At 36.9% G+C, this 55,558-nt stretch carries 28 protein-coding genes and 2 tRNA genes; 9 read left to right on the top strand and 21 right to left on the bottom strand.

Annotated elements, in window-relative coordinates; all coding sequences use genetic code 11:
• Positions 1 to 399: 399 nt before the first annotated feature.
• The 9 genes from LVD51_RS16920 to LVD51_RS16880 all read right to left on the bottom strand — a co-directional run bounded on the left by LVD51_RS16920 (position 400) and on the right by LVD51_RS16880 (position 15,185).
• Positions 400 to 2,436, bottom strand: coding sequence for a putative Ig domain-containing protein (locus LVD51_RS16920; protein WP_236972547.1), 2,037 nt, complete (start codon positions 2,434 to 2,436; stop codon positions 400 to 402).
• Positions 2,437 to 3,444: 1,008 nt separating this feature from the next.
• Positions 3,445 to 5,466, bottom strand: a complete 2,022-nt coding sequence (locus tag LVD51_RS16915) for a putative Ig domain-containing protein (protein WP_236972546.1) — start codon at positions 5,464 to 5,466, stop codon at positions 3,445 to 3,447.
• 2,043 nt (positions 5,467 to 7,509) lie between these two features.
• Positions 7,510 to 8,745, bottom strand: coding sequence for a hypothetical protein (locus LVD51_RS16910; RefSeq protein ID WP_236972545.1), 1,236 nt, complete (start codon positions 8,743 to 8,745; stop codon positions 7,510 to 7,512).
• A complete protein-coding gene (locus LVD51_RS16905; protein WP_236972544.1) occupies positions 8,738 to 9,277 on the bottom strand; it encodes an RNA polymerase sigma factor in 540 nt (179 codons plus the stop codon). The genes LVD51_RS16910 and LVD51_RS16905 overlap by 8 nt, the downstream gene beginning before the upstream one ends.
• 33 nt (positions 9,278 to 9,310) lie before the next feature.
• Complete coding sequence (locus LVD51_RS16900; RefSeq protein WP_236972543.1) at positions 9,311 to 9,736, bottom strand: hypothetical protein; 426 nt, start codon at positions 9,734 to 9,736, stop codon at positions 9,311 to 9,313.
• 337 nt (positions 9,737 to 10,073) lie between these two features.
• Positions 10,074 to 10,613 carry an inorganic diphosphatase gene (locus tag LVD51_RS16895; protein ID WP_236972542.1) on the bottom strand — a complete coding sequence of 180 codons (540 nt, stop codon included), beginning with the start codon at positions 10,611 to 10,613 and terminating at the stop codon, positions 10,074 to 10,076.
• A gap of 84 nt (positions 10,614 to 10,697) precedes the next feature.
• Positions 10,698 to 11,279, bottom strand: coding sequence for a tRNA-(ms[2]io[6]A)-hydroxylase (gene miaE / locus LVD51_RS16890; RefSeq protein ID WP_236972541.1), 582 nt, complete (start codon positions 11,277 to 11,279; stop codon positions 10,698 to 10,700).
• A 104-nt stretch (positions 11,280 to 11,383) separates the two neighbouring features.
• Positions 11,384 to 12,766 carry an exonuclease domain-containing protein gene (locus LVD51_RS16885; protein ID WP_236972540.1) on the bottom strand — a complete coding sequence of 461 codons (1,383 nt, stop codon included), beginning with the start codon at positions 12,764 to 12,766 and terminating at the stop codon, positions 11,384 to 11,386.
• A 385-nt stretch (positions 12,767 to 13,151) separates the two neighbouring features.
• On the bottom strand, positions 13,152 to 15,185 hold the full coding sequence (locus LVD51_RS16880) for a ComEA family DNA-binding protein (RefSeq protein ID WP_236972539.1): 2,034 nt from the start codon (positions 15,183 to 15,185) through the stop codon (positions 13,152 to 13,154).
• Between the two features lie 182 nt (positions 15,186 to 15,367).
• On the opposite strand from LVD51_RS16880, the gene LVD51_RS16875 reads away from it, so the two are divergent.
• From LVD51_RS16875 to LVD51_RS16860, 4 genes are all read left to right on the top strand, one after another.
• Complete coding sequence (locus LVD51_RS16875; protein WP_236972538.1) at positions 15,368 to 17,566, top strand: glutamine synthetase III family protein; 2,199 nt, start codon at positions 15,368 to 15,370, stop codon at positions 17,564 to 17,566.
• A 74-nt stretch (positions 17,567 to 17,640) separates the two neighbouring features.
• Positions 17,641 to 18,390: a triose-phosphate isomerase gene (gene tpiA, locus LVD51_RS16870; RefSeq protein WP_236972537.1), complete on the top strand. Its 750-nt coding sequence runs from the start codon at positions 17,641 to 17,643 to the stop codon at positions 18,388 to 18,390.
• 189 nt (positions 18,391 to 18,579) lie between these two features.
• Complete coding sequence (locus LVD51_RS16865; RefSeq protein WP_236972536.1) at positions 18,580 to 19,416, top strand: S24 family peptidase; 837 nt, start codon at positions 18,580 to 18,582, stop codon at positions 19,414 to 19,416.
• Complete coding sequence (locus tag LVD51_RS16860) at positions 19,406 to 19,621, top strand: hypothetical protein (protein WP_236972535.1); 216 nt, start codon at positions 19,406 to 19,408, stop codon at positions 19,619 to 19,621. The genes LVD51_RS16865 and LVD51_RS16860 overlap by 11 nt, the downstream gene beginning before the upstream one ends.
• Here the strand turns inward: LVD51_RS16860 and LVD51_RS16855 are convergent.
• The gene (locus LVD51_RS16855; protein ID WP_236972534.1) at positions 19,618 to 20,445 is read right to left on the bottom strand and encodes a glycosyltransferase; all 828 of its coding nucleotides are present in this window, start codon (positions 20,443 to 20,445) and stop codon (positions 19,618 to 19,620) included. The two genes, LVD51_RS16860 and LVD51_RS16855, sit on opposite strands and share 4 nt — an antisense overlap.
• 523 nt (positions 20,446 to 20,968) lie before the next feature.
• Between LVD51_RS16855 and LVD51_RS16850 the strand changes: the two genes are divergently transcribed.
• Both LVD51_RS16850 and LVD51_RS16845 read left to right on the top strand, forming a co-directional pair.
• On the top strand, positions 20,969 to 22,417 hold the full coding sequence (locus LVD51_RS16850) for a sigma 54-interacting transcriptional regulator (RefSeq protein WP_236972533.1): 1,449 nt from the start codon (positions 20,969 to 20,971) through the stop codon (positions 22,415 to 22,417).
• Between the two features lie 14 nt (positions 22,418 to 22,431).
• On the top strand, positions 22,432 to 23,034 hold the full coding sequence (locus tag LVD51_RS16845) for an L-threonylcarbamoyladenylate synthase (RefSeq protein ID WP_236972532.1): 603 nt from the start codon (positions 22,432 to 22,434) through the stop codon (positions 23,032 to 23,034).
• A gap of 85 nt (positions 23,035 to 23,119) precedes the next feature.
• On the opposite strand, the gene LVD51_RS16840 is transcribed toward LVD51_RS16845, so the two are convergent.
• Positions 23,120 to 23,305: a hypothetical protein gene (locus LVD51_RS16840; protein ID WP_236972531.1), complete on the bottom strand. Its 186-nt coding sequence runs from the start codon at positions 23,303 to 23,305 to the stop codon at positions 23,120 to 23,122.
• 215 nt (positions 23,306 to 23,520) lie between these two features.
• A complete protein-coding gene (locus tag LVD51_RS16835) occupies positions 23,521 to 25,590 on the bottom strand; it encodes a T9SS type B sorting domain-containing protein (protein WP_236972530.1) in 2,070 nt (689 codons plus the stop codon).
• 231 nt (positions 25,591 to 25,821) lie between these two features.
• Between LVD51_RS16835 and LVD51_RS16830 the strand changes: the two genes are divergently transcribed.
• Entirely contained in the window at positions 25,822 to 26,703 is an 882-nt protein-coding gene (locus LVD51_RS16830) for a bile acid:sodium symporter family protein (RefSeq protein ID WP_236972529.1), read from the top strand.
• Between the two features lie 90 nt (positions 26,704 to 26,793).
• Here LVD51_RS16830 and LVD51_RS16825 read toward each other — a convergent pair.
• A tRNA-Gly gene (locus tag LVD51_RS16825) sits at positions 26,794 to 26,866 on the bottom strand.
• Positions 26,867 to 27,044: 178 nt separating this feature from the next.
• Here LVD51_RS16825 and LVD51_RS16820 point away from each other — a divergent pair.
• Positions 27,045 to 27,128 (top strand) — tRNA-Leu (locus LVD51_RS16820).
• Positions 27,129 to 27,521: 393 nt separating this feature from the next.
• Here LVD51_RS16820 and LVD51_RS16815 read toward each other — a convergent pair.
• Positions 27,522 to 27,917, bottom strand: coding sequence for a nuclear transport factor 2 family protein (locus LVD51_RS16815; RefSeq protein WP_236972528.1), 396 nt, complete (start codon positions 27,915 to 27,917; stop codon positions 27,522 to 27,524).
• A 1,647-nt stretch (positions 27,918 to 29,564) separates the two neighbouring features.
• Positions 29,565 to 31,094, bottom strand: coding sequence for a bifunctional GNAT family N-acetyltransferase/carbon-nitrogen hydrolase family protein (locus LVD51_RS16810; RefSeq protein WP_236972527.1), 1,530 nt, complete (start codon positions 31,092 to 31,094; stop codon positions 29,565 to 29,567).
• 512 nt (positions 31,095 to 31,606) lie between these two features.
• Here LVD51_RS16810 and LVD51_RS16805 point away from each other — a divergent pair.
• Positions 31,607 to 32,125: a transposase gene (locus tag LVD51_RS16805; protein ID WP_236972526.1), complete on the top strand. Its 519-nt coding sequence runs from the start codon at positions 31,607 to 31,609 to the stop codon at positions 32,123 to 32,125.
• A gap of 511 nt (positions 32,126 to 32,636) precedes the next feature.
• Here LVD51_RS16805 and LVD51_RS16800 read toward each other — a convergent pair.
• The 6 genes from LVD51_RS16800 to LVD51_RS16775 form a co-directional block, all read right to left on the bottom strand.
• Complete coding sequence (locus LVD51_RS16800; protein WP_236972525.1) at positions 32,637 to 41,447, bottom strand: Tc toxin subunit A-related protein; 8,811 nt, start codon at positions 41,445 to 41,447, stop codon at positions 32,637 to 32,639.
• Between the two features lie 33 nt (positions 41,448 to 41,480).
• Positions 41,481 to 42,101, bottom strand: a complete 621-nt coding sequence (locus LVD51_RS16795) for a hypothetical protein (protein ID WP_236972524.1) — start codon at positions 42,099 to 42,101, stop codon at positions 41,481 to 41,483.
• A 20-nt stretch (positions 42,102 to 42,121) separates the two neighbouring features.
• Complete coding sequence (locus tag LVD51_RS16790; protein WP_236972523.1) at positions 42,122 to 50,074, bottom strand: SpvB/TcaC N-terminal domain-containing protein; 7,953 nt, start codon at positions 50,072 to 50,074, stop codon at positions 42,122 to 42,124.
• Between the two features lie 315 nt (positions 50,075 to 50,389).
• Complete coding sequence (locus LVD51_RS16785; RefSeq protein WP_236972522.1) at positions 50,390 to 52,891, bottom strand: cation-translocating P-type ATPase; 2,502 nt, start codon at positions 52,889 to 52,891, stop codon at positions 50,390 to 50,392.
• A gap of 397 nt (positions 52,892 to 53,288) precedes the next feature.
• Positions 53,289 to 53,687: a group III truncated hemoglobin gene (locus tag LVD51_RS16780; protein ID WP_236972521.1), complete on the bottom strand. Its 399-nt coding sequence runs from the start codon at positions 53,685 to 53,687 to the stop codon at positions 53,289 to 53,291.
• A gap of 84 nt (positions 53,688 to 53,771) precedes the next feature.
• The gene (locus LVD51_RS16775) at positions 53,772 to 54,113 is read right to left on the bottom strand and encodes a cupin domain-containing protein (protein WP_236972520.1); all 342 of its coding nucleotides are present in this window, start codon (positions 54,111 to 54,113) and stop codon (positions 53,772 to 53,774) included.
• Positions 54,114 to 55,558 lie beyond the last annotated feature (1,445 nt).

Genomic DNA, 55,558 nt, shown 5'->3' with positions numbered 1-55,558 from the left:
TATTCATTTACTTCTTTTGAAGCAAATTTATAGCCTTTTTATACCCTGATCAATACGTAGTTAGTTGATGGCTTACGGTTGTCCAACAGGACAACTTCATTCAGTCAACATCATCAAATGCCTATTTATTTGATTGGGTATTTCGTACTATATTCGGTCGTACTCGCCATAGCATGACGAGATTACATAAGATTCGTTGATTATATTTATAAATGCCAAATCTAGCCCAGTGGATCCGGTACCCTTTACTTCGTCTGGGCGCAGTGCAAGGCTTCGACTGCACTTGTATTAGCAATGGGTATCAAAGGGATTAAAAACAGGAAGCCATAAAATGACTTCCTGTTTTAAGATTGAATTATATCATACTTTCAACACGATTATCAAAGTATTCAAGTGTATTTATTGCTTTAATCTCATTTCACCTGAAATTATTTTGCCATAAATATCTCGGTATTGAATATAAAATAGGCCATTTTCCATATGAGAAATATCCACAGTAATTCGGCTTTTGGGATGGATGGATTCACTGGTTTTCAATTCTTGGCCTAATACATTGTAAATCGCATAGGTTATGGCTTGCGGTTGATCATTTACTATCTGAATTTGATTTCTACTGGGATTGGGATAGGAATTAATCAGTGATTTAATTTGATCTTGATAATTGACATTGACAATTTTACTGTAGACAAAACTTTGATCGGCTTCTATGATTTTCAATCGGTAGTAGATCTTCCCAGTTGTAGAAGTCTGGTCTTGATACTGATATTGATCACGGTATTGGTTAGAAGGTTGAATATGTATCAGGGAAGTCCAATGAATGCCATCAAAACTGCGCTGGACCTGGTAATCTATGATACCGGATTGATTTTCTGCCGTCCATTGGATATTTGATATATGATCCTCTACTTTTACATCAAATTGGGTTAGAACGATGGGGAGGGCTTGAGCAATGACAACGGGGAATACGTGTTGTCCCGTTGGCATTTCTTCTGAATCACTAATATCGGTAATGATGACTTCAATATCATAAGATCCCGCCAGAGTGGGTGTCCCGGTAATTTGACCATCTGATGAAAGACTAAGCCCAGGGGGAAGGCTAGATTCAGCTGCCATTTCATAGCGGTAGGATCTTTCACTGGGCAAACCTATCATTTTATTGGAAAGGTTGTCAGAATAGGGTTGTAAAGCCCTACCTGTTGTCAGTGATTGAGGGGTTAAAGTGATTACATCAACATGGATTATTTCTACGTGGGATAGTTGATTACATTCATTATTATAGCTAGCATAAAAGCTTGTGTCAGAAATTAGATTACTTATTTCTAATTGAAGATCAGAATTAATATATTCATGATTTGAGTTGTACCATTGAGGTGAGGTTTCGTAGTTGTAGTACTGACTACCATCTATAGTGGTCATTTGATTGTAATAGCCCCAGAGGTTGTCGATTTCTTCGGTATATGTAGGCGATCGCTGTATTTCATATATTAAAATATTATCCAGTAAACCTAGGAAATTTCCCACTACTACTTCAATTCTGTCATAGGCTAGATTGGGTTGGAAGGATAACCAAGCTTTGTCTTGACTATCAAATATGGATAGCAATGAAAAGTCACTGGCACTGAAGGATTCAACCAAGTCGTTGGAATTATAGGTGTGAATAATTAATTCCGGAAGCAGATCGATATTTAGTACGATATTGGGACTGCCTAACAATACATGAGCTGCACTTACACTAGGTTGGTAGAATAATGCTGTAATATAGGAAGCGGAATCAAGACTGGCTATAGCGGCTAGACTGGCATAGCTGTCCTCATTTTTATCAATGGCCCTACTGGGATTCAAAACACCAGATAATCCACCTGCCAATGCGCTTTTGGACCCAGATAATACATCATAGGCTTTGTCGCAATCATCAGGTTCTCCTGTAATATAGTAGGCTTCGAAGACTTTTACACTGGCTAAAGCACCGATTAATGAACTTAATTCTATTTTTACTTTGTTGTAGGTTTGCTCTGGAGAAATTTCCAGTGTTTTGGTGCTCGAACCATTGAGTAAAGTTAAAAATTCAATTAAATTTAAACTTGATCCTACTTGATTGTCATCATGATAAACAGTAATTTCAATCTTATTATTTACACCAAGTAGGCCAGATCCAGCTCCTATTTTTAATCTTAGGGTAGTCCCCGCAGGTATATCAGAGACAAAACTTAAGGTTTGTGAAGCACTTCCTCCGACGGATAGCGTTAAATTCAAGGAAGATGCGGTATTGAGATCTCCGTCAATGGCTTTATCTTCATTACTTGTGCTAGCGATTAAAAAAGAACTGGAATGAGATTCAGAATTTGGGTGATGAAATTCTTGACTTATTGCATTCCAAGTGCACAAAAAACTAATTGCATAAACGCACAGCCATTTAAATGTCTTTAATGGTATCATGATTATAAAAAGTTTTGTAATTAGCCGACTGTATCTATTATTTGACCGTATTATTCATTGGTCGATGAAATTTTTATACAGTTAATTGAACAGTCAATATTGCGGTATCAATGGTATTGGTCATTATAACAGCTTCTACAGTCTAATTAATTAAATTAGTTTTATAAAAAATACATTAAGTTTTTGTGGGGCTGGTGGTTACAAAGGCGGTGGATGGAAGGTGGAAATTTTCATTTGTGTTAAGTTTCTATGTTATTAAATTTCAATGATCAAATTTAAACAATCGCGAAATGCAACTTGATTATAATAGACAGTTGTGATTGTTATAAATCTATTTTCGCTAATTCAAAAGTTATGTGTTAATCACTTTGTTTTCGAGATAAATACTAATGATTGTATATTTATATGGTCTTTTGAATTAAATAAAATAGATTTTAAAATAAACTTGATTCATTAATTGAGGTATAAGATAAGAATATATATTTATTTAATATACTACTTTTAAAATTTTAACTCGAAATGTTTATGGTTATATAGATCTGTAATGATATTTTTCAGAAATATGATTATTATATAATCTAATTCTGGCTTTGTGTTTTATTGATCTGTAATAATGATTGTATAAAAATGAAAGGGTTTAATCACAGAAGATCGGTGTCTAAAATTCAATTTTTATAGATTGATTTATTATGTGTTTGGTATTGTGAATTTGCACCAATAAAAGCTAACATAGAACTATCTCTGATAATTTCTGGGGCAATTTCAGGGAAGGGTTAGGGTAATCGATTAGGGTTTTAGCTGGGTGCTCTGGTGGATGATGTATGCTCGTTCATCTCCGTGTTTCAGATAAAGGAATAAAATATCCTGTAACTAATGTCCTATATTGGATTGAGTAAAGAGGATTGATTATCACAGGGATAAAAAAACAGGGAGCCAAAGATTGACTCCCTATTAAGATTATTGAATTAAATCTTATTTACAGCAAGATTTTACACTGATTTTACATTCTTATTGTTTCAATCTCATTTCCCCAGAAATAATGTTTCCAGAAACATCGCGGTATTGGATATAATACATACCATTTTCAATATGAGAAATATCGACGGTTGTACGGCTTCGGGGATTGATGGACATACTGGTTTCTAATTGAACCCCTAATACATTGTATAGGGTATAGGTAATGGCCTGTGGATGATCATTTACAATCTGAATTTTATTTCTACTGGGATTAGGGTATGAGGTAATCAATGTTTTAATTTGATCTTGATAATTTACATTTACTATATTACTATAGACAATACTTTCATCATTTTCCATGATTTTTAATCGGTAATAGATTTTTCCCACAGAAGTGATTTGATCCTGGTAATGATATTCATCACTGTATAAGTTGGATGGTTGTAGATTCATAATGGTTATCCAGTTAATTCCATCAACACTACGCTGAACTTGATATTCCAATATGTCGGATTGATTTTCTGCTGTCCAAGTGATATTTGATATCTCTTCATCAAGCTCTACATCAAAATCTGTAAGAACGATGGGGAGAGTTTGGCTAATGGTCATTGAAAATTCATGAGTACCTGTCGGTATTGGATTCATAGCATCAGTGATGTCGGTCACTACCACATCAAAGCTATAGTTGCCGTCTTGAGTCGGAGTTCCAGTAATGCTGCCATCGCTGTTTAGGGTCAATCCATTGGGAAGACTTTCTCCGTTGGCCAATGCGTAGCTATATGTTCTACCTTCAGGTAAACCATCGAGTTTAATATTCAGATCATCTGAATAAGGAATCGTTGTTTCCCCTGTGGCCAATGCTTGAGGCGATAAAGCGATGACCTCTACGTTAATGGTCTCTACATGAGTCACTTGATCGCAATTGTTATAGAAAAGAGCATAGTAAGTCTTATCTTCAGTTAAATTCCCCGTCTCATATTCGCTATCGGTTTCAATATATTCGTTATCTGAGTTATGCCATGCCGCATCTCCACTGCCATAATCGCTGGCATCAATGGTGATTCCTTGATTAAGGTAGCATATCAAATCATCACTATCATCAGTGGTAATAGGCCCTCGTTGAATTTCATATACTCTTAAAGACGAAAGTGCGCCTACTAATCCACCAGCTTCTACTTCTACTCTGTCAAAGGATCCACTGGGCTGAAAGGTTAACCATCCCTTGTTGCTACCGCTGAGTAGGGAAAGGGAGATTAAGTGACTGGCGTTATAGGTATATTGTAAACTATTGCCGTTATAAGTTCGGATTGCAAAACCATTGAGCACTCCTAATGAGAGTAGTTGGGCAGGATCTCCTAATAATACACTGACACTACCTGTGGTGGAATTAGGAAATAACGCTCTAACATAATTGCCTGAACCCACACTGGCTATCGAGGCAAGACTGGCATAGGTATTATCATTATTATCAATTACATTATTCGGATTTGTAACGCCCGATAAACCACCGAGTAAGGCTCCATTGGTACCTGAAATTACATCATAGGCCAAATTACAACCGCCGGTGCTTCCTGTGATGTAATAAGCTTCGTAAACTTTTATACTTGCTCCTAAACTAAGTGCTACACCTATTTCTATTTCGACTTTATTATAATTGCCATTGGGTGTAATTTCTAGTGTCTCTGTCCCTGACCCATTTAATAAACCTAGCAGACTATTAAGTTCATATGTTGAACCCACTTGAGATAGATTATTATAAACTCTAATATTAACGTATACTCCTACGGATAGAAGACTTGATCCCTCTCCGATTTTCAGTCTTAATGTTGTACCTGCTGGAACCGTTGAAGAAAATGTTAAATCTTGTTTTGCTAAACCAAATATTGCTCCAGGGGTCAAAGTAGACGCAGAAGAGAGGTTTTGATCAATTGCATTATTTGAATTAGACACTCCTGAACTTGCTGTTGTTGAACTCGCATAATTGAAGGTTTGGCCTTGTAGATCTGAGATGTGACAGAGGGAAATTAAGAACATGGCTACGCCAATCCATTTAAAATGTTTTAATGGTTTCATGTTAAATTAAGTTTGTATCATTAACCGACCGAAAAACATATTTAATCAGTTAACCCTTACTGATTTTTGTAGGATATGACTTGAGCTAACTTATTAAAGCTGCTTAAACTATAATTTTGCTCTATATTCATAGATTATAGGCATAGTTATAGGGTCTAATTAATTATGTTAATTAGGTAAATAAGTATATTTTTTAAATATCGTTTCGGTTAGAATAGAGGGCTAAAACCGAAGTGGATAGAATGTTTTTGTTTTCATTTTGTTAAGTTTATATGTTGTTAATAAAAGGGCATTTCCATTGAGCTTGAAAAGAATTTTAACTGCCTTTTGGTGAAGCAATTTCAATTTTCATTCTTAAAAACGAAATTTACCTATTTCAATCCTTTTCTTAATTATTCTGTTATAAATGCTTATAATAATTAGGAAGTATTAAAAAAGATATAGAGTATATAATTTAGTCTTTTATGAATAAATCAAGCCTTTGCAATGCCTTTAATATAGTAATATTAAATTATAATACAAAGTTATTTATATAATTTAACTTTTTTCAAATGTGCATACATTGTTATTTGCATGTATGTAATGTTATAATATCGTTTCATTAACATCAGTTCTTCATTGAACAATTGTTGTTCGATAATAAAGATTGAATTATTTGGGGTGCATTGATTTTTTATCAATTAATTGTGCCCAAAAATAGTACATATTTCCAATAAAAGAAAAAAAATATAGAATAAATATAGATGTGTTAGTTTTATGCTTAATCTATTGGGTGGTCAAGAGAGGTTGTATTGAATATTATAGTATAATTTAAAATTTTATATTTAGATTGTTTGATTTATTATTGTTTTGTGTAAACTGTGATTTGTAATAATGAAATTATGTGTATTTAGACTGTTTGGATATGTATGCAATGTGTTGTAGTCTTTGTGGATAATTGATTTTGCAATATTGATTGAGTTGCTTTATTGAAATGATAAAAATGTACATATTCAACTGATAGAACTTTTTAATTCATATAGATTTACTTCTTCGATATTAGCTATAGGGGGTTTTGGTATTCTTCATTGGGTATGAATGTGGCATTTGATGTGACTGAGAATAGTTGTCCGAAGGATGACTGAACGGAATACGAAGCATCTGAGACCGTAAATCGGTCTCAGGTGAAGGAAGACGACCACCGTGTCGTGGATGGGTTGGCTCGTAAATCGGCATTTGCCTCTTCGAGCTTCATTCGGTCATGTCTCTACGTTAATGTGTGACTGCAACATAAATCGATAGGTTTTTAGCCACTGGCACCGGCGTGATTGCACCGTATATCGACAGCAAACATCATTTTTCTATCAAAATCACAGATTTATGTGAATTGAATAATTACACGAATGTTAATACATATGGATTTGTCACACTTTTTGTCTAGTATTTGATATGTCCCCCGTTGGCGGGGGTTAGGGGGTGGATGTGCTACGAATGGTAATGCCAATAGATTTGTCACACTTTTTGCTCAATTTGTCATAGTATATCATTACAAAAATTGAAAATATATCGTCCACTTCGACTCAGCTCAGTGCGCCGCTTTCAGGACTTCTTAATTGGGTAAACTATCTTTCATAGGACTTCATCCTGCCCTGACATATTTCGCCCACTTCGACCAAGCTCAGTGCGCCGCTTTCAGGGCTTATCTTTTAACATAATCAATTGTCTATACCTAAATTTATCCATTACCATAATCATTGTGATATGATATAGCCATATAGTGGCGACATATTAATAGCAATTAATAACCTAGTAATTAAAGCTCCAGCGGAGTGAAATGTTTCTTTATATTGTTTCGTCCACTGTTTCGTGATTGGGAGAGTTTATCAATTATATACGTATTTCGTATAAGACCAATATCATAAACATTTGATTAGCAGTCTTATTATTCCGTAACTTTTACATTCATTTTTTCAATTAAACTCATTCAATCGACTTATATAATAGCTAGATACATTGTTGAAATCAACCGTGAATTATTGCGGATTATTTTATAAGATAAGCCGATTAAAAAGTGTAAGCCAATGAGCTGGCGAGTTGCCATTCTCCTGATTTTGGTTTAAAGATATTGGCAAATGCCGTACCTAATTGAATCTTAATATGTGAATTCAAATGATAACTCAGTTTTAGAGAAGAGTATGATAGATTGGTTTTAATGTTATTTTGTTCTACCTGAATTCTTTCTGCATTTGTGCCAATATATTTGTATTCGTGGTTATATGTCAACCAATAATGTCCAACAGACCAATCGATATCCCATCTCGGAGTCAAGGCATATGCCAAGCCTATAGCTGTATGAATACCTGGATTAAATCGCAATTTTTGATAATAAGTCGTATTGGATATTGCGGATGAAGGGGTCTGACCACCGCTGTTAGCAAAATCGAGCTGTTTACTATTTTCAATATCTAATTGATCAAACAATGGACTGTTTTCCTTATTAATAGACTTGGTAGAAGGAGCTGTTAATTGTAGGCCAGCGGCTAGGTAGGCTGTCCATTTGGATTTTGTCCAAGAAACACCTGGACTAACTTGTAAATAATGTATATTATTAGATGATGACAATTGGTCTCCAGCAGAGATAAAGTATTTAGTTTTTACTTCACCATGATCCAAAGAATTGATTTGGAGTTGGTGGAGATCGATAAGTTTATTGTAACCAATCTTTAGGTCGCTATCTTGAGTAAGTAAAGCCAAGGCTTTGTTATTTTTGTATAATCCACGATGGTTTGAAGTGTAATCATTGCTATTCTTTACATCAGTATGTATTGACTCTTCTATTTTTGTGATGGTTTCGGTAATGACTGGCAATGCATTGTCTCGATTATGGGATATTGTAGTATTCGTGGAAATAGGGATAATTTGACTTGAGCCTAGCTCTGGACTATTTGTAATGTCATCGTTAATCGAAGGTTGCTTTAATTCGGATTCATTTATCTCACTTCTGTTTTCAGAAAGACTTGCACTTGAATTGTTAATATCTATTATGTCTGTATTTTCTACTGTCGATAATTCTTTACTGTCAGTGGTAGTTGGAGCTATTTCGCTATTGGAAACTGCAATGGTAGGAGAGGACGTTGGTTGCAGAAAATAGTATCCTAGTCCCATCAATAAAATGAGAGAAGCAGCAATATACCAAGGGAATATCTTGCGTTTCTTTGTCGGCATATGTTGGTCGAGTAAGACTTCCATGTCATCCCAGCCCGACTGTTTTAGTTTTTTGATTTCTTCTGGATTAGCCATTTTTCTTTAATTTTTGGCTCATTAATTTTCGAGCTTGATTGAGATACCACCTTGAGGTGCCTTCGCTTATTTCCATTTCTTTTGCGATTTCTTTGTGATTATACCCTTCTATTGCATACAGTTTTAATACAGTCTTAATTTTCGGTGGTAAATATTCTATTGCCGAATAAATATGATCGGTTTCGTCTTTGTGATACTGAATCGTAGGCGAAGCAGCTTCTATGACTTCATTTAATTCAACCGTTGAATGATTCTTTTGTCTAAAATGATCTAAAATATTTCGCTTGTGTATAATATGAACCCAACTGGAAAAGGAACCAGAAGATGCATAGGTGTCAATTTTTTGAAATACTTTTAACATCGTTGTGTTTATTAATCCAACACTTTCTTCTGTGGGTATTTTATAGGATCGACAATGCGTTAGCAGACCCTCAAAATATTGATCGTACAATATTTTTTGGCTCTTTCTGTCATTGTTGATACAGCCTTTTATCAGATCTTCTAAGGCATTGTCTTTCCTTCGTCTTAACATGTAATTTTTTGTCAGTAGGACACGATCAATTTATTATTTTCGAACAAATATAAAAGAATCACAATCTGCACAATCATTTGATAGATGCAATGTGTCTTGATTTACTATATAAAACGATTGATTAGGTAAAGTGTCGTTGGTGAACTGAAAATAATATTCAGCATCGCCTGAGGTGTTCACTGTATCTTGTATCACTTTAAAAGTCAATGATTGTGTAACCGTGTCATTTTTACTCCATGTATACTTATCATCTTTTTCAATGAGGAGAGCTTGGTCATAATCCACTGAATCGGCCAAAATTTCCACTCCAGTTAGACCTTGTGTAGTCTGAATCCATTCCCAACTTCCAAATACACTGTCATAGGGAAGACTAGGATTGTTTTCTTCCTTTTCACATGCGTTTAACATCAATACAGTACATACCGCCATTACTGACATTTTTAAAAAATTCCAATTCATACAATTGTTTTTAAATTAAAAAAAGAGTTAGATAAAATTTAATACGGATTTTCAAGGTCTCGACATCTTCACTATAGAGATTGATTCTCCGTATTTGGCATTAAGACGAAAGTTGTGGGAAGGGCGTTGGATTTTTTTTGATATTTTTTATAAAATAAATTAATTGCCTTTTTTATTTTGTTTCCTGAAATTTTATGAGTCATTGAAAACCAATATGATTTAAACTAAAAAAGCGGATTGTCTCTTCTTGGAAACAATCCGCTTTTTTTATTTATACAAAGATAAAATATTTCAAATCTGTATTCTAAACCATTATCATTAATAGCTTAGTTACGATTTACAACTTGCCACCATAATGTTTTTCATACAATGACATAGCCTCCAAAACCACTTGTAAAGCTTTTTCTCTATTTTGAAATTCTTCAACTATTACTTCTTTGTTTTCCAATTTTTTATAGTCTTCAAAGAAACTCTGTAATTCTATCAAGAAATGGTCAGGCAATTCCGATACATCGTTGTAGTGACTCACACTTTTATCGTTTGCAGCGACGGCGATGATCTTGTCATCTTTTTCATTTCCATCTAACATATGCATGACGCCAATCACTTTGGCTTCAACAATACACATGGGAACTATATCCATTTGACATAATATCAATATATCTAATGGATCTCTATCTTCGCAATACGTCTGTGGAATGAATCCGTAATTTGCTGGATAATTAACGCTAGAAAAAAGTACTCTATCCAATTTTAATAGTCCACTCGCTTTGTCCAGCTCGTATTTCGCTCTACTATTTCTCGGGATCTCAATGATGCCATTTACCGTCTCAGGAACATTATCGCCTATGTGGACTTCGTGCCAAGGATTAAACATATTTGTTGGTTATTTTTTTGATTTATTCGCAAATATCTAATTTGTATGATAATTATGAGAATATTTCAAAATATTATTTTTATTTTAATGAATTCTGTCTCCCCTTACTTCGAGGTCTATCATCACTTTTTTTTCATAATTTAAGAAGTCTTGCCAACGGTTGACTACTTGATCTTCAATGCCATAGTGTTTGGCTAAGTCCAAAAACATTCGATAATGACCAGCTTCTGAGACCATGAATTTATGGTAAAATTCCCTTAAATCTTTGTCCTCTAATTCTACCGAAAGCAATCTAAAACGTTCACAACTTCGAGCTTCAATTAATCCACATAATAAGAGGCGATCGATAAATCTGTTTTCTCGACTTCCCCCTTTAATCACAAATTGACTTATTCGATTGACGTATTCATCTTTTCTTTGATATCCCAGTTGCAATCCTCTGGATTGGAGCTCTTGTATCACCAATCTGAAGTGACCCCATTCCTCTGTTACTACTGGACTAACTTCTTCGACCATCCTCACTTTATCAGGAAATTGTTGGATAAGAGATATACATGTAGTGGCCGCCTTTAATTCACAATAAGCATGATCGGTTAAAATCGCTTCTAAACTCATTTGAGCCAAATCGGCCCATCTGGGATCTGTGGGAAGTTTTAATCCTAACATAGTTTATTAATCGGTTTTATTAAAAAATCCAAAAATAGATTTTTTTTACCGGCCTTTAAACTTTCTATACTACATTTAGTGAGTAGAGAGATGATGAAATTAAATTATTGTATTTGATTGGGTTTTAATGTAAACATCCCATTCTTTTTTTGGATAAAATGAATGAGTTGATCATTGATGGCTAGGGGTATATTCACTTCTTGTACATGATCTAATTGGAGTTGATCTAAACCGTTTTCCTTATCAAATTTGCCAAAACCCTGTAATATGCCTTTGTTGAATATGAAAATGCTGTATTCTTGTTCTGAATAGCGATGATCGATGACGATATGATGAAATTGTTTCCTTCTTTCAAGGTGATTAATTAGTCCATTTATTTTTACTTTGAATTCAACATCGTTGAGTATTCCATTGTGGTTGTTTTCTTTTTTTACAACCTTAATTTCTGGCTTACTATTACTTATTTCATAATAGTCACTGAGTTTAAAGGTTTGTATGAGGTCTTGTAGTTGATGTTTGGCCGTCGATTTGTTTTTAAATATTTTTACAAAATTCTGCTCGACTTCTTCTCTTATTGGTCGGGCCGATATCAATGTTTCTTCCTCAACCGAATGAATGACAATTCCATAGGACGCCATGGACTTGCGCTGAGCTACATTGTATTCCGGCTTGAGTTTCTTAATCATTTCATCTTCCTTTAGCATGGCCAAAAGTTCACTGCCCGTCTCCTCAAAATCGATTCTTTTGGTGCGCTCTAATATGCGATTCGACTTTTGACTATTGCCCTTAAAGTGTTGTAATACCCTTTTTTGTATGTTTTTACTCTTGCCAACATAGAGTAATATATCGTTCTCCCCATAAAAGAAATAGATGCCACATGTTTCAGGGATGCGATGTAGATCGTCCATGGTCATATTGCTGGGAAGTTTACTCAACCGAATGCCATTGTTAATTTGAGAAAGAAATTCTTGTTGATTGATGTCCTTCTGAATTAACTCTTCAAAAACCACAACAGTTGCCTCTACATCAGCCATAGCGCGATGTCTACTACTCACCGAAATATTGAAGTACCGAATAAGATTTTCTAAACTGTATCTGCCTATTTCTGGAAATAATTTTTTGGTTAGCTGCTTAGTACATAATTGTTTTTTGGAAAATGTATAGCCCAGTCGTGAAAACTCCATGCGGATAAAATAATAATCAAACTTTACATTATGAGCTACAAAAATACAATCTTCAGTCAGTTCCACAATTTGTTTGGCCACTTCGTAAAACTCAGGTGCATCCATTACCATTTCATTGGTAATTCCAGTTAATTTTTGGATAAATGGAGGTATCGGACTGCAGGGATTAATTAAACTTTCGAATCGTTGGACAACTTCCTGACCATTGTGTATGGCGATACCAATTTCTGTGATTCTATCTGTTTTATAATTTCCACCGGTAGTTTCGATATCAATTATAGCAAATCGCATGGGCTTGGACATTGGTATGGACTTTAAGTGATGTTCTTTCAAAGAAATAAAATTTATTGCAAAAGTGAGTTGCTTGTCAGTGTTTTTTTTCTCGGTTTACTGATATTTTATACTTCAAATATCATTTTACTGTCTTGTGAGAATGATATAATGTAAAATTGCGCTTGTAAAAAAATGTAAAATTAAAAGGGTTCTTGCAAGTGTGTTGCAGAATTATTGAATTCGTGTAAAATAAGAATCCTGAATTCATGGCAACATCATTCTGTATTACTTAGGTAAAGTATAAGACAGTATTGTGGATTGATTCTATGGATTAGTTTTAAGTAGTCGATCCAATGTGATTATTTGACTTATATCTGCCTTTAAAGTTGCCATATTTATTTTTCTCCCACCTATTTTAGAATGTATATAAAAGCTGGATTTTGACCTCACTGGCGAATGGCCCGTTGATTGCATTGTCTCCGCTTCCAATCGTTTCTGCCCCTATCAAATAATTACTTACTACTCGACCTTCTAACTGCCATCGGCGATTTAACTTAATACTGGTCTTAATTAATGCCGACCAACCCTTACCATAAAAAAATGGAAGAGAATAACTATATCTCACATCAGAGGCATAGCTATAGATCCTAGAAAAAAATGAATCGGTGTGATAATATATCAATTTGGCCACTCCTTTCCATTGACTTTGACTGGGTTGATAGTTTATTTGAGAAGATATTAGCACACCATTTTCATTATTCTTGTTGATATTGTCTATTAATGTATATTCAACTCGATGGCTAGATTGCCAATTTTTGTTTAAATGGTGACTAAATTGAATCCTTACATTGTATTGTGAATAATTGAATACAGAACTATGGTTGTCGGTATTGTCGTATACATTATCTGCACGCCACTTGTATTTGAAATATAAATAGTAATTAAATTTATTTTTCTTTTTGTATTGATACTGTAATAATACATCTCGATTGATACCAGGTCCAGTGGTTTGACTTGTGGGAAATAGGGAATGCCATTGATCTAGGTATAGGGAAATGGTGTGTTGAAGGGTGGGGTAATATTGGAGGCCGAGGTATAATCCTTTTTCGTTGTTCGATGTAGATCGGGCCGAAAAGGCATTGCCGTATAAAGGTCTGTAACCGGGTTCAAATTTGCGCAGAAGGATACTTAAGTCTAATTGGGGATCTAGACTGGTGAGCAAGCCTAGGGAGTAAGCTTTGTGTCTAAATGATGAAATGGCAATTTCTCCAAATATATTCCATGAGGCCCAGAGTGCATTGATGTCCATACTTTGTGACCATTGTGAAGATCCTGATGGTATATGAATGTTGTATATTCTTTCGGCTGGCCTATAGGGTATATTATATTTTGAATACATATTATGCAGCCCAATACGAATGTTTTTTAATTGATAACGACTGCTCAGCCCAATGATGTTTTCCAATATGTTTTTTTGAGCATTAATTTCATTTTTTGTCCTGTGTAGACCAGACTGCGATATATTGGAAAAGCTAGTTCCGAATATACTGTCTTGATGAATAGTGGCATCTCTGTGAATTCGATGGAGCAAGAAGCTGTGTTTCCAGTTTTTGTTTTGTTGAAGTCCTATGGCAAGACCTCTGAAAAAATTGTATTCGTTGAGACCTAGATATGGTTTTATCGATGGCGATGATCGTCTAATCATCATTGTATTGCGTGATTTTGTAATGCCAAATCCTTGATAAAGTAATATTCCCTGTCCCCAATTCGCTGTAAAATCTCCGATGATAATATTTCTTACCAAGCCTTTGTTGAAATTTTTGAAATAGTGAAAATGGTAGTTTTCTATTTGGTTGATGTGGCCGGCTATAAAAGTCTCTCCAGCATCTTTTTCCATGGCCAAACCAAAACCTGATTCTGGACTAATTCTGGTTTTGTATCTTGTGATAATGTGGTAGCGAGATCCATTATAGGCGGGATCTAAATTGTTTTGACTGATAAAACCATTTTTTAGGGGATAGTAGGTAGAAGCTTGAATTTGAAAATACCCTTGTTGTCGATGTGTCGTCGTGTATGGTAAATTTTCTTCTACTGGAGACATATATTTGGATAGCGCTTTAAGTTTGTAAAGTGGGATGCCTGGAAGAACTTGCAATTCACTGATTTCGTAAAAAGGTCCATAATTTCCCCGATAGAATAAAAATTGTTGGATTTCGAATGGAGTTAAAATATTGAGGAAAATCAAGTCTGATTCAGTACAAGTGTTTATATTGAGCTGAATATCTTGATCAAGTGATTCAAACCATTGTTGATTATCTGAAATTTGTTCAATATCACCCTGGTCGAGGGCGTCTAAATAATCCACAGTTGAGTCCCAAATGCTATCCTGGCATCGCAGTCCTATGCAGTGCAGAATCAAGAGGGTTGTCAACATAATACGGCAATACATATTAGACTATTTTATGTTTTTGGAAATAACAAAATAATCGCTATAAAGTATTGATTATAAAAGATAAGTAATTTTGAGGACATTCTGAAATAGACAAATATAAAAAATATGAATGTTGGTTATTATATGAGCATGATTACCTTTGTTATTATAGAAAAATTCTTAATTAAAGACTATAAAAAATGAGTTTACCTAGATTTAGCGCAGTCGACACCATCCTGAACAGAAATAGTTCGGATTATGATTTTATTGATTCTCAATCAGAGAGTATAGCTTCCTATTTTGGTTGCAATGTTTTCAGCAATGAATCCATGCTTAAGTATTTGTCTGAAGAAACATACCAGAAATTAAGAGACGCTATTAAGGCCGGTAAAAACCTGTCTCGAGATCTTTCTGTTGAAGTGGCGAACGGAATGCAAAAATGGGCTACCGACAAAGGTGCAACCCACTATGCACACTGGTTTCAGCCATTAACAGGTAGAACTGCTGAAAAACACGATTCATTTTTTAATATCACTCCTGATGGTAGTGCCATTGAAGAATTTAGTGGCGATGCATTGGCGCAACAAGAGCCCGATGGATCGAGTTTCCCTGGAGGTGGATTGAGATCTACTTTTGAGGCGAGAGGATATACTGCATGGGATCCTTCATCACCTGCCTTTATATTAGAAGTAGGGGAGAGTAGAACCTTGTGTATTCCTACCATCTTTGTAACCTATGGTGGTGAAGCATTGGATTATAAATTGCCGTTGTTGAAATCTGAGGATTACTTGGAGAAAGCAGCATTGAAAGTTATAAAATTGTTTAAATCCAATGAGGATGTATCTAGAGTTTCTGTAACCTTAGGTTGGGAACAAGAGTATTTCCTTGTTGATGAGGCTTTGTTTTATGCCCGTCCTGATTTGATGTTGACCGGAAGAACATTGATCGGTAAGATTGCCCCTAAAGGTCAGCAATTAGATGATCACTATTTCGGATCGATTCCTAAGAGAATCCTTACTTATATGAGGGATTTGGAGAAAGAATGTCATAAATTGGGTATCCCAGTTAGAACCAGACACAATGAAGTAGGACCTGGTCAGTATGAATTGGCTCCAATGTTTGAGGAGGTAAATGTAGCCGTAGATCACAATCAATTGTTGATGGATCTTATGGATAGAGTCGCTATTAAGCATAAATTGAGAGTGTTGTTGCACGAAAAACCTTTTGCTGGTGTAAATGGTTCTGGAAAACACAACAACTGGTCAATGTCTACCAATACAGGTAAAAACTTGTTGAAACCAGGAAAACAGCCAGGTAAAAACTTAGAGTTTTTGACATTCTTTGTGACCACTATTAGAGCGGTACACGAACATGCTGACTTGTTGAGAGCAAGTGTAGCATCTGCTTCTAACGATCACCGTTTAGGTGCCAATGAAGCTCCTCCTGCCATTATCTCTGTATTTATCGGAGAATTCTTATCAAAAGTAATGAAAGATATTGCCAGCGAAAAACTTTCTGATGATGCTGGTGTAAAGGATGTGATGGAGTTGTTGAGCAAAATTCCTGAATTGGAAAAAGACAACACAGATAGAAACAGAACATCGCCATTTGCCTTTACTGGTAATAAGTTTGAAATAAGAATGGTAGGTTCAACCAAGAACTGTGCCTCTCCAATGACAGTGATGAATGCCATCGTTGGTAAGCAATTGGAAGATTTCTACAGCAAAGTAGAATCTTTGATCAGTGACGGAATGAACAAGGAGGCTGCAATTCTAAGTGTTATAAGAACTTATATCATTGAGTCTGAGCCAGTATTGTTTGAAGGTGATGGTTATAGCGATGAGTGGAAAGAAGATGCTGAAAAAAGAGGCCTTCCCAATACACCGAATACCCCTGATGCCATTAAAGCATATGTTACTGAGAAGTCTAGAGCATTATTTAAAGAGACCAATGTTTTATCTGAAAAAGAATTGGAAGCTCATTATGAGGTAATGGTTGAAAACTATATCCTCAATCTTCAGATTGAGTCTAGAACACTTGGAGAAATGGTAATTAACCATGTTTTACCAGCAGCTATTAAATACCAAAATGAGTTGGCTTTAAATGTTAAAAATTTAAAGGAACTCGGTTTGGATAAAGATAAATTTGAAGCACCATTTACTTTACTCAATGATATAGCTGAAAATATCGCCTTAATCAAGAAAAATGTTTTGTTGATGACGGATGAGAGAAGAAAAGGGAACGATTACGAAGAAGCTGATGAAATAGCTCATGCTTACTGTTACAAGGTCAAACCTTTGATGGAAAAAATCAGAGTTTATGTAGATCGTTTAGAATATTTGGTTTCTGACGAGTACTGGCCGATTGTTAAGTACAGAGAATTGATGTTTATCAAATAATTAATCGTAAATTATATATAAAAAAGGCGGGAATTTTTTCCGCCTTTTTTATTTTCACCAAAAATATAACGATAATGAGAAAGAAAATAGTAGCTGGTAATTGGAAAATGAATACTACAGTAGAATCTGCACCAGAATTGGTAGGCGGATTGTTGGATGCTTCTTGGCCTGACGATGTTCAACTCATCATAGCTCCACCTTTTACTCAATTGGGAGTGGTAGCACAACAAATACAATCGTCAAATATTGGCCTCAGTGCACAAAATTGCCATGAAAAAGAATCCGGTGCCTATACTGGAGAGATTTCTGTAGCTATGTTGGAGTCAGCTGGTGTGGAATACGTAATCTTGGGTCACTCAGAAAGAAGAACTTATTTTGGAGAAGATGACAATCTCATTTATTTGAAAACCAAGGTCGCTCTAAAACAAGGATTGAAGGTGATTTTATGTGTTGGGGAGAAATTGTCAGAAAGAGAAATAGATAATCATTTTAAAGTAGTCCAAAAGCAAATAGAAAACACGCTTTGTCTTTTTGGAAAAACAGAGGCGGCCAATATTGTTATTGCCTATGAACCGGTTTGGGCTATCGGTACTGGAAAAACTGCTTCAGCAGAGCAAGCTGAGGAAATGCATGGATTTATCCGTGAAGTAGTTGCCAATCATTTTGATAATGATTTTGCTGAAGGTATTTCTATATTATATGGAGGAAGTTGTAAGCCGAGTAATGCCAAAGAAATCTTTAGTCAACAAAACGTTGATGGTGGATTGATAGGGGGAGCATCATTGTCAGCTGAAGATTTTGTAGCTATTGCCAATTCTTTTTAATATTTTACAGTATAAATGAGATTCCTTTTATTTTCAAAAGGAGGGAGCTAAAATATTTACCTGTCATGTACAGTCCTTTTGAAAGACTAGATAGGTAAGCCTATTTTTTTAGGTTTTAGGAGATATTATTTGGAATACAATATTTTATATATTATAATTGTTGTACATTTAAACCAAATATTTTTAGAGATGGTAAGTGTTGTTACACAAAGATTTATTCAATGTCATCATTATTTAAAAGAAAACGGCCTTATTCGTTCTAGCCGTCAGTTTGCATTGGATATTGATTATTTGCCACAAAATCTCAATAAGGTATTGAAGGCAGAGCGGGAAGTGCCTATGGAGGTTTTGCGAGTAGCGATTGAAGTATTTCGGCTGAATCCTATGTTTTTATATACGGGACAGGGTAAGATGTTCTTAGATGATGAAGATGAACAACAGTTTCGGTTGTTGACCATCGTTACCGATGAAGCCGATAAAGAAAAAATAGTACACGTACCCGTGCCCGCTCAGGCTGGATATGCAGCTGAATCCATCCAGCCTGAATTCGTTACTGAGTTACCTGCATATACATTGCCAGGCTATGAATTTCAATTTGGCTCCTTCCGATCATTCGATGTAAGTGGAGATTCTATGTTGCCCTATCTCAACCCCGGTGACAAGGTGGTTTGTAGTTTTGTAGAACCAAGAGATTGGTTGACAGCCATTAAGGACAATCACGTATATGTGATAGTTTCAAGAGGAGCTGTGGTTATAAAAAGGGTAGTAAATAATATCCATCGTCATCGGCATTTGTTATTGGTATCTGATAATAAAGAATTTCAACCTTACCGATTAAATATTTCAGACTTAAGAGAAGTATGGTATGTGAAAACAAAAATTTCTGTTTTTGATCATTCCCAAATGGAGTCTAACCACGATGTCAATCGTCAACTCTCTTCTTTGCAGGAAGCCGTGGAAGAACAAAAAGATTTGCTATATCAATTGGTTAATAATTCCAAAATAGAACAAGGAGATGAAAATTAAAGGAAAAGTAGTTTATGTTGACTTGGAAGGTGGTTTTTGGGGCATTGAATCATTGGATCAGAAAAAGTATTTACCTATTAATATGCCTGAGCAATTGAAACTAAAGGGGAAAACTATTGAAATAGAGGCCATATTGCGACCCGATATTCAAGGTATGACTATGTGGGGTGAGTATATTGAGATAATTACCTTTACAACGATTTAAATTCTATTCTTTTTATTTTCTATATAATGACTGAGTTTCAATACGTCTAAAGCCCATAGTCTTGGAGTTTTAGAATGAAGTATCCTTAGGGAGATATTTTTTGTGAATGACATGGTCAATAGATTGGTCAATAAACGGCTTTTACTACAAAAATTTCCCCATTTTATTAATGATGTCTGCAAGCTTGGATACTTATCTGTGATGTTTACTAAATTTTCGACTGCCTGTAATTGATGTTGTATAAATACAGTTCGGGAATGCAGTCCTGTATGGGTAGCCAAATGGGGAAGCAACTCTATTTTAATTTCTTGAAGTTTTAGTTGATGTCCCAATACGGTATCTTCGTGTCCATATTGAGTGAATGAAGTATCAAAACTCAGTTTCTTTATTGTGGATTGATGCACAGCGAACAACCCTGTCTTAAATCCATGTTGGCTCTTAGTTTCCCTTTGGGTACCATATATCCAATGAAGAAGTAATTCGGGATGATTGATTTTCTGGGGATATTGAAATCCACCTGAATACACAGCGTTTATATTATTGAGATGGTCATCTAATATTTGAAAAAAACCAGACATTGGCACCATATCACTATCCAAAAAAACTGCCCATTGTTCACTGTGGCTCGACAGTATCTTCTGTCTCATTTTGGCTCGTCCTATGTTTTCATTTTGCCATTTTAATTTGAAGTTAGGGTGGGGTGCAATGTATTTTGTTATGGAATCTCTTATATCCTTTGAAGATCCATCATCCCATATGATGACTTCATAGTTATGAGAAGGATAATTGGCCTTTAGGAAGAAATCTATGGTTTTAAAGGGCAAATATTGATAGTTTAATATATGAATGGTGTATTTAATCTTTTTATTTTTTCAGTGTATCTGGAATGATTTTATAAGCGAATGTTTCTATTCATCATATTATCTTAAATTTAGAGAATATTTTTGAACGATTTTGAACGGAATATAGGATAATTATACATTGATTTTTGACTTGTTTTTGAGTAACTAAAATATTTCCAATGTTTCAAATATCGCTTTTTTTCTAAATTCTAAGGAGACGGTCTAAATTTTCATTTTTTGTGCTGAGAAATATTATAATAATTATTCAACATTGTGGCTGAATTTTTCGTTTCTCTGTTTACGAAGAGCAATACTTTGGTTTATAAAATTTGAAATTTTGATTTTGCTGTAAAATTTTGTTAGATTTATACAGCACGACGGAGAAGTCATGTTCAAGGTTGAGTCGTACTTAGTCTATCCTGTAAAGGGGTGATTGAGATTTTTGATACCATGGAATTTGATTGAATAGGTTGTTAACCATTAAAACAGTAATCACCAAACATATATGAAAGCAGATACCACATTAAAACAACTGTTGGCCGAAGGCTACCAGTCAAAATCTATAAAAGAAGAAATAAGAAGTAATTTAGTAAGTAAAATAAGTAAGAAGGAAGATTTATTTGAAGGAATAGTTGGCTATAAAACAACGGTAATCCCCGATGTAGAGCGGGCGTTGTTGTCACAACACAATATCCTATTATTGGGTTTGCGTGGACAGGCCAAAACGAGAATTGCTCGATCTATGATAGACTTATTGGATGAATATATTCCGATAGTGAAGGGGTCAGAAATAAATGATGATCCACTTAAACCGATTTCTATTTACGCTCGTGAATTAATAAAAAAGCACGGGGATGATACCCCTATTGAATGGGTGCATAGATCTCAGCGTTTTGTGGAGAAATTGGCGACTCCGGACGTTACTGTAGCTGATTTAATCGGTGATATTGATCCGATTAAAGCGGCCACGCTTAAATTGTCCTATTCCGACGAGAGAGTCGTGCACTATGGTTTATTGCCCAGAGCCAATCGGTCGATCTTTGTGATCAATGAATTGCCAGATTTACAAGCTAGAATCCAAGTTGGTTTATTTAATATTCTACAAGAAGGTGATGTTCAGATAAGAGGATTTAAGATGCGCCTACCATTGGATATTCAATTTGTGTTTACGGCCAATCCAGAAGATTATACCAATAGAGGGAGTATAGTTACTCCTTTAAAAGATAGAATTGGAAGCCAAATACTTACTCATTATCCGGTATCCATTGAAGATGCTAAGGCCATTACTTTACAAGAAGCGAGGAAAATTCCGACCAGACCGGAAATTGTGGTGCCCGATACAATATTAAACATTATTGAGAGAGTGGGTTTTATTGCTCGTGACAGTGAGATGGTAGATGAAAAAAGTGGGGTGTCGGCAAGGTTGTCGATAACAGCCTATGAAAATATACTGAGTGCTGTTGAACGAAGGATGTTGATGAATCAAGAGAGTGAAGCTGTAGTGAGAATATCTGATATTTACGCTATGATACCTTCAATTACTGGAAAGGTGGAGTTGGTGTATGAAGGAGAGCAAGAAGGAGCTTACCAAGTAGCTGTAGACTTAATTGGCGATGCTATTAAAGATGAATTTAAAGTGTTATTCCCTCATGCCAATCGGATGTTGGACAAAGATGCTCAATTTCAAGTGTTGAGAAAATGGTTTTCTACCGGAAATATTGTCGAGTTGGTCAATGACGATAGTGAGAAGGATTTTGCAGATAAGTTGAATTTAATTCCCGGTCTAAATGAAATTGTATTTGATTATATCGACAATCCAACCCAGCCTTTGTTTTGGAAAGAGTTTATCTTGCATTCATTGGCCGAGATCAATGTGTTGAACAAAGAGATGTGGGATGGTCATTTGAGTTTTAATGATTTATTGGCCAATATGTTGGATGATTTAGAAGAATAAAAATATATTGAATTATGATCATAAGTGTGCATTCTGAGAATCCCGAAGTTAGGAAGATGAAACAGGTTTTGGATATATTGCAGGGTGGGGGAGTTATTGTATACCCTACCGATACGGTATATGCATTGGGCTGCTTGGCCAATAACAAGGACGGCATTGCAAGGATTCATCGTATCAAAGGCAATGATTCCCATAAACAACTTATGACGATAATGAGTCCCGATATTAGTGTGACTGCTAAATTGACTACTCCTATTCCCAATGAGGTATTTAAATTGATGAAAAGAAATGTCCCCGGACCTTTTACCTTTATCCTCAATGCCAATTCTAAAGTGCCCAAGATCGTACAGAGTCGTCGGAAAACCATTGGTTTTAGAATACCCAGTAATCCTATAGCCATGTATTTATTGAATAATATTGATGATTACCTAGTCAGTACTTCATTTAAGGTGGACAATCAGTTCTTTCCCGATCCTATTGATATCGAGGATAGAGTTGGTAAGTTGGTCGATGTAATCGTCGATGGAGGTGTGTTGGAAACTAAATTGTCCAGTATAGTAGATTGTACGGCTTCTGAGCCAGAATTAATAAGAGCTGGAGATGTTCCTATAGAATAGACTAATAAAGTATAGTTTAATAAAAAAAGGGAAGTTCATTAAAAAATGGGCTTCCCTTTTCGCGTTGCTAAATTAGTTGTTTCTTTTAACCTTCATTTTTAGGGATAAAAAATACCCGCTTAATTTTGGCATTCAGTACATCTGTAGAAGAAAATGGTTCCATTAATAATCCTAACTGATGCTTTATAGTTCTGGATAAATTTTCAGGAAGTTTCAACAATGGTTCATTTTCTTTGTTGGGGAGAACAGTTGGCGGTGGTTGATTTTGCATTGAGATTAATTGAATATGTTTACTGGAATATAATTATACTTTAATAACGACTGGGAAACAAAAACGTTACGGATTTTAGCAAGTTTTTTATTATTATTTAGAATATTTTTTCACAGTATTGCCCACTACTTTCGCATCGGTAGTCCAACTCCGATACAAGGTCAAAATCTTGGGATTTTGAATATAATAATAGTAAATTTTTAGACGGTACTAACTTAGTTTAGAAGTGTTACTTCTCCTTTTAGTTCTTCGACACTGCCATCAGGATATCTCATTTCAATAAGATAAACATAGGTGTCAGAAGGAAGTGATTTGCCGTCCTTTGTTCCATCCCAACCATCGGCAGAAGAATCAGAAAACACTAAACCTCCCCATCTTGCATAGACCTTCATTGACTGAACCATTAAATTGCCAGTAATGATTACTCTAAACAAGTTGTTGGCGGTACCGTTGGGTGTAAATGCATTTGGTATTTTATAAGAGGGGGGAACTGTGGCTACATCTAAGGTTGCCATGACCATACATCCATTATTGGTAAGTGCAGTAACCTTGATGGTGTTATTTTCTTTATCCATAACAACATTATTCATCAGTTCCGAACCGTCTACAATTTCGCCATTTACTTCCCATACGATGTCCATGAAATCATCGGTAGCATTGGTGACCAATGAAGCAAGTACGGTTTCTCCTTGAGCAACTTCATCTTTGTCAATTTGAATGCCAATACTCGGCGTTGGAAAAACTTGGTAGATAAAACTACCGATACCAAAGCATCCTTCACTATTGACGGCAGTTACACCGACGTTGTTGGTCTGACCTGAAGAAACAGTGGGATCAGGACAATCATTACAAGAAAAGTCTACATTTCCTGTCCAGCTAAAAGATTCGTAATCGTCTCTCTCAGCAATGGTCAATACTACATCTTCATCGGGGCAAACTGGTCGCGTACCTGATATTGTCAATGGCATCGGTGGACTGACATTTATGCTAACAGAGGCACTGGTAGGACAGTGTTCTGTTTCCAACATCAATTGTATGGTTGTCGATTCCGCCGTGGTAACCTTGGGATTGGTACATTCTGTACAACTGACTTTGTCCTCTGGTGACCATTCAAATTTTTCGAAAGTCTCAGGATTTTCAAGTATTATTTCCACCGTTTGATTTGGACATATTGTGGTGTCGGTAAAGTTTAACTCAATGGGAGGATTGTCGACATTTAAAGTTACACTATCCATACTTACACAGGCATTATTGGTCGTGGTTCTGACATAGGTAATGGTGTCAGATGTGGATATAGTAAAATTGGCTTTATCTGTATCCGAAATCGCACCAGTATTGGGCGTCCATTCATATACTGCAGCCGGGTAAAGATCTTGTTGTAATTTCATACCATAGATGGATACAATTTCCCCAGGACAGTAAGGGTCTTTACTGGGAATGGTATCGATGACTATTTCTGGAAGGCTGTCTACTTGTATAAATAGGGTGTCGCGATTAGTACAACCGTTTAATGTAGTACTCGCATATAAATAACCCGATGATTCAGGAATAATTTGAATTTCATTGACACTGATAGGGGTAAATTTAAATCCCTCAGAACTCCATTGTATGGCATTGTTATCAAAACTTGTGGCTGTAATGGTCATGGCATCAGGGCTCTTACACCAGTATAGTGTATCACTGTCTTCATCGATATTTACAAAAGTAGTCGGTATCACCTTGATTTCTTTGCTGACCATACAATTCCCTTGGCTAGCATGAACTGTGATATCTGTTTCTTCTTCAAAATAAAACTCAAATGTTTCGTCGGTTACATTTCCTGGCATCCAAGTGATATTGGCATTGGATGAAGCGGTTAAAGATATTTCGTTGTCTGGACATGTGGTCAATTCGTCCTCTACTGAGGTTGACAAAGTAATAGTGTCCTCTATATTCCAAGTGATGACGATATCTGATTCACCTTCAGGGGATATTGTAAATGTGATGTTTTCTCCAGATTCATCTATTCCATCATCGATGGCTGATAGGCTGAGAATTACTGTATTGTTTCCTGCAATCGAAATATTGTTGAGGATGGATGTGGATATATCAGATGGGCTGTAATTACCGCTCAAATTGATGGCTACCATCTTGTCTTGATTACTGCTATTGGTTAGGATAATTTCGCCTGCACCACAACCTTCTATGAGTGTGTTTTGCGGACGATTAGTGGACCAAACGATATCCTGACTGTATAAAGCAGGAATACTGAGGATAGTAAAGAGTGCAATTACAAGATTTTTCATATATAGATTATCAGTAGATAGATTTATAATTAGGCTAATTTAATCAACTTAATATAAATACTTTATATATCGGCTGTATTTTAACCCAAATATATCAATTAGTGAGATTTTTTATTGGACTTCACTTTATCCAAATAATATAATTATTTGATCTTAATGATGAAAATTTAGATAATAATAATAACTTTAGGATGGATCTATGTTTTGATTTAATTATAAAATATAAAATTTATGGATAGTGTTTCTAATCTAATTTTAAGTTTGGCCTTGGTTATTATTATGTGGGGAATGGGGCTGTCCCTTACCATTCAAGATTTTAAGCGAGTGGTTAAATATCCCAAGGCCGTTATTTTAGGTTTGTTTAATCAACTCATTATTTTGCCCATACTGGGTTTAATCTTAATTACTCTATTGTCCATACCAGCAGAAATAGCGGTTGGTTTGATGATTCTAGCGGCTTGTCCAGGTGGACCAACATCCAATCTTATTGTCCATTTAGCGAAAGGGGATACCGCTTTGTCGGTTTCATTAACAGCCATCTCCAGTATAGTGACGGTGTTTACCATTCCACTTATTATCAATTTTTCAATGAACCATCTCTTATCCCAAACTGCTATGGTTCAACTCGATGTAATAGATACGATTAAAAAAATGTGTATTGTTATTATAATACCTGTAGCCTTTGGGATGATGGTCAAGCGATATATGAATCGCTTTGCGGAAAAAATGGCAAAGCCGGTTCGAATAGCATCTGCCGTTTTACTATTTGTCATTATAATTGGTATTATAGTCAAAGAAAAAGATGTGTTGCCCGGATATTTTGCCCAAGTGGGAGTAGCTACTTTTTTGCTCAATGCCTTGTCGATGTTTATAGGATATTTTACGGCCAAATTATTGAAGTTATCTACCTTTCAATCCATCAGTATCTCGGTCGAGTCTGGTATTCAAAATGGAACTTTGGCTTTGGCTATTGCCGTTGGATTGCTTGAAAATCCCGTTTTCGCCATTGCGCCAGCAGTGTATAGTATAATTATGTTTTTAACTGGAGGTTTTATTATTTATTGGGCAACTCAACGGAGTCCTCAAAATACTTCCACATCTACAGCGGAGTAGAGGAGTAGGGGAGTAAAACAAAACTTTAAAGGATATAAATTGCTGAAAATAAAAAAGAGTCTTACTTGTGGTAAGACTCTTTTTTTAGTGAGCGAAAGACGGGATTCGAACCCGCGACCCCGACCTTGGCAAGGTCGTGCTCTACCAGCTGAGCTACTTTCGCATTGTGCTTTTGGAAATCCGTATGACTTCTTTGTAAAAGCGAATGCAAATATAGTAGTTATTCTTAAAACACAAATATTTTTCGAAAAAAAATTTAGAATTTATTTTTCAATAAAAGTTTGAAGATATAAAAATTTGATGTTACATTTGCAATCGCTTGAAGAGAGCGGCACAGTACTGCCCGGGTGGTGGAATTGGTAGACACGCAGGACTTAAAATCCTGTGACCATTAGGTCGTGTGGGTTCAAGTCCCACCTCGGGTACTGAAGGGAAACATTGATATAATGTTTCCCTTTTTTATGTCTTTTAATATCAGAGAGTTAATGTAATATGTTTACAATATCATTCGGTCATGACTCTACCAACCTGCATTTCATTCTTTCACTCTATACTAATACATTGCGTCCACTTCGACTGACAGATATTGACTGCACTCAGTGCAAGGCTGCGATTGCTATCAGTGCAGCGGCTCAGAGCTCCTCTTTCAGGACTATTCTTTGAATATTTCAGGATTTTACTTTTGAATATAAACAAACAGTATATCCTATTTTTATCGAATACAGTAAACATAGTGATACAAATAGCCACAGAGTGGCGACATGTTATACGGAATACATTTATAGAAACTTCCCAAACTGACTTGCTGTATAATCTAACTATTTAAATGGATCAAAACAATCATAGTTTCTTTGTTTTATGATCTTTCCATCTTTAAATTCATAAAATTGTGCAAAATGGGCAGTCATTACATCTCCCGGTTTTAGTTTTCCTATTGGGATGGCCAGTATTCCTGTCCATTGTGCTTCAATGATGACAACGTTGTCGAATGTATATTTTTTTAATATTTTATAGGTCTCTTTTTTTAACACAGCCTTTCCCTTTTCTGCAGCTATAGCCAACTCCTTATAATTGCGTACGGTCTTATTGGTGGTAAGGGTGTTGGGGAATTCAATTTGCTCTATTTCAGGATGATAAAATTCCAGTACTTCATCAAAACTTTCTCTGTTTTCTAGTACCTTAATAAAATCCTCTACAATTTCGTTAATGTCCATTTTCATTTAAAGTTTTAGGTATAGTGTTTAATACTTGCTTTACAGTAAAAAAATATTTAGCGACATTAAATTAAAATTTTGGCTTTTTTTCTCCAAATGGTCGACAAATATATTATTGATTTATGCCTATTTTTATGTGGAAATTTGGGGTTTTATTTCTAAGTCCACACACCTCACTGTAGAGACACGACAGAATGAAGTAGTCTGAAAGGAAACTATATTCAGTCATCCTGTAGGGATGATATGTCATAGCCGTGGGTGACCGAATGCAGCTCACAGAGCCAAATGCCTACTAAAGGCATTTGATGAGGGAACCGAGGGATTATTCCCTCGGGTGGGTGAGGTCTATAAAGCATCAAACAATGTTGCTATGGCGGACTTTTTGCATTGTCAATCTTCCGAATCGAAGAGATAATATATTTTCATTTTTTGTAATGATATAATAGGATAGATTGGGCAAAAAGTGTGACAAATCCATGACCATCACCATTTATGTTATCTTCAATTCACATCAATCATTGAATTTGATAGAAAAATGTTGTTTGGTGACGATATACTCGGTAATCTAATATTAATACAAATTTTATGGCATATCCACCCCCTAACCCCCGCCAGCGGGGGACATAAGAGATACTGGGCAAAAAGTGTGACAAATCCATGCAAAAATATCAGTACTTTAGACCATATAATGACGAATTATAGATCAATCACGCCTCAACGAATAGAAGCTATGCTTTGCATCTCAAATGACAATTTTGGGAGACGCGAGGTCAACCCATCCTCGGCGCAGTGGCTAAATTCCTGAAGATTTACGGGGCAACCACGCTGGACCACAATGGCTAAAAACCTATCGATTTATGTTGTAGTCACGCCGGAGCCAGTGGCTTCCTTCCCACCCGAGCCCAGTGGTCTCGGTTCCCTCGCCAAATGTCCATTAAGGACATTTGGTTGCTCTAAGGAGCAACTTTGCTCGGTCATCTTCACCAAAGGTCGATTTACGAGCCAACCCATCCACGACGCTGTGGTCGTGGCTCCTTCATCAGATGAACATTTAGTTCATCTGGTTGCTCTTTGAGCAACTTTATTCAGTCGTGCATTTCGTTCAGTCATCCACCCGAAACACGGTGGTTTCGGTTCCTTCAATGCTATTATATTATATTGTAAAATGAAATTTAATACTTATCAATATAAATGAATTCTCGTCGCAGCACAGTGGCTGCGACTTCTCTCGCCCAATGTCCATTTAGGACATTGGATACTTCGTATTTTGCTCGTTCACACCCACGACACTGTGGTCTGGCTCCCTCATCCTAGACCTATTTAAGGTCTACGGTTCTTCGAACTACATTCGGTCGTGAGCTTCATTCAGTCATGTTCAGTCATCCGTCATGATAAAATGTATTTCTTATAACCTATTCCCCAGAGGATTTTTGAGATCATTTAGATTCGAAGCTGCATCTTTTTGATGAGTCTTTCACAAAGCTCATTCTTGAATTTCCTTAGGAATTTGCTGAAATATCTCCCATCTTATGAGTGTTCAATATTATTTATTCATAAAGAAACTTATATGACTTGTGGTTAAGGGGTGAAACTATTAGTATACGATCAAAGAAATTTTCAATCTTAGGAATTTTATTCAAATTAAGATTATTTCTTCTTTTTCTTTAATTCAAAGAGGTCGGTTCGTCGATCCCTCAGGTTTCGCACACTACCAAATTCATTTAATTCCCGCAATAAATCAATATCTACGTCGGCGATTAATATCATCTCCGTATTGGTGGTGGCCTCCGCCTTGATGCCGTTGGCTGGAAATGAAAAATCACAAGGTGTAAACACCATGGATTGAGCAAATTGAATATCCATGTTATTGACTTTGGGAAGGTTGCCCACACTTCCCGCAATAGCGACGTAACATTCATTCTCAATGGCTCGAGCTTGAGCACAATGACGCACTCGAGAATACCCATTTTGTGTATCTGTCAAAAAGGGGATAAAGAGTATGTCCATGCCTTCGTCGGCCAATAGCCTGCTCAATTCTGGGAATTCTGAATCGTAACAAATTAATACTCCCACCTTTCCACAATCCGTATCATAGGTTCTCAATTCATGGCCACCTTGCATTCCCCATATCTTGGCTTCGTCTGGAGTAACGTGAAGCTTTTCATATCTTTCCGTACTACCATCTCGTTTGCATAGGTAGCCAGCATTGTACAATAAGTCATCTTTGACCTCCGGCATGCTTCCCGTCAAGATATTTATATTGTAAGAGATTGCTAGCTCCGAAAACCGTTGTACTATTTCTGGGGTGTGTTGGGCCAGTCTTCGAATGGCTTCCGATTCGGGCAAATGATTGTTATCCGCCATTAACGGCGCATTAAAGAATTCGGGAAATAAAGCAAAATCCGAACGATATGCAGAAACGGCATCCACAAAATATTCGACTTGCTGCATTAATTCTTCCAAATTTTTGTACAACCTCATCTGCCATTGGATTAAGCCGAGTCTGACTACTTTTTTCTTAGTCGTTGCTTTGGTTGTCTTTTTGGTATAGTATACATTATTCCATTGGAGAAGCACAGCGTATTCATTGGACGCTTCATCGCCCTCCAAGTATCCTTTTAATACCTTAGAAGGATGAAAGTCATTGGAAATTTGAAAATTCAAGACAGGATCGTGAATCTCTTTTCTTTTGACCTTGGCTATATATTCCAAGGGACTTATGGTGTCGGCATATTTGTGATAATTTGGAATTCTTCCACCGAAGGCTATGCCGCGTAGATTGAGTTTTTCACAAAGTTCTTTTCTATAATCATATAATCTGCGACCGAGACGAAGCCCCCTGTATTCTGGCTTTATAAATACATCGATTCCATAAAGTACATCTCCATCTTGATGGTGGGTATCAAAGGTATAATTGCCCGTAATTTCGTTGTAAGTATGATGGTCATCGAATTTGTCGTAGTCCACGATAATGGATAATGCGCATCCCGCTAATTGATCATTAATTTTAATGACAACTTGACCTTCTGGAAATTTAGCTATAAGTGACTCAATATGAGATTCTTTCCAATAGGCATTTGGCATACTAGAATAGGCCTCTATCATGGCTTCTTTCAATTCTTGATAGTCATTGATGGTCAAAAATTGCAATTCAATATTTTCTATACTTTCTATCATTTTATCTGTTTGTACCGACGATTTTGTATAACGCAAGTTGCGTTTAGTAAAGTACAAATTTTTCAATATAGCATGACTTAATTTTTTAGATTTTGTATCTATCGATGCATTTTTCGCTTGGGTAATATTATTTTGTCGATAGAGCTTCAATTTAGACGATACAAACAAATCGAATTATGGTTTTTTGGTATTTCGTGTGGATTCTCATTAATAAATATACGACGATAGTCTATAATGTTTTGTCTCGGTGGAAGTTGATTACAAGCATTATACCTCATAAATTGTACTTGCGTAATGGTTATAACGCTGAAGGATTCACTATCTTTACGAATAATAAATAAGATTGAATATTTTGAAATGTCGAATTATTTGCCTGTTCTTCTTATGATCTTATTAAGATAGATATGAAAGGATTAACGTTGAAATATCCTTTATAGAATCGAAATCATATAGGTGATTTTTAATCTTTTCTATCCATATTATTTTGAGCTGAAGAGTAAATGAATAGAAGTATGAAAAAATACAATCCAAATATCCATCACCGAAGATCTATCCGATTAAAAGGATATGATTATTCTCAACCGGGTTCGTATTTTATAACGATATGCATTAAAAACAGAATATGCCTCTTGGGTGAAATATTATACGGTAAAATGATATTAAATGATGCAGGTAGGATGGTCGAAAAATGGTATTTTGAATTAGAAAATAAATATACCCATGTCAAATGTGGTGAAATGATAATTATGCCTAACCATTTTCATTGCATCGTAGGGGCAAACCTACGTGTTTGCCCAAGCACAGGTACGCCCCTGCCGCAAATCGTACAATGGTTTAAAACCATGACAACGAATGAATATATCCGCGGGGTTAAATCAAAAGGTTGGCAACCATTTGATGGAAAATTATGGCAGCGCAATTATTGGGAACATATAATCCGCAATGAAAGATCGTATAATAACATTGTGAATTACATCAGATCTAATCCAATGAAATGGGATGCAGATAATATAAACCCTATCAACGATTAATAATCTTGCCCATACCATTAAGGCAAACCTAGGTGTTTGCCCAAACACAGGTACGTCCCTGCCGCAAATCGTACAATGGTTTAAAACCATGACAACGAATGAATATATCCGCGGGGTTAATACGAATTACATTTATAATTAACGGTAATCTTTCGATTTATTTGAAGTTTTACTTCGTTTAAAATACTCGCCGTAGCTACGGCTATGCCTGTGTTTTTAGCCTCGTCAAACTTCAAATATTCTCGAAATCTTTTCCGTCATTATAAAATGTAATTCGTATAAATCAAAAGGTTGGCAACCATTTGATGGAAAATTATGGCAGCGCAATTATTGGGAACATATAATCCGCAATGAAAGATCGTATAATAACATTGTGAATTACATCAGATCTAATCCAATGAAATGGGATGCAGATAATATAAACCCTATCAACGATTAATAATCTTGCCCATACCATTAGGACAAACCTAGGTGTTTGCCCTAATTAGGTTTACCCCAACCGCTTTACAACTTAAGCCAATTTATACTCTATATACAATACTACATCCAATAACTTCTCCGTATCCAACGCTGGAATGGGGCCCGGTGGGGGATTATTAACGGCCAAATCCCCTGAGGCAATTACCCTTATCGTATGATCTTTTATAATGCCAGCATTGAATAAATTGCCTAAGTCTTTGGCATAAAGATTGCCAAAGGCCGCATCTTTTATAAAGCCATTTTGCTCAACACCATTGATGCTTATTCTAAATCCATTGACGGTTTGTCCTGTCGGATTAACAAGAATCAAACTAGCTTTGGTAATACTCAAGGGCTTTCCATTAAGAAACAGTGGAAAGTGTTTATTCTGGATTTTTATCAGAATATCAGTATTGATTACTAGTTCAGTCAATCGATGAAAATCAGTTGAAAATTCCTGTCTCAAACTAATACTGCGAGACATTGGATTATTTTTTAGAATATTGACCAAGGTACCTTCAACTGCATCGTTTTGCTCCTCCACCTTGTCTCGGAACAATTCATCATAGTCAGCCGTATAGCTTATATGTATAATGATATCGTTGATGGTTTGATAATCAAATTGTTTAAATGATTTGGGTAGGTCAAGTTTCCAAGAACTAACGGCTCCGCCTCCTTCAAAAGGCATGTATCTATCATCTCTAAAGTTGAGTTGAAAAACACCGGCATCATTTTGCGCTGTACTGGTAGCGATTACCGTAGTTCGAGACTTTGGTACATCTTTTAATTCGGCATTACCCAATTTTGCTTCCATTCTGATTTGGCTAGATGTCATGGACAAGGTTGCGCCTACATTGGTGAATGGTCCGGTAACACAGGGTATGGTCAAGCGTACCGACTGTATTTTACGTCGGTATTGACCGGGATAAAACATATCGAAATATATTTCGGGGATACTGAAATTACAAGTCCCAATTTGTTTAAGGGTTAAAAGTGCCCCAGGATCAATTTGTGTTAATGAAAAGGCTTGGTCAATTTCATTTTTACGATAATTTGTTTCCAAATAACTGCGTTCCATATTTTGTAAAGCCATTAACAATTGCTCACCTGCCAATAAGCCACCTCTAGTCCCATCAAAATAAGAATCAGTAATAAAAAAGGTGTTGGCGTCGCGCTCATATCTAAAGGCTTGTTCCGCTAACCGGGCAATGGCCAATGCATTGTTATAGGATTCCTTGTATAATCTCTGCATGGTGGAAGACAACCAAGTGTATAAGCCCAGGTTGGAGAATTTTGTACCATAATAATCGATTACTTCTTGGTTGTGTTCTACATTTTTTTGATGGCTCATGAGGCCTTCAATCAGTATGTCTCTTCTAATCTCAGCAGCAATTAGGTTTTTCTCAGTCTGTTTCTTTTCGAATTCCAAAGTTTTTTTCTGGTGTGACCAACCGGTAGACCTGCGATCAAATCCTGCTTCCAGACCAGATGATGCTGCCAAAGCTTCACTAACTGCGGCACCAGTATCCACGGCTTTGGCAAATCCCTCAGATCCACCTTTTAACTCTACCCCTCCATATTTCATGGCAAAAGGAGAGCCAACTTGAGGGATTAAACCAAATACACCAGTTAAACTCCAAAGTGGAAGTGCTACGCCAGAGATAATGGATGAAGTATGTCGTCCAACGGATTGTGCAATTTCCCACCCACTTCTATTTTCCGCGATTAAACCTTCGTAGTATCCAATCTGATAATCTAAAGACTCTATTCTGTCATTCAATACTTTTATCCCCTCTTCGGCGCTCTTGATTTCCAATTCTCGGCTTCTCGTAGTCATTTCGAGAAGGTTTTGCTGCTGGGTCATTCGTATTAATGACAATTCATCGCCATCTCTTTTCTCCATAGCATTGAGCAAGGAAGCTCCAAAGCTTTGAACTACAGAAGTAAATGCCTTGGCTCTTTCCAAAATATAAGCAAAGCGATAGGGGGGGAGATTGCCCGACGTGGCATTGAGTACATCATCTAATGAAAGCCCTGCTGCTGCAGCTCGGACCAATAATCTAGGATCAATCACCGGTGCAAATAGAGCCAATTGTCTTCTCTGTCCGAGAATATTCATACAATTGCGAATCTTATACATTCTATCATCTACTCGATTGTAATAATCCAACAAATCGGTATTGCCCGGTACACAAAACACTGGAGATACTTGACGAATAATGCTTATCCCAAAAGATGGAATTTTATACCGGTTTCTCACATAAATTGAATCTTTTTTCCAGCCTACCGTTCTGTTTACTCCTTTTGAGAATGCTCCTGTAAACCTATCATCTATAGCTCTGGCCGTTACTGAAGGTAGTAATTCTTTGCGCAGACCTTTCAATTCTTGGAATTCCTTCATCGTAACATCATAGGTCATTGATTTCATGGCTGTAGACTTGGAAGTAGAATACCTGGATAGCGCCTTGTTGGATGCCGCTATAATTTCTGATTTTGCTTTTAAAATTTTCGATCCTCTAAAGACTGGTTTACTTGGAGTACGCACTATGGTATAGGTTTCCAATTCAGCTAAAAACTCCGAACCTTTATCGAGTAGAGGTTGGATATTGGCATAGTTTTTTGGTGATATTTTTCCCTCTCCACAATCTCCGATTTCGATGGGTCGATCACCGAGGATTTCCTTTGCTATCATATAGAGCAGGGAGGCTTCATTGATTGATTCCATGGTGTCTCGAGTAAATAATTGATCTCCCCAATCGAGTAAATTGTCGATGTATTTCATCACGATACACTTCTGGTAAGCACTCATTCGAAGTCGGGCTATAGCATGGGGGTTAAAGGGATCTTTTTTATATGCCTCAATGGCAGTTTTGTCGTTGAGCTGCTCCCTTAAAGTTTGGGCGTCGATTTCTCGGAATTCTAGGTATTGCCAGTTTCGATCCAATTCCATTTTTTTCTTTTGAGCTGGCGTAGCACCTGCTGGGAAGGTGATGATTTCATTGGCACCAGGGTTGAAAATGTAGTGATACCACTTTTGAGCATCGGCATACTTGCCCTGACTATTGAGATGATTGGCCAACAAAAAGGGGATTTGAAAAAATATTTCTCGATAGTAAATTCCATAACCACCTTTCCAGTCTATTTTCTGGGTAATGACCTTGTTTTCAACTCCAGATCCCGGTGGTAGATTTATGGGGGCATTTAATTCTTTGAGTGCTTTTTGAGTGGCAATATTTAAGGCCGTATCCACTCCGCTGGTAAACAAAGTTCTGGTTAGCGTTTCACTTAGGGTAGTACCTAATCGCTTCAATATAAAGCCATTTCCATCAACTGGACCACCTTGCAAAAGAAGTAGATCACCATTTACATCGATGATGGCATCGCTAAAACCTCCATTTATGGTCTGAATCAAACTTCCACTAGCAACAGTAGCTAATTTATTCTGACTTATATGATCAAAGGAATAGTCTAATGTACTGGTAGACCAAAGTCGTTTAAGTAGGGTATTGGATTTTGACGTATTGGTAATAAGAGCTCCGTAAGCGTAATTGTCAAACAGTTGTATGCTGGGTGCAGATGCTCTGTAAAGAGAATTTCCCGATTTTTCTATACGCTTCGCTACCTTATCTTTAACGAAGTGCCATGTTTCTTGGACAGGGTCGTTTGTAAAACTGCTGATTTGTATTCCATTATTTTGGATATTTAGATTGTAGAAGTCAATAGCGGCTCTCATTTGGTATCCCGCACCGGTAATGATCAACCTACCTGAGGAGTCTACATAAGGGTATACTTGATCCCATAAAAATCCTTGCAAGGTATATTCGTCTACTGGCTCATAATGGGTAGACAGGGCATATCTGGGTTTTTTCATTTCTCGAATTGCATCATTGACACTTGAAAAATCGAAGAATGGAAATGATCTAAGTGCATCGTGTAAGGATCCCGTAAAATCATCTATTTCGTAGCGATCTGCCAATGGATCTTGTATAACGCCGTTGCCTTCATAAGGATAACATTCTTTTAAATTTAATTTTTGTGGCGGAGTCCAAGTCCCATCCAATTTTAGGGTCGTAAATTCTATAGATACCTTATGGCTATAGCCGGTAAAAATTGACCGATTGTTGTCAAATACTGTATTGGCAAGGCTGGTGATTCGAGTCCAAAAAACATGTAGTCGTCCGTTGTAGGTAATGGGGGCTACCTTTCTCACCGGAATTTGAACATTGATTTTCTGCCAGGGCTCCCAAACTAATCCTCTGTCGTCTCTTTTTTCTGAATAATATAAATTTTCTACTGTTCTGTAATAGTACATCGGGGGCTCATCTGCAGTTACACCAAACAAATGAAGGACATCGGTAGCGGATTCTTCATCTTTTTCATGAAAGGAACCTGCAATCTTTAGATGCGCTACTTCGTCAAACCCTCTCATGTACTTGGCATAAGCATCCAATACATTATCAGCATTGATTTCTTTTTGTAACAATTCAGACTCCAATTCTTTGAATAATGGGGTTTTATTATCTCTGAGATCGGGTTCTATATAATTTTCCGGGTAAAGGAAGACTTTTCTATTGGCCTCCCAGACCCTATAATTTTTCCGCCACACCCATTCATCACTTGGAATATCATCGGGTTGAACGTAGATTCTTCCCACAGTACCGGGCTCTTGTCCATCTTGTTCCAAATTCAGTAAAATGCGGTGGATGTACAATTGCAAACTCATGGTGGCTGCTACCAGTCGAGAAGTTCTCGAACAGCCTTCCATTTCCGTATCTATAAGAAAATAGTGATAGAGGTCATTGGTGTTTTCAAATTGTGGGAATCCAGAATGTATGAGATAGTTGGTAAGGGATGCTCTTTTTTTGCCCAATAAACTATCTTGATATTTCTCCAATTTCTCTTTCCTTTCTTCCTCATCTTTATATTTGCTGCGGAAAGCCGCTAAAATTTCCAAATTGGCCTCAGTCAATATGTCGTAATCAGTTGAAATTATTTTAGTTAATGTGCTGCCTCCAATACCTATGTATTGGCATACCGTTGAAATATTTCGATAAAAATTCAATGCTGGGATGGCATGGGTAAAACCGACTGCCAAAGGGTGGATTCCGAGTAAAGTATTTTCTTCGATCTCCAGTTGTTGAGCCAATAATTTTTGATCGACATTTTGATATTGATTGACTGCAGAATATCCGTTGATGACGGTGGATAAGTCTGCTACATTATTACTGCCATCGTCTGTTGTCTTTATAAATGAAGAGTAAGAATGGAGGCTGCGAATATTCTGAAGATTTAATGATTTAATATCGCCTATGCCCAGAGATGGTAGATTATCCGCTATGTATACAATAGCCTCGTCATTGTATTTTTTGTCCTTTAATAAAATACTAATCGGAACTAATTCGTCGATTAAACTCTTCAATGCCACCGATGGATCGGTATTGTTTTGGAGTTCCAGTGTCAATGCATCATTGTTTAAATCGTAACTTATGGCTTCGGCTAGTTTGACAATGGCATTCTCCGTCAAATTTAATTTTCCCGACAAGTGAAAAGGAATTAAATGTTGACTGTGATAAGATATTAATACCTTTCTTAGGTCGATTTCTGCAAGGCTAATTCCCACAGGAAGATTTATCGCGCTATTGGGATTGAATTCCTTTTTCAACCAATAATTTGTCCCGTCTGGGGAGAGTTCTATGACATTAATGTTTTGACTAATTATCTCTTTGGATTGGTCTTCCGTAATATCATCTAAAAATGAAAAAACGGTATCTGCAAACAGCATCTGATTACCCTCAGATATCGTCTGAATTATTTCTTTGGATACCTCATCTGACGATATATATCTGGAGCTGTCTACTACGTTGCCTGTCTTGAGTATTAAGTGTAAATCGTCTAGTGAATAAGTCGAGGTTTTCCACCATGTATGAAGCTCCAAAAATTTAGTTATTTGATTAAAATTTTCTAGGTAACCGTTGGGGAATTCAGGAGAAAGTAAAATAAATCGGAAAAAATCTGTCAATGGTAAATTGACCGACTCGGCAATGGCATGGTGTCGGAATAATAGAGATAGATTTTCTTTAGTAAGTAAAAATCCTCTTTCACTTTCGGTGACTGAATTTAGGGAAACTATGCCCAAAGGCTGTGCCAATTGATTAATCAATGTCAGTATTTCATCGTCAGATCGGTTGAATGCCGAGGATAACCTCGATGCCGAGAATTCTGCATTAACCGTTGATTGATCGATAGCTAGCGCGGGATGAATAAGTCTAACAGCTGCTTTGGGATACAGTCCTTCAGTGACAATAACATCTTCATGGTTAAACAATCGATCCATGAATGGTCTAATATCTTCTTTTATGGATATCTCAGGGAGTAAATGCACAATACTTGCCAGTTCTTCAACACCGATATTTAATTTTTCTTTTAGTCTAATCCACTGGCCTAAGGTCTCTACTGCATCGGGATTGATATCGTTGGCTATTCCTATATTCCTGACCATACCAATAAGCAAGTCCAATTCCCCAATGGTTAGATTCGTTACACTTCTTAATCGAACAAATCGATGCAGTCTATCAAGACTACTATAAGTGAGATTTTTTATTCTCTCTATGTCGTTTTGTATGCTTTCTGGGCTTTTTTTCTCACTTTGAATGACAATGTTGTCGCTGCCATTATTGGTTATAAACAGGGTCTTCAATAAAAGGCCTAATTCCTTCCTATCAGACCCTGTTGACTTCAACAAATTTTGTGCATTAAAGGGTTTAATCTTTCCACCCACTACGGTAAAATTTAAACCATATACCCTCTGTATAAAGGCGGGACTGATATCGGTGGTAGTGATGAGATGAAAATCTTTATCGGAAAGATTAAATTTTGCCCTAGAAATGTTGAGTTGATTTTGTTTTAGAAGATTGGCAATATCTTCTCTTGATTTTTCAAAATGCCCCAAATAAGTTTGTACAGAAACCAATGGTAAATGGAAGGGTTGTTGAAAAGAATGTAGATTGTTCTTCCATGGTCCCGGTTTCTCCAATGCAATTTCTTGTTTGTAGACAAAGTTTTCTACTGAGGCTCTGTCGTTTAAATCCCCTGCATAACCTTTCTTTTGAGCAATGTAGGATTCGAGAATTTCATTGATAACGGTTAAGTAAGGGATTAATGTGGTCGTGTTCTCACAGGTCAATTCCAAAGTCCAAAGGTCAGGTCTTCGAGTTTTGAGATTAAGTACGTGATTGGATTTAACACCGGTAAAATGCTTGTCTATGACATATCGTTCTACGAATTGCATAAGATCAACAAAGTAGGCAGCTGGAGAATAAATGGATTGACAATGCTGGCAATCACAAAAAGCCAATTGCCCAAACAAGTCCTGATAACCAGGAATCTCTCTTAAGTAATCTTCTATTGTGGGACCTGTGTTTCCAACCCTAGTCCAGTCGAAACTGCCAGTGAGAATGTCCAATATTGACCCCATCATGCCAGTTGTACGAATGATGGCCATGTGGGCATTTTCAAAATATAAGGTGGCCTTGGTTTTGTCGAGTTTAGTCGATGTAATAAATTCATTTAAAGTAACCGAAGTGACATGGTAGGAAGAATGATAGCCGGCTTCCATGATTTTCTGGCTGTCTTCCACATCTTGAGTAAAGGAATAGACCCGCTGCTGTGCCTTGATATAGTTGAGGACCATGGTTTTTTCTGTTGCTGTAAATCCATTTAAATTCAGCAGTCTTAAATCATCACTATCGTGCTTGTATTCCAATGAAAGAAAATTAATGTTTTCATTTTGCTTGATAAATTTGTCGATTAGATCGGTTCTATCTTTGATGACCTTGGCTTTGTCATCAATTTTAATGTTTTTATCGTTGAGTATCTCATCGATTTGCAGACCTGGATTGGTTTTTACCATACGATGTAATTTCTCGTATTCTATTTTCACTTTTTTAACCTCTGAAATTGATAATCCAGTAGTGTCCAATTGATCGAAGGAATCTAGTCCAAAGAGATTATTATTCTTGTCGATTAATGGTTTAATAGTTTTGATACTTTCCTGAACTTCAGGAGTTTTTATCAGAGATGAATGGTATGTCAAAGAAATTTCTGGAAAAAGTGTTTCTATCTTTTTATTTAAAAAGTCAGCATAATCATCTGAGCTTATTCCATCGGCCAATACGGTTTTTGAGCTTTCAATCCATTTTTTCCATTCTGCTTTAGTGATCTTTGCCAGATCGGATAAACTGGATAATTTTATATTTTTATGAACTTCTTCTGACAATTCAAAACTGCCATCCAAAATATTGTGGAGGCTGGAAGCCAAAGCCAATTTTTCGGCCTCTTTTTTGGTAATGGTCTTATCTTGAACCAGACTATCTAACTTCTCTTCTTCTAGGTTGTTAAGGTTAATATTTTTACTGTATACCTTATCGAGTTTGGCATCCGAAATGCCGGCAGTTATATTTAATCGATGCAGTTTTGCTTTTTGAATGTCTTTGTGGAATAGTGGGTTGATAAAAACCGGAACATCGGGTAACAATACATTGTCAATGTTGCCCAGGTCGGGAATTTTAGATACCACTGATTCCAATTCTTTCTTTTTTTCAGCGGTTAATCTGCCGCTTAATAGATTTTTTGACAAAACAGATTTTACATCTAGTTTACCTAGGTTTGTGGCTGAAAAATCAACTCTTTTTAATCCGGCTATGATTTCTGGATGGGCATCTTTCAGCTTTTCCTCTATCTTGGTTTTGAGTTTAAGACTGGCAGTGTCATTTAACTTTCTAAACAAAGCAGTATTCTGCTTTTCAATGTCGACAGGTTTAAGGTTGGACAGTTTTTCGAGTTGGAGAAGTTCTTGCTTATTCATGATTTATTCATTTTAAAGTTTTAGTATGGGGCTTTATATGGTTTGCGCCGATACGATGAAACTGGCCTGAAGTAATTTCATTTCTGCCAGTGCTTCTACTATGTTTCTTCGGGTCTGTTGTATGTCCTTTCGAGCTGTTTTTATTTTTTCATTGGCTTCTGTGAGTTTGTGATCATCAACCAAAGTCAGTATGACTTCTGACTCATCTTTAAGCCAGTGGGTGATTTCTTTGATGCCTTCAATCATATCGTCATCTGCAGAATTTATCCTTTCAAATATCCATCTTACTTCTTGTGCTTCGTCGGCATCGAGTACTTTGCTAAACCACCGATCTAAGTATTTGTCATAGATATTGCCGATCTTATGGCAATGCCCCCTCGCTTCATATCCCATTATGGTTACAAAACCACTTTCCAGTGAAAGCAAAGCAGATCTGCATTCGATGAAATTGCTTTTGTCATCCATGAAATAAATGGATAAATATTTCACAGATTCTTTTTCCAAGAACTCTAGAATATGGCCTAATTCTCCCAACACCTCTCCGAGTTTAGCTGATGCTTCCGTTGGATTGTTGAGCAACTTATACCGCACACGATTGAATATAGATTCAAGGTCTTGAACGGTGGATAATATGGTTGAAAATGATGGTGTCATATTTTTTATTCCATTTACTTTTACCAAAGAGCACCTATTAAACCAGCAACTCCACCCACGGCTAAGATTCCCCAGCCCACGGGATTGGATACCAGGCCAAAAGCTACCAATCCACCACCAACTGCCGCTCCGATACCCAATCCAGTAGCAGTTCCCGAGACTACACCAGCTGTCCTTCCGTATTTCGGAGTCACTCTACTTTCTACATAGTCACCAGCATAGTTGGCTACCAATGCTGTTCCAGTAAGGGCGACAGCTGGACCCGTTGCCGTATTGGTCAATATCATCGTGCCGAGGCCAACACCTGCACCATCCCCAACCAAGACCCCGTATTCTCCTTGTTGATAATGTACTACCCCGGAATATCCCGACAACACTATCATTCCTACACCACCGCCCACGCGAACGGCTCCACTACCGAAAGTCATTAAGCGCGATGCCCCATTTACACCGAAATATCCTCCAGCCAAGTCCGCTGCTCCGAGCATATAGGCCGACCCTCCAACAAATTCTGTAGCCCCCGATGCTATTCCAATGGTTCTTACATAGGGATTTTCAATATCGCTAGACACTACAATGGTAAGTATGCCGGAGACTTTAGCAAATTGCCCCATAAGTCCACCGGCTAAGTTGATCCTAGGGATTTCCCTCGATAGTTGAACAGTCCCTTGGGGATTGGTATGTGGTGGATTTCTCCAGGGTTCTAATCCGTTGGAGGTTACTGGTGTCATCGATGTGCCGGCGCGAATGGCCAGTGAATCGGAGGTGGGATGCCATATATCATCGAAGTGGGACTGATTAAAATTAGGACTTCTCCAATTCAAGTTTGGATTGTATCTGGCATCATAGGGGCCGGTAATTGGATCGGTTCCAGGTGTATAACCCAGTCTTCTCGCCGTGGCTTCTGCTATATCTTCCAATACAGTATCTTCCATGATGTATCCCGGCCTTCTCGCTGCATCTGCTAACCCGCCTCCGGGTTCATTGGACCAAAGGTTGTACGGACCTCTTAGAGGTTCGCCTGGAGTAAATTGTCTTGGAATCCCAGCTCTCTGTCTAGCGGTTTGACTGACTGATCCAGCAGTTGGTCTGGCCGTTTCTTGTACCATAGTCCTTGCCGCTCCAATCTCTTTGGTAGGTGCTGTTTCGTTCACACCTTGAACTTCTGGTGTGGGAGGTTCCGGTTCTGGTTCAGGTTCAGGTGCCGCAGGGGGTGGGGTTTCTTCTCTTTCCGCCTCCGGAGCTACTTGGTCTGTACTTGGCTCTACCGTGCTCGGAGTCGGAGGAGTAGGTGTACGTGGAGTAGATCTTCTTCTAGGACTGGGTCTGTTTTCTGGAGGACTTTCTGGAATAACGGTAAAAATTGGGGTCGTTCTTGGACGAATTTCGAAGCTGCCATATTCTCTATTATATACGGTTTCCAAGTCATTGCGTTCAAATTCATTGGTCTGAAAATTAACCGCTGTGATTTCCCCTGTTTCACTTCGTTGAATACTTAAGCTTACATTGGTTTGAACAACGCTTGATAGCCTAGCTTCAAGAACGGTTCCTGCAAATAGTTCTGTCATCCCTCCACCTTCGTGGTGAATTACCCCCACAACAGCTAAATTATATCTAGTGAAGGCTTCGCGAATTAAATCATTGGGATCGTTGCTCTGCAGCCCATTTATATCCACAACATTGATCGGGTTGTTGTGCACGTATAGAAATAAATTTAAAGAGTCTTCTGGACCGAGAGGATCAGGGCTAATCCAACCACCAATCCAATGGGCATAGTATCTATATTGGAAATAATATAGTCCAGTAAAGTCATCTCGTTCTTTGCCGGAGTAGCGATATTCCTTTAAATCAATTTCTCTCTTATTCCTACCTGCAATAAAAGAAGTGCCACCATATGGAAAATATTCCTCATATGTAATCACATTTCCCATATCATCCAATTCCAATGCGGTAGACCCCAGGTGATTGGTTAAAAAGTAATGTATTTTTTTCTTCGATATATCGTCGGTTTCCAGGGCTGTGTTGTCTTTTTCCCAGCTATGGATTAGAGCAATTGTATGGTCGCCATCACCTACTGTAGAAGTATATCGTTTTAGGATTTCAATACCTCCTCGTTTAATGGTTTTTGTTTCACAACCATCGAAATAAACTTTCTCTGTCAATTCAATGGTGTCATTAGCTATATCTACCAATCGCTGGGTGATTTTTCTCAATCGCTTACCATCTCCTCCATATACATAATACTCTTCATCGTTGGGTTTGCCTTGAGCGGAGCGGTCAATGACGACGACTTTTGATATATTGTTGCGGTAATTCCATTCCATTTTGCGCAGATGGGGCATGAAAATACAATTGCCATTGGCGTCAAACCGACTTTCGGGATTGGCTATGACTACGCCATTCATATTCAGTAAAGGCAATGATCGGTTTGACGTAGCCGAAGTCCATAAATGATTTGTCCAATTCTGTGAGGCTCCACTGTGTTTTATGGTTTTTATATTGCCTGATTCATCGTATTCATAAGTTCTGGTGTAGCGCTCTATGGCTCCTCCATTATTTAAGGTGATGTGTCTACTCCCTTTCCCCCAGTTGGCAGGTAGGCCAATTTCTCGACTTCGGTCAGCATAATCGTTCTGCAATAGAGCTTGATGCACTCTTCCCTTTGCGGATTTAATTTGGTACAATGCATCGTACTCAAACTCCGAATGGGCAGAAACATTGAGTCCTTCTATTACATGTGGATTCGCCGCATTGGGCTGCTGGGCTTCGTCCAATAAATGAATTAAATTGCCCATGGGGTCATAGGTGTAATGAATATCTTGATAAGTCCTTACTGTTCCAGTCGTTTTTCTCGATCTCAGTCTCTTCATTCGAAAAGTTTCTGAATCGTAGGTGTAATCAATTTTTACGTCATTACCGAGTAATATCTCTTGTTTCATGCCTTTGGCATCCATGCTGGAATCTTTCAATATTTCTACATTGGTCAAGACGTTGTCGGCAGTGGAAACTAGGATTTTTTGGAGTCCGCCCCCTCGATTAAATACATATTGACAAGTGGTTTGATCTGGCAATCCACGCACTATGGTTCTTCCTAATCCGTCATATTCGTAGAGGGATGAATAGATGTCAGCCGATAAACCTACATTGCCAGGAATGGACCAGTCTGGTTCATTGATATATTGATCTAGGAATTTTCGATGGATGAGTAATGGTGAATTTCCCGGAGCAGCTAATTTTACTTCTTGTATCCCTGTTTGGTCATAATGGATGACTAGGCGGCCCCTTAGGTTTTTCTCTTTAGCTTGAGCGATAACGACATCTTCACCATAGACAAATTTTTCGGTTATTTGATTTAATCCCAAGCCACCCTCTACATGAATATCTGTGACACGGTTGAGGCCATCGTACTGTATTCGCTGATGAATATTGCGGCTGTCCCAGAGATGGATGATTTCACCGTCATGGTTGGGGAAGCTCCATTTTTCACCTGAGTCCATGGAGTCTTCATAAAGCAGTCTCCCCATCATGTCTCTTTTGTATTGAAATGCTATCAGCCCACGAGGGTCGGTGATTTTAACGGGGTTGTTTCTGACATCATATTGAGTTTCTATTTTTCTGATGGTGGCATTGTTGTTGGTTTCTATTTTAGTGATTTCTCTGCCCAATGGATCAAATTCTGTGATGGTAGGCGTTTCCTTATGGGCCAAACTCTTGTCCAATGCCAATTTTTCTGGTGAATCTGCGGGCAGTATTTCCCTGAAAACCTTGTACAGGGATCGGTCTACTGTATCATTTTGGTCGTAATATTTGATTTCCCATGGGGATGAAACTATCTCTAAAAAAGTAGAATCGGGAAAATCGCTTCGGTACATTCTGCCAACTGCATCGTAGTATTGTTGGATGGAGACTCCATAGTTTTCCAATTCGGTATCGTCTTCAAATAAGTGATTCCCCGAAAAGAAGGGTTCAAACTGCCTTACCGGAAGCTCTTTGTTGTTGTACACTACATGACCACTTGCCAACCAGCGAATATTGTGGTGGACTAAAATGATTTCACCTCCAGCATCGGTATTTACGCTTCCATCTTGATTTTTTTGAATGGCAGGTCCTGGTTCTACTTTGCGTTTGTGTTGAATGATTCGGCCCAACCCGTCTTGGTATTCCAAGTCTATTTGTATGACAGCTGTGTTGGCTTGATTGCCTTTTCCGTCGTGTAACAGATTTTCTCTCGTAAGACTGATGCTGCGCAATGGAATGCTATTAAAATCATAAAAATGAAAAGCTGCTGCATTTTGTATATACAATTCGGGGTTGGCAATGATGTTGTCGAAACTTTCGTCATTGCGAATATTGTACATGTCAATGGGGGAGTAGCCGTATGGTTCTATTCCTCCATTATGTAATACGGTACCGTGATGAGTAGTAATTACAGGAATGCCTAAAGCATCGTACATTACCTCGGATACATTGTCGTTGGCATCGACGAGACGATAGGGCTCAACAATATTGTAATCCATCAAACCGCTATTTTTATTGCCTATGGCATCGGTGATTTCAACAACACTGAGGAAATAATCATCATAACTGTAGATGGTAAAAATACCTTGATGTTTTTCTATTTTGTCTAGGGAATAATATTTATCATGTCCATTGAAATGACTTACTTCAGTCCGTTGCCACCAGTATCCGTCTAGTAAGTTGTAATTGCCTTCATTGATTGAGGATAACATGTTGGGGCTAACTCTGTTGTTGTATATCTGATTGATAAAACTGTCGTTGAAACAGGCGTTTTCTTCGTGGTGTATCAATGGGATTGTGGCGAATTGTCCGAGAGGCAATACATCGTTTTGGGTCTTATTCCAGTAATAAGTCCTCTTCCATTCTATAAGTTTGGCCATTGTATTTCCTCCGACGGCTAGGGGTTTGTCAAATGACAAGGCATTGTTTGTCCACGTATCAATATGGGTTTTTACATCTTTCCACTTTAAAATTTCATCTGGATTTCTTGCAATGTGGTTTATTTCAAAACCTTTGGATTGATATAATATGCTGGTTTGATAGTTATCAATAGTGTTGATGGATTGAAAACTATGTAATCCTATTGTGATGTAATCCTTACTTTGTAGTGGATTCAATACAGGCAGATTACTATTTCTGGCATAAGCAATCGTCAATCCTTTAGTTGTATTCCCGTAATCATCGAGGTGGAGGGACAATTGGTGGGTTATTTTCGAATCGTTGGGATTTCCGTCGTAGGCTATTTCTATTTCTTCGGATTGATAGGCATAGAAACTTCCATCATGGATGGTTGAACTAGGTTGATTTTTTCTAATTATATAGGATCTTTGGATTGTCGAAAATGGATTTTCTTCCAATGCCCCATTTTCTTGAACGGCGTAAAGTTCTTGTCTGACCATCTTGCCAGCTAAACACCTAAAGCCCAATTCAAATTCTTCGATAGATTGAGCAATTTCACTTTCAAAAATAGGAGGGGGCAGTAAAGGGGAGTTACTGTCTTTTTTGTAAAACTGCTTTGTCATTCTCGAATCCCATCCAAATATACCAGGATGCAACCATGTTATGGTACAACTGGGTTGAACGTAGTCTTTTTCATGAGTAAGGGCGGCATTGTCAAAGGTTTCTACATCATATTGCTCAATACGACCAAAACACACTAAGCTTTTCTCATTACCGTCATAATGTCCATCGTAGTATTGGTAAGTAGTAGCCATTTTACTATTGGTAATATGGTCTACGAGGATCTTTTGATCGACGACTGGAAAATGAGAGGGGATTTTTGAAATCCAAGGTTTGCCTTTCTGTTGAGATTTATTGTAATGGTTGCCAGAATAACCATACTTTATTTCCATAGTTACGCCCATTCCATTGTCCAAGGTCTTTAATAATCGCGGCTTAACTCCTCCTGTTAATTCAAGATATTGGATGGGTGATTCAACTGCATAAGACAGTGAATTTGACCATACTAAACAAGGACTTCCATTTCCGAGTAGGTCAAGAATCACAGCTGTACACAATAAATCTATGTAGGGTAATCCCTTGATGATTCCACCTTCGACAAAGCCATTGCCGGATGCATTGTACCAGTATTTAATTTCACCTCGACCTAGATAAATAATATCTGTCGTGCCGCTTCCATCTAGGTCAAAGAGTCTTATTCTACTTGCATCAAATGAATGTTTATAGTCAAAAACCGGTGGATTGTCCATTAGAACTCCACTTCCAAATTGACCATTGCCGTGGTTGGGATAAAATTCTACTCTGCCATTTTTGATCCGCACTTGGTCTTGAAGACCGTCTCCAGTCATATCGGCCATAAAATAATCTAACGGCAGATTATCCCCTATTGTGGGAGGGTATTGAATGCCATTGGATTGGGGTTTGGCAAATTCAAATGGTTGACCAAACCCTTCTTTGCCTTTAAATGGATAGCAGGTAAGTTTGTCTGTAGTCTCAACTACGATGTCAGCATATCCATCTGCATTGACATCCATAAATTTTGCATTGCTGACTTGTGGAATAGACTTAAATGCATTGAAGCCAGACCATGTTTGCCTATCCGTATTGTATTCGTAATAACCGGCAGTTCTGCCTTGAAGCGTAAAGAGATTTAGATTGCCGTCTTGATCAAAATCTCCAAGGGAATAAATACCCTTTAATTCGGATGGTTTTGAAATTACCGTTTCTTGTTTTTCAAAAATTCCATTGCCCTTATTGTGTTTGTAGTACCAATTATTGGTCGATTCTGTAAGTATGCCAGGCAATCCCTCTCCAAATAGATCTATAAATCTGGTATTTGGACTATTAAATCCATGGGGTACATTGATGTTGCTTTCTTTTACAATGGGTTTAAATGATGTATCTGGTTTTGATTCTGTGTAGTTAAAAGAAAGGGATGGGAGTGATTTTTCTGAATAGTTTCCACTGTTGAGGTCTCTTCTCACACCGATGTAGTGAAACTTTTGAATGGTTGTACCCAGTGGATTTTCATTGAATTCTATTTCGAAAATTCCAGTGAGCGATGGCTTGATAGATAATTTGGGAATATTGTGATAGGTCAATATTCGTCTGCACAAGCGGTATGTTCTAATTTCAAATCCAGGATTATAGATGGAGAATGGGTCTTGTCTTACGGCCCATTGATTGGCAGGCAATGTAGATTCATAGGGGCGGTTGTCATATTCACCATAATCAAATAAGACTTCAAATAACCATTGGTTGGCTGGTGGAATAGGAATATTCGGATGAAGAGGAAGTGAGTTGCCGTAGCTTATCTTTTCGATGTATTTTTGAGGGAAATCAATTTTATTCCCTGACTTTACTCTTTGGTATTCTGAGGGTTTTTGGCCATCTACATTATCCGTGTTTTCTTTTTTGTATGTATAGTGTATGGCATTGCCCAGATTGTCGTATTGTTCTTCTAGTAGCCAAGTGAAAATATTCTCTTTTTTTGAGGAATTACAAATCTTTCCTTCTTTGATACCGTATATAGATACAATATGATTACCGGTTACCGTTCTCCAATGTACACTGCCATCGTCTTTGCGAACCCATTTTTCGAATCTAATAAAGGAATCTTCTATCTTCGCTCGGTAGTAAAAGATCCAATACATTGGTTTTTCTTCGGTGCGGTGCTTCCATTCATTACCCGATTTGAATAATGAAGGCAGTATTGATTTGACCCCGTTAAATGCATAGTTGTCAGAGCCATCATATCTGGGTAGGCCTTTTTTAGTATCAATGGTAATTGAAGAAATGCCGGTAAGAGACCAACCGAGGCCAAAAGCTGAATTTCGAGAAGAGGAACTGTAGTTTAAACCCAAATTTGGACCAAATCCACTGCGACCTTTGGTTAGGGGAATCTCTACACTTCCCGTGACAGAACCATTGGCCGAATTGACATTTACCTCGTGGTTTAATTGAAGATTTTGGATGTTAATTTTTTCGAAGCCCATAATTTATACTCATTGTCTTTATAGCAATAAGAAAATTGACTTGGGGCTTCTAGCATTTAAGATTTACTAAATATACAAAATTATAGATATAAATTCAATATTTATGGAATTATTTTAAAATAATTTTATAAATATTGATAAAATGCCGTGTAGTTTTTAGTTGTGTCTAATTTGGTGAGATTTCTCTTGGAAATTGTTTGTATTAAAGTATTAACATATTTAAGGGCATTGTATTGATCATGTTTGCTGCGATTAATATATAAACTGGACTTATAAGATAATCAAGTATTACTTGAATAATATTTATTCAGAAGGTTAATGGAAGGTATTCTGTTTTTGTCTAGTATTATATTTTACTCCTTCGTACCAAATGACGGAAACAAAACCTATGCCGGTACATATGGCTAATTGGGATAAATTAAGGGTTTCAAATGTGAAAAATCTGGTAAGAGGAGGAAGGTAAAGCAATAATCCCATAATGATAATTGTGATGGCGATAATGAGTGAAACCAATTTGTTTTTGTACTTCAGTGTGGTCAGTATTGAGTAATAGAATGATCGATTGGTCAAAGTCAGAAAGATATTGGCTGAAATGAGTACGGTAAATACCATGGTTCTAGTCAGGTCTTCGTTGTACATCATGTGAACCGAATATTGATAGGCGGCCAAACTACCTGCTGTAATGGCCAAGCCTTGTATAATACTGGTGGTAAGTTCTTTGCCATTAAAAAAGGTAGTTGAAAATGGTCGTGGTTTTTGAATCATTGTATTTTTTTCCATGGGCTCATTTTCAAATATGATGGAACAGGTAGGGCCCATGATTAATTCCAAAAATATAATGTGAACGGGGGAAAGAATATTGGGATATATCCATCCCAAAGCAAGGGGAAGAAAAACAGTTAGTATTATGGGGATATGTATGGAGATAATATATTGAATTGCCTTTTTTAAGTTGGTATAGATTTTTCTTCCCATGGCAATTGCGTCAACCATTTTTGATAAATCGTCATCTATTAAGACAAGGGATGCTGCTTGTTTGGCTATTTCACTACCTTTTTTACCCATGGCAATACCTATGTGAGCCGCTTTCAGTGCCGGTCCATCATTGACTCCATCACCAGTCATAGCCACTATTTCATTGTTGGCTTTCAAGGCATTGATAATTCTTAATTTTGCTTCGGGAAACATCCTTGTGAAAATACTATTTTTCATAACACTTTTTTCCAATTCACTTTCCGATAACTTCATTAATTCTTCTCCGGTTATGCTATTTTCATAATCTTTAAAACCTACTTGTTCTGCTATGGCTTGGGTCGTAGCTCCATTGTCCCCAGTAATGATTTTGACTCGTATTCCCGCTTTGTAGAAGTTTTCAAATACCTGATTTATATTCTTTTTTGGCGGATCGTATAAGGCTAAAATTCCTTTAAAATGAAACTTAAATTCCTGTTGTGTTTTGGGGAAATTGCTTCCTTTAAATTCTGCTTGTCCAACGGCTAAAACTCTGTAGCCTTGACTTGTCAACTTCTGGATGGCATTATCTATTTCGTGTTTGTCTTCCGAGGTTAAATTGGAGATGGGAATCAATGCTTCTGGTGCTCCTTTGGCCGCAATAATTCGCTGGCCTAAATTGTTTTCAAAAATATGTGTCATCATTGGTGGTTTGCCACCTAAAGGGTATTCGTGTATTAATTTGAAATTACTTCGTAAATCTTCTTCATTTAAATTTTCGTAAGCGCTGTGTAATGATATTTCCATAGTGTCAAAAGGAATTGGTTCGCTGGCCCACATGGCTATTTTGATCAATTCTTTTTCGTCTTCTTTGGCTTCTTCGGGATTGACTGTTCGAAGTGAATTTAAGGTGAACAACTTCGCAAGACTCATTTTATTTTCTGTAATGGTGCCGGTTTTGTCGGTACAGATGATGGTGGCGCTACCCAATGTTTCCACCGTTTTCATTTGTTTTACAACGATGCCCATTTTCATAAGTCGCCATGCGCCGATGGCCATAAATGTGGTGAAAGCCATGGGTATTTCTTCTGGCAATATACTCATGGCTAGGGTTAGTGCTTTAAGCAAGCTATCTAATAAGTCAAATGAATGAAAATAGTTGATAGTCCAAACTGCAATAAAAACGATGGCTCCAACTATGACCATGAGTTTTACAAAATGGGTAATTTGAATTTCTAATGGAGTCTTTTCTTCCTGAATACTATCTAGGCTTTTTCCTATTTCACCTAATTTGGTATCTGTCCCTATATGGGTAATGGTGGCTATGGCTAATCCTGTGGCTACGGTACTTCCTTTATAGATTTTGTTGTCTTCATTATCTTTGAATACAGAAAGTGATTCTCCTGTGAGGATGGATTCATTGACTGAAAAATCATTGGAGTGGACAATGATACCGTCAGCTGTAATAGAACTGCCTTCCTCTACGATTAAACTATCTCCTACGACTAATTCCTCACTAGGTATTTTAATTTTTTCTCCGTTTCTTATAACATTACAATGAGGTTGAGACAGCATTTTGAGTTTGTGCAAAGCATTTCTGCTCCTAGAATCTTGGTACAAAGAGATTACTGAGACGAGAATAATGGCTGAAGCGAGAAAAATGGCATCTCCAGTATTTCCAGTAATTAAATATATCAGTGAGGCAGCCAATAGAAGTATAATCATTGGCTCTTGGGCCAATTTTATAAGGACATTGAAGAAACCATTTTCTTTTCTGAAGTTTAGGTGGTTACTCCCAAATTTTTCTCTGGCTTTTATGACTTGATCTGTGGTTAATCCATGTATGTTGTAATTGTTCTGGGGCATTGTATAAGATTGAGGTTAAACTAGGACAATGTTGGTGATTTCCAGAAAAATACTACTTATATTTTGTATTTGTTAGTGTTTTGTGGAAGTTGATACAATAATTTATAAATAGGTGGCTTGGATTTTAATTCAGTCTCGTTGCAGCACAGTGGCCTCGGCTCCTTCATCATTTACCGATTTACGGTAAATGGCTCTCAGAGCTTCATTCAGTCATGTCTCTACATCTTCAAAATAAATTAAAATCATATTACAAAGAAAAGTGGCGTAAGAGAAATAAGAAATTATTGTTTTAAATGCTGTAGCGAATAAAATTATTCTTCGAGTTTATGCCGTAGCAAACCGAGATGAAGCTTTTGTGAAATTAAAGGCTTAATCATTTGGTTTTTTCTTAGAATTCTCAATCATGCTCGGTCATTCTATAGCTACGAATGGCATGAAACTGTGCTACCGCCATATTTTCTGATGCGTTCTTTGCTCGATTGGCTATCTCTCCTTGAAACAATTCATCTATTGTTTTATGCCATAAGGTCACCCATTGAGCAAAATGAGAAGGAGCGATACTGTACTTAAGATTTTTATCAACCATTCTATGTTTTAATGTTGGATTCCCTTTAAAACAGGCCTGTCCAAAAAGTGCTGTAACCCAAAAATCTGTTAGTTTTTCTAAATGAGCTGGCCATTGGTCTTCACTTATGTGACGATTAAAAATTGGACCTAATAATTCATCCTTTCTGATGGAATCATAAAAGGTATTCACTAATAAACTAATGTCTTGTCGATCTTTGATCTCTTTCATCTTACAAATCTATTTTTACTATATTTCCTATGAGTATATCCATCTTCCTAACTATGAGATGAGACCTAGTGGAGGTCGTCAATCTTAATGAGTAAGTTTGGTAACACGTTCTATTCTATCAGCTACGGATAGGGATAATCGAATAATGCAATCTGATACACAGGTTAGATCATGAGGAATATTTGCTTCCAGGGCTATTATATCTCCTTTTAAAAGTTTATGACTTATTCCCTTGATTCCAAAATCTATTTCTCCCTCAAATATTTCTACAATTATTGGGAAGGGAGCAGTATGCTCCTTCATAAATTGTCCCGCTTTCATGACGATTCTCATTTCTTTGGTATTTGCCGTTTTTAGGATTACAGAAACACTTGGTTTGCTATCTTCACGATAGCTGATATTCTCCAATAAAGATGCTTTGTACATAATATCTAATTTTAATTTTCTGGTATTTTATAAAATCTCTCTTTGGGAAAGTTTGGTTGTTACTCATCAATAGACCATGGCTATTTGGATTTTACTTTGTAATCATTTCCCTTTTATCTGTTTTTTAATTACTGCTACATAAAATATATAAAGATCTAAATATCTTATTAGTTCTATTTGTGATCGAAAATGAAATGTATTTTGATATTAATATTTATAATGTTGTACACACACCAGTGTATAATCATCACCCTGCTCTTATTTTCATCTCAAATATGAAATACTTTTTTAAACTAGGTTTGAAATAGGATTGTTATTCCAATTCTTTACCGGTATATTATTATCTTTTTTATGTGATTATATACTTAATGTAATATGATTTAATAAGTTGTAAATTAATTTATTAGGGTAATGTGTATTAATTATTTTTACAATCTATTCCACTGTATAGTATTTAAGAGTTAGTGATCAATGGCATACTTTTTTAGAGAGTTCGATTGATTCGCTATCTCTCATCTGACAACTTTTTATATCAAATGCCTGTCTATCAATATTCATCTCAATATATTTTGAAACCCTTCGCTATAATGATTCAGTAAATATACGGTAATATATTATAAAAGATAAAATTATCTTTTATTATTGTTAAACTTTGGGTTTAAATACATGTTTTGTGAGAATGGTAAGTTGGAGGATTTTAATGGACACTCTTCTTAATAAGGATTCTAGTTGAGGCAGTTATATTTATCTTCCTTCACCTTTTTACGACACATAGGTCGTGACGACATGTTTTTTTTAATTGCCTCAATCGCTGTGTCCTGGATAGGGCAGTTGAGACAATTCCCCTCCTTTGGAGGGGTGTCAGTTTACTGACGGGGTGGTTTACTGTCGGGGTGGTTTTGAAATTCCTTATTAAATATTGAATTTTATTTTTCATATATGAACCACATCGTCTGACCAGTCAGATAATTCACCAATGTAGGGGAATTACCCTGTTAATTTATATTGCAATCACGCCACGGCACAGAGATATATTTAGCCGAACTCAGTGGTAAAATATCGAGGAAATACAGTGTAAATACGCTAGTGACCGATATTATAAAATGTATTTGGTATTAATCTATATGTCTTTAATATATTCGAATTAAAACTTATGTCAATTATGGCACAATGTATAATGGTGTCTTTGAGGGGGGGGAGGTATAGTGGCTTTGCTGAGAAATGTTATTCTTTAGTTTTGTTTAACAATTAGTTAAAAATTGCAAATAAGTATAATATACTTATTTGCAATTTTTAATAGTTAATAAATGTTCTTCTCGAAATACAAATTAACTCCTAAACAAATAGAAGGATTTCACTTGTGGAGCGGAGACTGTTCAATTAAGTGTGTCTACTTATCTTAGCAAACTATGAAAAAAGAGAAGAAAAACGAGAAGGAAATACTA

Source organism: Membranihabitans marinus, from assembly GCF_021729155.1.
In the GTDB taxonomy this organism is placed as follows: domain Bacteria; phylum Bacteroidota; class Bacteroidia; order Chitinophagales; family Saprospiraceae; genus Membranihabitans; species Membranihabitans marinus.
Note: the sequence above shows the minus strand (reverse complement) of the source record. Positions and strands in the feature narration are given on the sequence as shown.

Bases quoted from the DNA above. Each gene is read 5' to 3' on its own strand.
- LVD51_RS16905 (WP_236972544.1), bottom strand. From the start codon at position 9,277: ATGTTAAGACGAAGGAAAGACAATGCCTTAGAAGATCTGATAAAAGGC.
- LVD51_RS16835 (WP_236972530.1), bottom strand. From the start codon at position 25,590: ATGAAAAATCTTGTAATTGCACTCTTTACTATCCTCAGTATTCCTGCT.
- LVD51_RS16845 (WP_236972532.1), top strand. From the start codon at position 22,432: ATGATCATAAGTGTGCATTCTGAGAATCCCGAAGTTAGGAAGATGAAA.
- LVD51_RS16850 (WP_236972533.1), top strand. From the start codon at position 20,969: ATGAAAGCAGATACCACATTAAAACAACTGTTGGCCGAAGGCTACCAG.
- LVD51_RS16880 (WP_236972539.1), bottom strand. From the start codon at position 15,185: ATGTATTGCCGTATTATGTTGACAACCCTCTTGATTCTGCACTGCATA.
- LVD51_RS16875 (WP_236972538.1), top strand. From the start codon at position 15,368: ATGAGTTTACCTAGATTTAGCGCAGTCGACACCATCCTGAACAGAAAT.
- miaE (WP_236972541.1), bottom strand. From the start codon at position 11,279: ATGTTAGGATTAAAACTTCCCACAGATCCCAGATGGGCCGATTTGGCT.
- LVD51_RS16810 (WP_236972527.1), bottom strand. From the start codon at position 31,094: ATGATAGAAAGTATAGAAAATATTGAATTGCAATTTTTGACCATCAAT.
- LVD51_RS16780 (WP_236972521.1), bottom strand. From the start codon at position 53,687: ATGAAAGAGATCAAAGATCGACAAGACATTAGTTTATTAGTGAATACC.
- LVD51_RS16900 (WP_236972543.1), bottom strand. From the start codon at position 9,736: ATGAATTGGAATTTTTTAAAAATGTCAGTAATGGCGGTATGTACTGTA.
- LVD51_RS16790 (WP_236972523.1), bottom strand. From the start codon at position 50,074: ATGGGCTTCGAAAAAATTAACATCCAAAATCTTCAATTAAACCACGAG.
- LVD51_RS16795 (WP_236972524.1), bottom strand. From the start codon at position 42,101: ATGACACCATCATTTTCAACCATATTATCCACCGTTCAAGACCTTGAA.
- LVD51_RS16815 (WP_236972528.1), bottom strand. From the start codon at position 27,917: ATGGACATTAACGAAATTGTAGAGGATTTTATTAAGGTACTAGAAAAC.
- tpiA (WP_236972537.1), top strand. From the start codon at position 17,641: ATGAGAAAGAAAATAGTAGCTGGTAATTGGAAAATGAATACTACAGTA.
- LVD51_RS16910 (WP_236972545.1), bottom strand. From the start codon at position 8,745: ATGGCTAATCCAGAAGAAATCAAAAAACTAAAACAGTCGGGCTGGGAT.
- LVD51_RS16885 (WP_236972540.1), bottom strand. From the start codon at position 12,766: ATGTCCAAGCCCATGCGATTTGCTATAATTGATATCGAAACTACCGGT.
- LVD51_RS16800 (WP_236972525.1), bottom strand. From the start codon at position 41,447: ATGAATAAGCAAGAACTTCTCCAACTCGAAAAACTGTCCAACCTTAAA.
- LVD51_RS16785 (WP_236972522.1), bottom strand. From the start codon at position 52,891: ATGCCCCAGAACAATTACAACATACATGGATTAACCACAGATCAAGTC.
- LVD51_RS16915 (WP_236972546.1), bottom strand. From the start codon at position 5,466: ATGAAACCATTAAAACATTTTAAATGGATTGGCGTAGCCATGTTCTTA.
- LVD51_RS16775 (WP_236972520.1), bottom strand. From the start codon at position 54,113: ATGTACAAAGCATCTTTATTGGAGAATATCAGCTATCGTGAAGATAGC.
- LVD51_RS16895 (WP_236972542.1), bottom strand. From the start codon at position 10,613: ATGTTTAATCCTTGGCACGAAGTCCACATAGGCGATAATGTTCCTGAG.
- LVD51_RS16805 (WP_236972526.1), top strand. From the start codon at position 31,607: ATGAAAAAATACAATCCAAATATCCATCACCGAAGATCTATCCGATTA.
- LVD51_RS16865 (WP_236972536.1), top strand. From the start codon at position 18,580: ATGGTAAGTGTTGTTACACAAAGATTTATTCAATGTCATCATTATTTA.
- LVD51_RS16840 (WP_236972531.1), bottom strand. From the start codon at position 23,305: ATGCAAAATCAACCACCGCCAACTGTTCTCCCCAACAAAGAAAATGAA.
- LVD51_RS16830 (WP_236972529.1), top strand. From the start codon at position 25,822: ATGGATAGTGTTTCTAATCTAATTTTAAGTTTGGCCTTGGTTATTATT.
- LVD51_RS16920 (WP_236972547.1), bottom strand. From the start codon at position 2,436: ATGATACCATTAAAGACATTTAAATGGCTGTGCGTTTATGCAATTAGT.
- LVD51_RS16860 (WP_236972535.1), top strand. From the start codon at position 19,406: ATGAAAATTAAAGGAAAAGTAGTTTATGTTGACTTGGAAGGTGGTTTT.